Source organism: Pelomicrobium sp., assembly GCF_036803785.1.
Lineage (GTDB): Bacteria > Pseudomonadota > Gammaproteobacteria > Burkholderiales > UBA6910 > Pelomicrobium.
This window is the reverse complement of record NZ_DAIRTR010000005.1, coordinates 1-45,930: the sequence shown is the minus strand read 5'-3', so window position 1 is coordinate 45,930 and position 45,930 is coordinate 1. Positions and strand designations below refer to the sequence as shown.

At 64.5% G+C, this 45,930-nt stretch carries 37 protein-coding genes; 22 read left to right on the top strand and 15 right to left on the bottom strand.

The annotated features are described in order from the left end of the window. Window positions 1-20 precede the first annotated feature (20 nt). The 7 genes from tkt to def all read right to left on the bottom strand — a co-directional run bounded on the left by tkt (window position 21) and on the right by def (window position 9,040). Window positions 21-2,045: a transketolase gene (gene tkt / locus V7Q81_RS01375; RefSeq protein WP_333839626.1), complete on the bottom strand. Its 2,025-nt coding sequence runs from the start codon at window positions 2,043-2,045 to the stop codon at window positions 21-23. Window positions 2,046-2,259: 214 nt separating this feature from the next. Further along, window positions 2,260-3,519 (bottom strand): sigma-54-dependent transcriptional regulator, encoded by a 1,260-nt coding sequence (locus V7Q81_RS01370; RefSeq protein WP_333839624.1) that lies wholly within the window; start codon window positions 3,517-3,519, stop codon window positions 2,260-2,262. Between the two features lie 8 nt (window positions 3,520-3,527). Next, on the bottom strand, window positions 3,528-5,684 hold the full coding sequence (locus V7Q81_RS01365; RefSeq protein WP_333839622.1) for a sensor histidine kinase: 2,157 nt from the start codon (window positions 5,682-5,684) through the stop codon (window positions 3,528-3,530). 28 nt (window positions 5,685-5,712) lie between these two features. Continuing rightward, window positions 5,713-6,240 (bottom strand): DUF4390 domain-containing protein, encoded by a 528-nt coding sequence (locus V7Q81_RS01360; protein ID WP_333839620.1) that lies wholly within the window; start codon window positions 6,238-6,240, stop codon window positions 5,713-5,715. A gap of 19 nt (window positions 6,241-6,259) precedes the next feature. Continuing rightward, a complete protein-coding gene (gene rsmB / locus V7Q81_RS01355) occupies window positions 6,260-7,555 on the bottom strand; it encodes a 16S rRNA (cytosine(967)-C(5))-methyltransferase RsmB (RefSeq protein WP_333839618.1) in 1,296 nt (431 codons plus the stop codon). Between the two features lie 18 nt (window positions 7,556-7,573). Further along, complete coding sequence (gene fmt, locus V7Q81_RS01350) at window positions 7,574-8,503, bottom strand: methionyl-tRNA formyltransferase (protein WP_333839616.1); 930 nt, start codon at window positions 8,501-8,503, stop codon at window positions 7,574-7,576. Window positions 8,504-8,536: 33 nt separating this feature from the next. Next, window positions 8,537-9,040, bottom strand: a complete 504-nt coding sequence (gene def, locus V7Q81_RS01345) for a peptide deformylase (protein WP_333839614.1) — start codon at window positions 9,038-9,040, stop codon at window positions 8,537-8,539. A 129-nt stretch (window positions 9,041-9,169) separates the two neighbouring features. On the opposite strand from def, the gene V7Q81_RS01340 reads away from it, so the two are divergent. The 3 genes from V7Q81_RS01340 to V7Q81_RS01330 all read left to right on the top strand — a co-directional run bounded on the left by V7Q81_RS01340 (window position 9,170) and on the right by V7Q81_RS01330 (window position 14,019). Beyond that, window positions 9,170-10,204, top strand: coding sequence for a LysM peptidoglycan-binding domain-containing protein (locus V7Q81_RS01340; protein ID WP_333839612.1), 1,035 nt, complete (start codon window positions 9,170-9,172; stop codon window positions 10,202-10,204). Between the two features lie 33 nt (window positions 10,205-10,237). Next, a complete protein-coding gene (gene dprA, locus V7Q81_RS01335; RefSeq protein ID WP_333839610.1) occupies window positions 10,238-11,338 on the top strand; it encodes a DNA-processing protein DprA in 1,101 nt (366 codons plus the stop codon). 140 nt (window positions 11,339-11,478) lie between these two features. Continuing rightward, complete coding sequence (locus V7Q81_RS01330) at window positions 11,479-14,019, top strand: DNA topoisomerase III (protein WP_333839608.1); 2,541 nt, start codon at window positions 11,479-11,481, stop codon at window positions 14,017-14,019. A gap of 7 nt (window positions 14,020-14,026) precedes the next feature. Here the strand turns inward: V7Q81_RS01330 and gyrB are convergent, their stop codons facing one another. The 3 genes from gyrB to dnaA form a co-directional block, all read right to left on the bottom strand. Next, entirely contained in the window at window positions 14,027-16,456 is a 2,430-nt protein-coding gene (gene gyrB, locus V7Q81_RS01325) for a DNA topoisomerase (ATP-hydrolyzing) subunit B (RefSeq protein ID WP_442954727.1), read from the bottom strand. 5 nt (window positions 16,457-16,461) lie between these two features. Next, complete coding sequence (gene dnaN, locus V7Q81_RS01320; protein ID WP_333839604.1) at window positions 16,462-17,571, bottom strand: DNA polymerase III subunit beta; 1,110 nt, start codon at window positions 17,569-17,571, stop codon at window positions 16,462-16,464. 189 nt (window positions 17,572-17,760) lie between these two features. Further along, the gene (gene dnaA / locus V7Q81_RS01315; RefSeq protein WP_333839602.1) at window positions 17,761-19,074 is read right to left on the bottom strand and encodes a chromosomal replication initiator protein DnaA; all 1,314 of its coding nucleotides are present in this window, start codon (window positions 19,072-19,074) and stop codon (window positions 17,761-17,763) included. A gap of 200 nt (window positions 19,075-19,274) precedes the next feature. On the opposite strand from dnaA, the gene rpmH reads away from it, so the two are divergent. The 11 genes from rpmH to V7Q81_RS01260 all read left to right on the top strand — a co-directional run bounded on the left by rpmH (window position 19,275) and on the right by V7Q81_RS01260 (window position 29,466). Further along, entirely contained in the window at window positions 19,275-19,409 is a 135-nt protein-coding gene (gene rpmH, locus V7Q81_RS01310) for a 50S ribosomal protein L34 (RefSeq protein ID WP_333839600.1), read from the top strand. Next, window positions 19,406-19,774 (top strand): ribonuclease P protein component, encoded by a 369-nt coding sequence (gene rnpA, locus V7Q81_RS01305; RefSeq protein WP_333839633.1) that lies wholly within the window; start codon window positions 19,406-19,408, stop codon window positions 19,772-19,774. The genes rpmH and rnpA overlap by 4 nt, the downstream gene beginning before the upstream one ends. Then, a complete protein-coding gene (gene yidD / locus V7Q81_RS01300; RefSeq protein ID WP_333839598.1) occupies window positions 19,759-19,992 on the top strand; it encodes a membrane protein insertion efficiency factor YidD in 234 nt (77 codons plus the stop codon). Before rnpA ends, yidD begins: the two co-directional genes overlap by 16 nt. Next, window positions 19,974-21,620 carry a membrane protein insertase YidC gene (yidC, locus tag V7Q81_RS01295; protein ID WP_333839596.1) on the top strand — a complete coding sequence of 549 codons (1,647 nt, stop codon included), beginning with the start codon at window positions 19,974-19,976 and terminating at the stop codon, window positions 21,618-21,620. Before yidD ends, yidC begins: the two co-directional genes overlap by 19 nt. Continuing rightward, a complete protein-coding gene (mnmE, locus tag V7Q81_RS01290) occupies window positions 21,607-22,950 on the top strand; it encodes a tRNA uridine-5-carboxymethylaminomethyl(34) synthesis GTPase MnmE (protein ID WP_333839594.1) in 1,344 nt (447 codons plus the stop codon). The genes yidC and mnmE overlap by 14 nt, the downstream gene beginning before the upstream one ends. A 244-nt stretch (window positions 22,951-23,194) precedes the next feature. After that, on the top strand, window positions 23,195-24,517 hold the full coding sequence (locus V7Q81_RS01285; RefSeq protein WP_333839592.1) for a tyrosine-type recombinase/integrase: 1,323 nt from the start codon (window positions 23,195-23,197) through the stop codon (window positions 24,515-24,517). Window positions 24,518-24,571: 54 nt separating this feature from the next. Next, on the top strand, window positions 24,572-24,934 hold the full coding sequence (locus tag V7Q81_RS01280; RefSeq protein WP_333839590.1) for a hypothetical protein: 363 nt from the start codon (window positions 24,572-24,574) through the stop codon (window positions 24,932-24,934). Then, window positions 24,931-25,824 carry a hypothetical protein gene (locus V7Q81_RS01275; RefSeq protein WP_333839589.1) on the top strand — a complete coding sequence of 298 codons (894 nt, stop codon included), beginning with the start codon at window positions 24,931-24,933 and terminating at the stop codon, window positions 25,822-25,824. Before V7Q81_RS01280 ends, V7Q81_RS01275 begins: the two co-directional genes overlap by 4 nt. Next, a complete protein-coding gene (locus tag V7Q81_RS01270) occupies window positions 25,821-26,792 on the top strand; it encodes a hypothetical protein (protein WP_333839587.1) in 972 nt (323 codons plus the stop codon). Before V7Q81_RS01275 ends, V7Q81_RS01270 begins: the two co-directional genes overlap by 4 nt. Window positions 26,793-26,875: 83 nt before the next feature. Beyond that, entirely contained in the window at window positions 26,876-28,921 is a 2,046-nt protein-coding gene (locus V7Q81_RS01265) for an HIRAN domain-containing protein (RefSeq protein ID WP_333839585.1), read from the top strand. Next, window positions 28,921-29,466 carry a CPCC family cysteine-rich protein gene (locus V7Q81_RS01260; protein ID WP_333839584.1) on the top strand — a complete coding sequence of 182 codons (546 nt, stop codon included), beginning with the start codon at window positions 28,921-28,923 and terminating at the stop codon, window positions 29,464-29,466. The genes V7Q81_RS01265 and V7Q81_RS01260 overlap by 1 nt, the downstream gene beginning before the upstream one ends. Before the next feature lie 90 nt (window positions 29,467-29,556). Here V7Q81_RS01260 and V7Q81_RS01255 read toward each other — a convergent pair whose 3' ends face one another. Both V7Q81_RS01255 and V7Q81_RS01250 read right to left on the bottom strand, forming a co-directional pair. Then, on the bottom strand, window positions 29,557-29,766 hold the full coding sequence (locus V7Q81_RS01255; protein WP_333839582.1) for a hypothetical protein: 210 nt from the start codon (window positions 29,764-29,766) through the stop codon (window positions 29,557-29,559). A gap of 70 nt (window positions 29,767-29,836) precedes the next feature. Next, on the bottom strand, window positions 29,837-30,817 hold the full coding sequence (locus V7Q81_RS01250) for a helix-turn-helix transcriptional regulator (RefSeq protein ID WP_333839579.1): 981 nt from the start codon (window positions 30,815-30,817) through the stop codon (window positions 29,837-29,839). Window positions 30,818-30,961: 144 nt separating this feature from the next. Between V7Q81_RS01250 and V7Q81_RS01245 the strand changes: the two genes are divergently transcribed. From V7Q81_RS01245 to V7Q81_RS01225, 5 genes are all read left to right on the top strand, one after another. After that, on the top strand, window positions 30,962-33,328 hold the full coding sequence (locus V7Q81_RS01245) for a type I restriction-modification system subunit M (protein ID WP_333839576.1): 2,367 nt from the start codon (window positions 30,962-30,964) through the stop codon (window positions 33,326-33,328). A 77-nt stretch (window positions 33,329-33,405) separates the two neighbouring features. Beyond that, window positions 33,406-34,725, top strand: a complete 1,320-nt coding sequence (locus V7Q81_RS01240; RefSeq protein WP_442954728.1) for a restriction endonuclease subunit S — start codon at window positions 33,406-33,408, stop codon at window positions 34,723-34,725. A 107-nt stretch (window positions 34,726-34,832) separates the two neighbouring features. After that, entirely contained in the window at window positions 34,833-35,162 is a 330-nt protein-coding gene (locus tag V7Q81_RS01235) for a type II toxin-antitoxin system RelE/ParE family toxin (protein WP_333839571.1), read from the top strand. Then, on the top strand, window positions 35,155-36,315 hold the full coding sequence (locus tag V7Q81_RS01230; protein ID WP_333839568.1) for a HigA family addiction module antitoxin: 1,161 nt from the start codon (window positions 35,155-35,157) through the stop codon (window positions 36,313-36,315). The genes V7Q81_RS01235 and V7Q81_RS01230 overlap by 8 nt, the downstream gene beginning before the upstream one ends. Next, on the top strand, window positions 36,302-39,310 hold the full coding sequence (locus tag V7Q81_RS01225; protein WP_333839564.1) for a type I restriction endonuclease subunit R: 3,009 nt from the start codon (window positions 36,302-36,304) through the stop codon (window positions 39,308-39,310). The genes V7Q81_RS01230 and V7Q81_RS01225 overlap by 14 nt, the downstream gene beginning before the upstream one ends. Before the next feature lie 166 nt (window positions 39,311-39,476). Here the strand turns inward: V7Q81_RS01225 and V7Q81_RS01220 are convergent, their stop codons facing one another. Together V7Q81_RS01220 and V7Q81_RS01215 are read right to left on the bottom strand one after the other, a co-directional pair. Next, on the bottom strand, window positions 39,477-39,836 hold the full coding sequence (locus tag V7Q81_RS01220) for a hypothetical protein (protein ID WP_333839563.1): 360 nt from the start codon (window positions 39,834-39,836) through the stop codon (window positions 39,477-39,479). A gap of 8 nt (window positions 39,837-39,844) precedes the next feature. Continuing rightward, window positions 39,845-40,846 carry an integrase domain-containing protein gene (locus V7Q81_RS01215; RefSeq protein WP_333839561.1) on the bottom strand — a complete coding sequence of 334 codons (1,002 nt, stop codon included), beginning with the start codon at window positions 40,844-40,846 and terminating at the stop codon, window positions 39,845-39,847. Between the two features lie 1,076 nt (window positions 40,847-41,922). On the opposite strand from V7Q81_RS01215, the gene V7Q81_RS01210 reads away from it, so the two are divergent. After that, window positions 41,923-43,638 (top strand): GmrSD restriction endonuclease domain-containing protein, encoded by a 1,716-nt coding sequence (locus V7Q81_RS01210; RefSeq protein WP_333839559.1) that lies wholly within the window; start codon window positions 41,923-41,925, stop codon window positions 43,636-43,638. A gap of 42 nt (window positions 43,639-43,680) precedes the next feature. Here the strand turns inward: V7Q81_RS01210 and V7Q81_RS01205 are convergent, their stop codons facing one another. Beyond that, window positions 43,681-44,055 (bottom strand): hypothetical protein, encoded by a 375-nt coding sequence (locus tag V7Q81_RS01205; protein WP_333839556.1) that lies wholly within the window; start codon window positions 44,053-44,055, stop codon window positions 43,681-43,683. 162 nt (window positions 44,056-44,217) lie between these two features. Here V7Q81_RS01205 and V7Q81_RS01200 point away from each other — a divergent pair, with 162 nt between their 5' ends. Then, the gene (locus V7Q81_RS01200) at window positions 44,218-44,415 is read left to right on the top strand and encodes a helix-turn-helix transcriptional regulator (RefSeq protein ID WP_333839554.1); all 198 of its coding nucleotides are present in this window, start codon (window positions 44,218-44,220) and stop codon (window positions 44,413-44,415) included. A gap of 4 nt (window positions 44,416-44,419) precedes the next feature. Further along, complete coding sequence (locus V7Q81_RS01195) at window positions 44,420-45,859, top strand: DUF3987 domain-containing protein (RefSeq protein ID WP_333839551.1); 1,440 nt, start codon at window positions 44,420-44,422, stop codon at window positions 45,857-45,859. The last annotated feature ends 71 nt before the right edge of the window (window positions 45,860-45,930 follow it).

Sequence of the window (45,930 nt, the reverse complement as noted above, 5' to 3'; positions counted from 1 at the left end):
GCAGCCAATACCGCCCTCGCTCACAGCACCGACTTCACAACTTTCACCACGTTTTCCACGGTGAAGCCGAAGTGCTTGAAGAGGTCGGCAGCGGGAGCTGATTCGCCGAAAGTGTCGATGCCCACCACTGCGCCTTCGATCCCCACGTACTTGCGCCAGTAGTCGGTGACCCCGGCTTCCACCGCCACGCGCGGTACGCCCCGAGGCAGCACCGCTTCCTGGTACCGGGAATCCTGGCGGTCGAACAGGGAGGTGCAAGGCATGGAGACTACCCGCACCGGGATGCCCTCGCCGGCAAGCGCCTTCTGGGCACCTATGGCGAGGGCCACTTCCGAGCCCGTGGCGATGAGCACGCAGCGGGGCGCTCCCCCAGGCGCCTCTGCCAACACGTAGCCCCCGCGCCGCACGCCTTCCAGGGCAGCCGCATCCCGGGTCTGGAACGGGACATTCTGGCGAGATAGCAGCAGCGCCACCGGTCCGTCCCGGCGCTCCACAGCCCGCACCCAGGCCGCCGCCGTCTCCACCGTGTCGCACGGCCGCCATACTTCCATGTTGGGAATGAGCCGCAAGCTCGCCGCGTGCTCGATGGGCTGGTGAGTGGGTCCGTCTTCACCAAGACCAATGGAGTCGTGGGTCAACACAAATACGGAATGCGCCTTCATGAGGGCGGCCATGCGCAGGGCGTTGCGGGCGTAGTCAGAGAACACAAGGAAAGTGCCACCGTACGGGATAAACCCGCCGTGCAGGGCCAGCCCGTTCATGATGGCGGCCATGCCGAACTCACGCACGCCGTAATGAATGTAGTTGCCGCCGTCCTTGCGGGTGATCGGCTTCGAACCGGACCAGTTGGTAAGATTTGATCCGGTGAGATCCGCGGAGCCGCCGATCAGCTCCGGCAGCAGGGGCGCCAGCCCCTCGAGGGCGTTTTGGGACGCCTTGCGGGTCGCGATGGTCTCGGCCTTCTCGTGCACCCGTTGCAGCAGCGCCTCCACATGGGCGCTCCAGCCTTCCGGCAGCTCGCCTCGAATGCGCCGCTCGAACTCGGCCGCTTCCCGAGGATAGGCTTTGCGGTATTCGGCAAACTTGGCATTCCATTCCGCCTCCAGCTTGGCCCCTTTCTTCCGCGCGTCCCAGGCCTCGTAGACCTCTTTGGGAATCTCGAAGGGCCCGTAGTGCCAGCCGATATGGGGTCGGGTGGCGGCCACTTCGGCCTCTCCCAGGGCTGCCCCGTGCACGTCGTGGCTTCCGGCCTTGTTGGGCGCGCCCATGCCGATCACTGTCTTGCAGCAGATGAGGCTGGGCTTGTCGGTGACGCCCTTGGCCGCCTCGATAGCCCCCTGGATGGCCACCGGATCGTGGCCGTTTACGTTCGGCACCACGTGCCAGCCGTAGGCTTCGAAACGTTTGGGAGTGTCATCGGCGAACCAGCCTTCCACGTGCCCGTCGATGGAGATGCCATTGTCGTCATAGAAACAGATGAGCTTGCCCAAGCCCAGCACCCCGGCGAGAGAGCAGGCTTCGTGGGAAATGCCCTCCATCAGGCAGCCGTCGCCCAGGAACACATAAGTGTGATGGTTGACGATATCGAAGCCTGGGCGGTTGAATTCTGCCGCCAGCACCTTTTCTGCGAGGGCCATGCCCACCGCGTTGGCCAGTCCCTGACCCAGCGGTCCGGTGGTGGTCTCCACCCCAGGCGTGACCCCGTATTCCGGGTGGCCCGGCGTCTTCGAGTGCAACTGGCGGAAGCGCTTGATCTCCTCCATGGGCAGGTCGTAGCCCGTAAGGTGCAGCAGGGCGTAGAGCAGCATGGAGCCGTGGCCATTGGACAGAACAAAGCGGTCCCGATCGGGCCACTTGGGATTGGCGGGATTGTGGCGCAGATGATGGATCCACAGCACCTCCGCGATCTCGGCCATGCCCATGGGCATGCCCGGATGGCCGGACTTGGCCTTCTCTACCGCGTCCATGGCAAGCGCCCGAATGGCGCTGGTCAGGTTCTTGAAAACCGGTGCCTCGAAGTCCTTAAAGCGCGCCTTGGCACTCATGCCTAGCTCCTTGGCGTTACGATGAAGGATCCTAAAGGAAGGCTCGCGCCCGGGTCTGCGTCCGGTCCGAAGGGTGCTGATTATCGCCGACCCCCCTCCTGGGCACAACGATACCCTCCTCCTCGACCTCCACGGGCGAAGATTATGGGCGGCATAGACGAAGGAGAGAATTGAATGTTTTTATGATGGGTATAACGGCCGAGTGGCGATGCGTTCAATCCTCGCTGCGGCCGGGAATGCGGATGCCCAGCTGCTTTAGCTTGCGATAGAGGTGGGTGCGCTCGAGCCCCACCTTGTCCGCCACCCGGGAAATGTTGCCCTCTTCCCGGGCGATGTGGTGCTCGAAGTAGATCTGCTCGAAGCGCTCCCGGGCCTCACGCAGAGGCAGATCCAACGGAATCGGAAAGGGCTGTGCCGCGCCGTCCGGACGCGGCAACAAGCGCTCGATCTCTTCCGCGGTGATTTCCGGGCCGAGGGCGGCGTGGGCGGCAGAACGGATCACCCCATTCAGTTGCGCCAGATCACCGGGCCAGCGGGCGTTGCGCAGCAGGTTGAGCGCGCCGGTGGACAGGGTGCGCACGGGCACCTCCCCCGCCTCCACGCACTGGGAGAGCAGCATGCGGGCGATCTCGGGGATGTCCTCGCGGTGATCCTCGAGGGCCGGCACGGGAACGGTGAGCGCGGACAACAACTCGTAGAGCTTGGCGTCGAACTGCCCCTGCTGCACTAGGGCAGCCAGATTGCGGGCGCTGGCGCAGACTAGCCGGACGTTGTAGCGCTCCAGCTTGGCCGCATGGATGAGCAGGCCCTTTTGCTCTAGGCGGCTTAAGTCCGCCACTTCCCGCAGGAACAACACCCCATCGCGAGCCTCGGCCAGCAGGTCGACGGCCGGATCGATGAGGCGAGCGCCGTTCTCTAGCGCCACCCAGGGTGTGTTGGGGCGGTGCAGGAAGCGAGCGCACAGCTCCGTCGGCGATCCTGGAGGGCCGAGGAGCAGGACCGGTGCTCGCAGGTTCGCCACTTGTTCCAGGCGGCGGCGCAGCTCGGCCACCAGGGGCGAGCGGCCCAAAGCGAGCAGGGAAAGGGGCGGTGCGGGCTCGCTCTTGCCCCGCTGCAGTGCGCGCCCGACGGTGGCGAGCAGCTTCTGCATGGCGATCGGCTTTTCCAAGAAGTCGAAAGCGCCGATGCGAGTCGCCTCCACCGCCGTGTCGATGGTGGCGTGCCCCGACATCATCACCACCGGCATCGTGAGCAGCCCACGGCTGGCCCACTCCTTGAGCAGCGTCACTCCGTCAGTGTCGGGCATCCAGATGTCCAGCAGCACCAGGTCTGGGCGCAGGCGGTTGCGAATGTCTCGGGCTTGGCTCGCGTTCTCTGCCAAGCGCACCTGGTAGCCCTCGTCTTCCAGGATCTCGGACAGAAGCTCCCGGATGCCCACTTCGTCATCCACGATCAGGATCTGGCTCGGTCCCATGGCTGGCCTCAGGAAGCCACCCGCCCCACGGCCACGCCGGCCTCGCTGGCGGCAAGGGCCGGCAATTCGATGGTGATGCGCGCCCCCCGGGGGGCGAGGTTTTCGATACGCACTTTGCCGTCGTGGGCTTCGACAATTCTTTTCACGATGGCGAGTCCCAGTCCCGTGCCCTTGGGCTTGGTGGTGACGTAGGGTTCGAAGGCGCGACGCACCACCTCCTCCGAGAATCCCTGGCCGTTGTCCATGACCGACAGGCTCACTGTGCCCTCGTGCGCCCGGGTTGCCAGGGTGATCTGGGGTCGCGTCGCCTCCGCCGTGGCGTCCTGGGCGTTGCGCAACAGGTTATGGATCACTTGCCCCAGCTGCTCTGCGTCGCCCATCACCAGGGGAAGCTGCGGCGCCAGGTCCACCCGAATGGCGGGTGCCGCCGCCTCGTAGAGGGGCAAAATGTCGTTGACCAGTCGATTGATGTCAAGGGGTGCGCGCTTGATTTCCGGAAGCCGGGCGTAGCGACTGAAGGCGTCCACCATGGTCTTCATGGCGGCAACCTGGGCGACGATGGTGCGGGTTGCGCGGGTGAGCACCTCCGCATCCCGTCCGACCAGCTTGTCCGCCAGCTTGTGCTGCAGCCGCTCGGCGGCGAGCTGGATGGGGGTGAGGGGATTCTTGATTTCGTGGGCCAGCCGGCGCGCTACCTCGCCCCAGGCCGCTTCTCGTTGGGCTTGGATCAGGTCGGTCACATCGTCGAAAACCACCACGTAGCCGCTCGCCGCCACCTCCGGCAGCCGCGTGCCCCGTGCGAGCAGCACCTGGGTGCCAGAGGCGAGCGGCCGTTCCACCTGGCGCTGCCAGCGCTCCTCCTGGGATTGGGAAAACTCCCGCGCCACCGTCTCGACGAGGGGGGCGAGCTGGGGGAAGCGTGCAGTGAGCTCGGCGTGGGTCAGGCCAAGGAGGGCCTCCACGTCCACCCCCAGGATGCGCGCCGCGCTGCGGTTGGCGGAGCGTAGCCGGCCCTCCTTGTCGAAGGCGACGACACCCGACGATAGATTGGCGAGCAGGCTTTCCAGGTACGCTTTGGCCCCTTCCACCTCGGCCTGTTTGCGCAGGGCCTCGGCTCGGGCTTCGGCGAGCTGCTGGGTCATGGCGTTGAACGAGGCCATGAGGATGCCCATCTCGTCCCGGCTCCGTACCGGATGGCGGCGGCTGAAGTCTCCCTGGGCCACCGCCCGGGTGCTTTCCGCCAGCAATCCGAGCGGTGCCGCCAGCCGCTCGCTCAGAATGAAAGCGAGCGCCAGCGCCGACAGCAGCGAGAGCAGCAGCGACAGGGTGAGGGTCACGCGGTACAGGCGCTTCAACCCGGTGCGCGCGAGCAGCAGTTCCTGGTAATCCTGGTAGACCGCCTGCACCGCCTCCGCATCCTGCTTGAGCTGGGTCGGCACGGGGTGGATGAGCTGCAGCACCCGCACGTCTTCTCCCGGCAGAAGCACATTGACCGGTACCAGCACCCGCAGCACCATGCCCCGGTCAGGCAGCCGCTCCACCGCGGAGTACGCCTTCTGCAATCGCACCTGCCGCAGCACGGCGGCATCTGGGAAATGGGGCAGCAGCGCCGCGCTGGCGCCGGTGGAGAAGGCGAGGAGTTTGCCCCGCTGGTCGAACAGGGACACTTCGAACAGCCCTGTCTGCTCGCGCAACTGGTTGAGCAGCTCCAGGGGCTCGCGGCCGGGCTGTTCGGCGAGCATCAGGGAGAGATTCACCGCCGCCGCATTCATGTCCTTGAGCATGTTGTCCAGGGCTGTGCGGCCTAGGTTGAGACCACCTTCCAGCGCCCGCTCGACCCGCACGTCGAACCACGACTCGATGCTCTTGGTGAGAAACTGGACCGAGACCACGTATACCAGCGCTCCCGGCACAAGCGCCATGAGAGTAAAGAGCGCGAGCAACTTGAAGGCCAGCCGCGAGCCGAACACGCCACGGCGCAGTTTCTTCACGAGCCGCGCGAGCTGTGTGCCCACCACCACCAGCAACAGGACAACGAGCGCCCCGTTCAGCGCGAGCAGCAGCGGATACTGCTCGGCGAAAAGCGCGCTGTTGCGGCTCGCGGTGGCGAGCAAATAGAGCAGCACGGCGCCCAGCCCGATGACGATGACCACCAGGTACTTCACGCGCGCCTCCTGCAAGCGGCGGCCCCGCTCACGGCATGAACCTCCACTGATACCAGTCGGACTCGATCGCCCAGTCCCGAGTGGTGAGGGAACTCACCTGAAACGGCGGCGGCAGCCGCGCGGGATCCAAGCGCATGCGCACCGCTGCCCGGTATACGACGCCGCGCTCGAGGGCATGGCCGTCGAGCACCCGCCAGCCCCGCACCTGCCCCGCCCAGCGCAACGCCGCCTCCAGACTGTCGGCCACGTGGGTGCCTTGATCGTCGGACACCTCGTACTGGCGGGTGAGGGGCACGTAGGAGAGCCGCACCGAATGCTCGCCGCTCGCGATGCGCTTGCTGAACCAGTATTTGCGCGGACGGGACACCTCCACGTCCACCACGAAATGGACCGGTACGCCCTTGCTCAAGGCGGTCATGACGACGGTATTGAGGGTAATGGCAAAGTCCGCGTTCAGGACATAGCCGTTGCCCGCCTGCACAAGCTCGGCCGAATTCACCTCGATTGCCTCGGCCCGGGCCATGGCGGCGGCGAGCAGCAGCCAAGCGGCAAGCACCCTGCGCCACGGACGACGCTCAGCCCGCGGCCGGTTCAGCGCTTCCCTTACCGAGCAGGGCATAGAAGAACCCGTCCTGGGAGGCGTCGGGGAAAAGCTGCCGCATGCCGGATTCGGCACCCGGCAGCGGCAGGAGCCGGGCGTCGCCGTGCCGCTCGAGGAACGCGCCGATCACGCCCTCATTTTCCTCGGCGAACACGGAGCAAGTGACGTAGAGCAATTTACCACCACTGTCCAGGACCTGCCATACGCCGTCCAGGATACGTCCTTGCTCGGCGGCGAACTGGGGAAGGTCGGCGGCGCGCCTCAACCACTTGACGTCGGGATGGCGCCGCACCACCCCCGAGGCGCTGCAAGGCACATCCGCCAGTACTCGCTGGAAAGGTCGACCGTCCCACCAGTGCTGGGGCTGCGCGCAATCGGCACACTGAAGGGTTGCCGAAAGCCCCAGGCGGGTAAGGTTGGCCTCCACCCGTCTCAGCCGCTCCGCATCCCGGTCCAGGGCCACCAGCGCCACGTCCGCCTGCTCGAGCACGTGGGCTGCCTTGCCCCCCGGCGCGCTGCAGGCGTCCAGCACCCGCATCCCGGGTCGCAGATCCAGGAACACAGGCGCATGCTGGGCGCCCAGATCCTGTACCGACACCCAGCCTTCGGCAAAGCACGGAAGCTGCTCGACCGGCACCGGCCGCTCTAATAGAAGGCCCGCCGGAGGCACCGGGCGGGCAGCGAGCCCCGCCTCCCCGAGCAGGGCGAGGTACCCTTCCAGGGTCGTACGCCGCAAGTTCACCCGCAGGCCCATGGGCGGATGGGTGTTGCCGGCCTCGAGCAGCGCCCGGTAGCGTTCCGGATACTGGGCTTTGAGCGCCTCGATCCACCAGCGGGGATGGGAGTAGCGGGCGGTCTCGTCATCGGCCGCGACGCTCGCCACCAGCGGCGTGCCGCCGCGCTGGAAGGCGCGCAACACCGCATTGGCGAACCCGCGTGCCCCCTGTCCTGCCAGCTCACCCGCGAGCGCCACCGCCTCATTCACCACGGCGTGGGCAGCCGCTCGGGTAGCGTAGAGCTGGTACAGGGCCACCAGGAGCAGGGCCCGAAGCCGCGCCGGGCGCGGCGGCCTGGGCGCGAGCCGTTCGAGGAGTGCGGCCAGCAGCCCGTAGTGGCGCAAGGTGCCATAGGCGAGATCCTGAGCCCGAGCGCGCTCGGCCTTCGCGAGACCCTTTTGCCGCTCCAAGGCAAGGGGCAGGGCCGTGGCGAGACTCTCCCCCGCGAGGACGCGAGCCACCGCCTCTGCGGCCACCCGTTGGGCTTCGCGCATCGTCCCGGGACTCCCGCTTCAGCCGCCCAGCCGCTCCCCGGGCCTCAGCGGGAAACCGCGCAGGAACTCCGCCGCCGGCAGGCGCCGCCCGCCCGAACGCTGTAGCTCCAGGATCCGGAGCGCCCCGGAACCGCAGCCCACCACCAGCCCCTCCGGGTTCGCCTGGAGCACCCGACCGGGCGCACCCTCCTCGGCCGCCGCCGGCTGAGCCCGCCACAGTTTGAGGACCGTGCCTCTCGCAAAGGTGCTGGCGCCGGGGTGAGGGTTGAGCGCTCGCACCTGGCGCTCGATGAACCCGGCGTCCCGGCGCCAGTCGATGGCCGCTTCCTCCCGGGCGATCTTGGGGGCGTAGCAGGCCCCCGCCTCGGCTTGGGGCATGGGGTGCAGCGTCCCCGCTTCCAGGGCATCGAGGGCTTCCACGATGCATTGGGCCCCGAGGGCGGCCAGCTTCTCGGTAAGGCTGCCGGCGGTATCGTCCGGAGCGATGGGTAGGGTCCGCTGGAGCAGCACCGGACCGGTATCCAGGCCCTCGTCCATCTGCATGATGCTGATGCCCGTTTGAGGGTCCCCGGCGAGGATGGCCCGGGGGATGGGCGCGGCCCCCCGCCAGCGGGGCAGGAGGGAGGCATGGATATTGAGGCAGCCATGGCGCGGAATGTCCAAGACCGCGCGAGGCAAGAGTAAGCCATAGGCCGCGACGACCATCCCGTCCGGGGCCGCCTCCACCAGCGCCCGCTGGACCGCGCTATCGCGCAGGCTCTGGGGCTGAAGTAGGGCGATCCCCGCCTCGAGTGCCAGCCGCTTCACCGGGCTCGCGGCGGGCTTGAGGCCCCGGCCGGCCGGCCGGTCCGGCTGGGTCAACACCAAGCTCACCCGGTGGCCGGAACGCAGCAACGCCGCCAACGCGGTCGCCGCGAATTCGGGCGTGCCGGCGAAAACGAGCTTCACGGAAAACTCCCGGTCCCGCCGCCGGGGCCGGGCTCACATGACCTTGCGCTGCTGCTTGCGCAGCTTGGCCAGGATGCGGCTCTGCTTGAGGCGCGAGAGATATTCGACAAAAACTTTGCCCTGCAGGTGGTCCATTTCGTGCTGGATGCACACGGCGAGCAGGCCGTCCGCGTCCAGGGTAAAGGACCTGCCTTGGGTGTCCAGCGCCCGCACCGTCACCCGTTCGGCGCGCTGCACCCGCTCGAAGATGCCGGGCACCGACAGGCAGCCCTCTTCGATCTCCGAGACGCCACTCTTCGCCAGAATCTCTGGGTTGATGAGCACCAGCAGCTGATCCCGTGTCTCGGACACATCGATGGTGATCACCTGCAGATGTACATCAATCTGGGTGGCGGCGAGCCCGATGCCTGGCGCGGCGTACATAGTCTCGGCCATGTCCTGGACCAGGGCCCGGATGGAATCGTCCACCAAGGCGACCGGGGCCGCTTTCTTATGCAGCCGGGGATCGGGGTACTGCAGGATTTGCCGGATCGCCATAAAATCTCGCTGATTGAATGGACTATATGGAGAATTTAATCTAAAGTGTCAACTGAAAGCTGGGTGCCTACCCCCGCTTTCCCTCGACGGCGAGGGAGGCGCCGAACTATCGAAAAAGGCGAAGCCGCTATGCGTAAGAGCATTATATCCCTGTTTTTGTTTCCTTGTTTCCTCCTTTGGCCGCCCGTCGGCGGCCTCCAGGCCCAGCCGCTGCAACTCGCCCCCGACGCCCCGGATCGCTACGTGGTTCAGAAAGGCGACACCCTTTGGGCCATCTCCGGCCGTTATTTGCAGAGCCCTTGGCGCTGGCCCGAGCTATGGGGCATGAACAAGGAACAGATCAAAAATCCCCACTTGATCTATCCGGGCGACGTGCTGGTGCTGGACCGCCGCGGCTCGGCACCCCGACTCTCTAAGGAAATGGAGACGGTGAAGCTCTCGCCCCAGGTCCGGGTGGAGTCCAGCACCCGGGAGGCCATCCCCACCATCCCGGCGAGCGCCATCCGACCATTTCTGGCCAAACCCCTGGTGGTGGATCTCCAGGCACTGCACGGAGCCCCCCGCATCGTGGCCATGCAGGAGGGGCGGGTCATCGCCTCCGCAGGCGATCTGCTGAGCGTTGCCGGCTTGCCGCAAGACCAGGGTCTGCTCTGGGACATCTACGAGCTGGGAGATGCCCTCAAAGACCCGGGTACCGGGGAAACCCTGGGCCACGAGGCGGTGCATCTCGGCACGGGACGCATCGTGCGCCATGAGCCCCTCGCCACGGTCGTGGAGGTGGTGGATTCCAATCAGGAGATCCTTCTGGGGGCTCGGCTAGTGAAGGCCGTTGAAATGCCCTACGTGAACTTCGTCCCCAAGGCACCCCAGCGCCGGATCACCGGTTTTGTGATTTCTACCTACGGTGGCAGCACCGAGGCAGGCCCCACCGCGGTGGTCGCCATCAACAAGGGCAAGCGGGATGGACTGGAGCCCGGCGATGTCCTGCGAGTGCGGGCGGGCCAAGGCCGGGCGACGGTGGAGCGGGGACGCTCGGCGGAGGCCGCGCCCGACCAGAACATCGGGCTGATCATGGTGTTCCGCACCTTCGATCGGGTCTCCTACGCCATGGTGATGCAGGCGAACCGCCAAGTGGCGCCCTTGGACACGATCGAAAACCCCTGAGCCCGCAGAGGCTGCGGCCAGGCGGTTTCGCCCATGGTGCCAGAGCCGCGCACCGAAGCCTGGGTTCGGCTAAGCCTCGTGCCCGGCGTGGGCGGTAAAGCCCTGCGCCGCCTGCTCGCCGCCTGCGGCGGACCGCAGGAGGTGCTGGCCGCTCCGCGGGGCCTGCTCGCCCGAATCGCCGGGGAAGCAGCCGCCGCCTGCCTCCAAGCGGGCCCAGACCCAGCCCAGTTGGAGGCGACCCTGGCCTGGGCCCAAGCCCCCGACCATCACCTACTGGCCCTGGACGACACCCGCTACCCGAGCCAGCTGCTCCATCTCCCGGACGCCCCTTTGCTTCTGTATGTCAAGGGCAGCGCCGAGCTGCTGGCGCGGCCGACGCTGGCCATCGTGGGCAGCCGCAATCCCACGCCCCAAGGTCTGGTCAACGCGGAGGCCTTCGCCAAGGCCCTGAGCGATGCCGGGCTGACCATCGTGAGCGGCCTCGCCTTGGGAATCGACGCTGCAGCCCATCGGGGCGGCCTCGCCGGGGCCTCCCGCAGCGTGGCGGTCACCGGGACCGGGCTCGACCGGGTCTACCCGGCCCGCCACCGGGACCTGGCCCTGGCCTTGGCGGAGCAGGGGGCCCTCGTGTCCGAGTTTCCCCTGGGAACGCCCCCCCGGGCGGAGAACTTTCCCCGCCGCAACCGGCTCCTGAGCGGCCTGACGCGGGGTTGCCTGGTGGTGGAGGCGGCCCTCCACAGCGGTTCCCTCATCACCGCCCGTCTGGCTGCAGAACAAGGCCGGGAGGTCTTTGCCATCCCCGGCTCCATCCACTCCCCCTTGTCGAAGGGCTGCCACGCCCTCATCAAAGAGGGGGCGAAGCTGGTGGAGACCGCCCAGGACATCCTGGAAGAGCTGGGGCTCGCAGTGGCGACCCTCGGGTCGTCCCCCGACCTGCCCTCCGAGGCGCAGGCATTCGACCAGGCAGAGGCCTCTTCCTTGCTTGCCCACCTGGGCTTCGATCCGGTGGATTTGGACACCTTGGCCCAGCGCAGCGGCCGGCTACCCCAGGAACTCCTGGCGGAATTGGTGACCTTGGAGCTGGAAGGTCGGGTCACCAGCCTCCCCGGCGGCCGCTACCAGAGAAATAAGTAAAATCAGTATATTGTGAGTGAGTAAGCGCTCGCAACGGGCGCGTGGGGGCCCCCAGCCTCCCTTGTACCGCCCAGGAATAGCTCCTATCATCAACCGCTTTCGTTTGGCGGCGTGAACGCGTCAATGCAGTCCATCCATTCATGGGGAAGAAACTGATCATCGCCGAAAAGCCCTCCGTCGCCGCGGACATCGCCCGGGCGCTGGGGGGCTTCACCAAGCACGGCGATTACTACGAGAGCGATCAGTACGTGCTCTCCTCGGCCGTGGGCCATCTGCTGGAGCTGGCCGTTCCCGAGGAGCATGAGGTCAAACGGGGCAAGTGGTCTTTCGCCCACCTGCCCGTGATCCCGCCCCATTTCGAGCTCAAACCCATCGAGAAATCCGAGGAAAGGCTCAAGCTGCTCCTGCGCCTGATCAAGCGCAAGGACGTGACGGGCCTTATCAACGCCTGTGATGCCGGGCGCGAGGGAGAGCTCATCTTCCGCTACATCGTGCGCTACGCCAAGACCCGCAAGCCCATCGAACGGCTGTGGCTACAATCCATGACCCCCGAGGCCATCCGGGAAGGCTTCGCCCAGCTCAAAAAGGATGAGGAGTTGCGGCCTCTGGCCGACGCCGCCGTGTGCCGATCGGAAGCGGACTGGCTGGTGGGCATCAACGGCACCCGGGCCATGACCGCGTTCAACTCCAAAGACGGCGGCTTCTACAAGACCACCGTCGGGCGGGTCCAGACGCCCACCCTGCGCATCCTGGTGGAGCGAGAGGAGCAGATTCGCAACTTCGTGCCCCGGGACTACTGGGAGGTGCACGCCACCTTCGCCTGCGCGGGCGGCGAATACCCCGGCCGCTGGTTCGACGACAAAGCAGCCAAGGCAGGCACCGAAGGCGACCCTGAGGCGAAGCCCGAGCGGCTGTGGGACCAGGCGCGGGCAGAGGCAATCCGCGCCAAGTGCCAGGGCAAACCGGGCACGGTCCGCGAGGAGGCGAAACCGTCCACCCAAGTAGCACCCTTGCTGTTCGATCTCACCAGCCTGCAGCGGGAGGCCAACAGCCGGTTCGGTTTCTCCGCCCGCATGACCCTGTCGCTCGCCCAAGCCTTATACGAAAAACACAAGGTGCTCACCTACCCGCGCACCGACTCCCGGGCATTGCCCGAGGATTATCTCGCTACAGTCAAGAAAACCCTGGAGACCCTGCGCGGCGGCAAGAAAGGGCAAGTCTCCCCCTATAGCTCCTTTGCCGACCAGATCCTCAAGCAGGGCTGGGTGCGGCCGAACAAGCGGGTCTTCAACGACGAGAAGGTTTCGGACCACTTCGCCATTATCCCCACCCTGCAGCTGCCCAAGCACCTGAACGAGGCAGAAACGAAGCTCTACGATCTGGTGGTGCGCCGCTTCTTGGCGGTGTTCTACCCGGCGGCCGAGTACCTGGTGACCACTCGCATCACCCGGGTGGCAGGAGAAGCGTTCAAGACCGAAGGACGTGTGCTGGTGCACCCGGGCTGGCTTGCGGTCTACGGCAAAGCGGCCGAGGAGGACGCCCAGCGCCTGCCCCCCGTCCAGGCGGGGGAGAAGGTGCGCACCCTGGCAGTGGAAGTACGGCACCACCAGACCAAGCCCCCTCCCCGCTACACGGAGGCCACGCTTCTTTCCGCCATGGAGGGGGCGGGCAAGCTCATCGAGGACGAGGAGCTGCGGGCGGCCATGGCGGCCCGCGGTCTGGGGACCCCGGCCACCCGCTCCCAGATCATCGAGGGCCTGATCCAGGAAGAGTATGTACATCGCAATGGCCGGGAGCTTGCGCCCACCGCCAAGGCCTTCTCCCTGCTCTTCGCCCTGGACCACTTCGGGGTCAACGAGCTCACCTCCCCGGAGCTCACGGGCCAGTGGGAGTACAAGCTCAAGCAAATGGAGCAAGGGAAGCTGCCCCGCAGCGTGTTCATGGATCATATCGTGGAGCTCACCCGCGACATGGTGAAGCGCATCAAAGAAGGGGAGATCCCGGACGAGGCTTTCCGCACCCTCAAGACGCCCTGTCCCAAGTGCGGCGGCGTGGTGCAAGAGAACTACCGCAAGTTCCAGTGCCAGGGCTGCGACTTTGCCATCTGGAAAGTGATCTCCGGCCGGGAGCTGGAACCGGAAGAAGTGGAGCAGCTCATCACCCAGCGTAGCGTAGGGCCCCTCACGGGCTTTCGCAGCCGCATGGGTCGGCCGTTTTCGGCGGTCCTGCGGCTCACTGACGACCTGCGCACCGAGTTCGACTTCGGACAGGCGGGCGGGGAAGGCGAGGAAGAAGAAGCAGACTTCTCCGGCCAGGAGCCGGTGGGCCCCTGCCCCAAGTGCGGTGCCAATGTCTACGAGGCGGCCGCCGCGTACCTGTGTGAGCGCTCGCTGGGCGCCAACCGAAGCTGTGACTTCCGCACCGGCAAGGTGATCCTGCAGCGTCCCATCGAGCGGGAACAGATGCAGAAGCTGCTCGCCCGGCGCAAAACCGACCTGCTGCACCGCTTCATCTCGCGCAAGAACGGCCGGCCGTTTTCTGCCTTCCTCACCCTGTCGAGCGATGGTAGCGTAGGGTTCGAATTTGCCCCCCGGGAACCGAAGAGCGCAAAGCAGAAAGACGCAGGGGAAGCCAAAACGGCGCCCAAGCCCGAAACCCGCCGTCGGGCAGCGGCCAAATAACCGCTCGCTAGACGTCTAGGTTGCGCACGCCGAGGGCGTTTTCCTCGATGAAAGCCCGCCGCGGCTCCACCTGATCCCCCATCAAGGTGGTGAAGATCTCGTCCGCGGTGATGCTGTCCTCGATCTGGGCCTTGAGCAGCCGGCGCTTGGCCGGATCCATGGTGGTCTCCCACAGCTGCTCCGGGTTCATCTCCCCCAAGCCCTTGTAGCGCTGGATGGAGGCGTGGGTCCGCACTTGGGCGAGGAGCCAGTCGATCGCCTCGCGGAAATCGGCGACCGCCCGCTTCTGTTCGCCCCGGGCCACATAGGCTCCTTTGTGCAGCAGACCCGAGAGGGCCTGGGCCGTCGCCCGGATCTGGGCGCAATCGGAGCTTTGCAGGAACTCCTGGTCGACGGAGCTCACGCGCACGGTGCCATGCTCCCGGCGCACGATCACCAGGCGCAAGGCTTCGGTGGCCTCGTTCACCCCCACTTCGACAGCAAGCGCCGGGTCGTCCACTGCCGCCGCCAGGACCCGGGCGCTTTCTTCCGCCGCCGCTCGATCGGAGAGGTCCAGCGTCACGCCCTTGAGCAGGGCGTGCAGGACATCCCGGTCCACTCCTCGGCTCAAGCGGTCGATCACCGCCTCGGCGAGGAGATACTGTTCCGCAAGCGCCTGGAAAGCAGCCGACGGCAGGGCCTCTGCCTCTGCCGAGGGATATAAGGCCGCATCGGCCAGGGCCTGCTTGAGCAGGAACTGCTTGAGCTCCTGGTCGTCGCGCAGGTAGGTCTCCTGGCGCCCGAGCTTGATCTTGTAGAGGGGCGGCTGAGCGATGTAGATGTGGCCGCGCTCGATCAACTCCGGCATCTGGCGATAGAAGAAGGTGAGCAGCAGCGTGCGGATGTGGGAGCCATCCACGTCGGCGTCCGTCATGATGATGATCCGGTGGTAGCGGAGCCTATCCGGGTTGTACTCGTCCTTGCCGATGCCGGTGCCCAGGGCCGTGATCAGGGTGGCGATCTCCTGGGAGGAGATGAGCTTGTCGAAGCGCGCCTTCTCCACGTTGAGGATCTTGCCCTTCAAGGGCAGCACCGCCTGGAAGCGCCGGTCCCGCGCCTGCTTGGCCGAGCCGCCAGCGGAGTCTCCTTCCACGAGGTACAGCTCCGAGCGGGACGGGTCCCGTTCTTGGCAATCGGCGAGCTTCCCCGGCAGGCCGAATCCATCTAGCACCCCCTTGCGGCGGGTGAGCTCCCGCGCTTTGCGCGCCGCCTCGCGGGCTCGCGCCGCTTCGATAATCTTGTTGCAGATGATCCTGGCATCCTGAGGATGTTCCAACAAGAAGTCATGGAGCTTGACCGAGACGATCTCCTGTACCACCGGCTGGACCTCGGAGGAGACCAGTTTGTCCTTGGTCTGGGAGGAAAACTTGGGCTCGGGGACCTTGACCGAGAGCACGCAAGTCAGCCCTTCGCGCATGTCGTCGCCAGTGGTCTCCACTCTGGCCTTCTTCGCGAGCTCCTCCTTCTCGATGTAGCTGTTCAAGGTGCGCGTGAGCGCGGCCCGCAGCCCGGTCAAATGGGTGCCTCCGTCGCGCTGGGGGATGTTGTTGGTGAAGCACTGGACCGACTCCTGATAGGAGTCGTTCCACTGCATCGCCACCTCCACCGTGATTCCATCCTTTTCCCCTACGGCATGGAAGATGTGGGGATGGAGCACGGTTTTGGTCCGGTTCATGTACTCGACGAAGCCCTTGACCCCACCGCTGTGGGCGAAATCCTCGCTCTTGCCAGTGCGCTGATCGATGAGCTGGATCTTGACCCCATTGTTGAGGAAGGACAGTTCCCGTAGTCGCTTGGCCAAGATCTCGTAATGGAACTCCACCTTGCCGAAGATCGCCTCGTCGGCAAGGAAATGCACCTCTGTGCCGGTCTTCTCGGTCTTGCCGATCACCTTGAGTGGCGCCACCGGTACACCGTGGTCGAACTCCATGGCATGCACCAGACCGTCGCGCCGAATGGTGAGCCGCAGCCACTTGGAGAGGGCGTTGACGCAGGACACTCCCACTCCGTGCAACCCACCCGATACCTTGTAAGAATTGCTGTCGAACTTGCCCCCCGCGTGGAGCTCGGTCATCACGATCTCCGCCGCCGATCGCTTGAGCTCGTCGTCCTCCTTGATCCCGGTAGGGATTCCGCGGCCGTTGTCGATCACAGACACGGAATTGTCCGGATGGATCACGACCTTGATGTCGTCGCAGTAGCCGGCGAGCGCCTCGTCGATGGAGTTGTCCACCACCTCGAACACCATGTGGTGCAGTCCGGTGCCATCGGAGGTGTCGCCGATGTACATGCCGGGGCGCTTGCGCACCGCCTCGAGACCCTTCAGCACCTTGATGCTACTCGAGTCGTAACTGGAGCTCGGGCGTTCTTTGGCCGCTATCTCAGTCACCGGATTCACCCTCGTTAGATGCGCATTGGCATGACAACGTACTTGAACTGATCGTCTCCCGGCACCGTCACCAGGCAACTGGAATTGGGATCGTTGAAGGCACAGCGCACGGTGTCGCTGGAAAGATTGGAGAGAACGTCCATGAGGTAGGCGACGTTGAAGCCGATGTCGAGCGGTTCGCCGCTATAGGACACCGCGAGCTCTTCCTGCGCTTCCTCCTGCTCGTTGTTGGTGCAAATCACCCGCAGGCTGTCCGCTGTCAGCACCAGGCGCACGCCGCGAATCTTGTCGCTCGAGAGGATGGAGGCGCGGGAGAGCGCCTGTAGAAAGGAAAGGCGCGGCAACTCCACCACCTTGGGATGGGCCTGGGGAATCACCCGCTGGTAGTCGGGGAACTTGCCGTCCACCACCTTGGAGACCAGCACCACCGGCCCAAAGGCGAAGCGCACCTGGTTCGGCCGCACGGTGATCGCAACTTCGTCCTCCGAGTCCGACAGGAGCTTCAGCACCTCCAACACTGCCTTACGCGGAACGATTACCTCCCGCGCCTCAACGGCTGCAGCAAGCCCCGTCGCAGCAAAAGCCAGGCGGTGGCCGTCGGTGGCCACGAGCTTCAAGGCTTGACCGCCCAGCACGAGCAGCAGCCCGTTCAGGTAGTAACGGATATCCTGCTGGGCCATGGCGTAGTGGACCAGGGAGAGCCCCCGCCGCAAGTCCTTTTGCGACAGTCGCACGCTCAGTTCTTCTCCCGCGCTCTCGGCAATCCGGGGAAAATCCTCGGCAGGCAAAGTCTGCAGGCTGAAGCGACTGCGACCGCTTCTCACCTGCAGGCGCCCGTCCTCCTGGGCAAGCACCACCTGGGCACTCTCCGGAAGCGCCCGCAGGATGTCATGGAGCTTGCGCGCTGCCACGGTAAGCGAGAAAGGTTTGGCGCTCTCCTTAAGCCCGTGGGCCAAAGTCGAGACCTGGATCTCCAGGTCGGTCGCCATGAAGCGAGTGCCGTCCTGGGCGCGCTCGATCAACACGTTGGACAGAATCTGGAGGGTATGCCGCCGCTCGACGATCCCGGTGACCGCCTGAAGGGGCCTCAAAAGCGCGTCCCGGTCGGCTTCGATCAATAACATGATTGTCCTTCTGGTAAGAATGAATAAGCCCGTCGGAAAGCCCTGGAAACTAAAAATTTTCTAATTATAACAATCTCTTGTACCTATGGAAAGGCTGGGTACAAGCTTTCGTCTGCCTGTGGACAGCCTGTGTACGAAAACTTGTCCTGGAGGCACTGCGGGACTTATCCACAGGTTGTCCCAGCCCGATCAACCGCGCAGGATCTGGATCAGAGTCTTGAAATCCCGGGAAATCTCTGGGTTGGTGGCCTGTAGCTCGCCGATCTTGCGGCAGGCGTGGAGCACGGTGGTGTGGTCGCGTCCGCCGAAGGCATCCCCGATGTCTGGCAGGCTTAAGGAAGTGAGCTCCTTGGCGAGGGCCATGGCGAGCTGGCGCGGGCGGGCCACGTTACGGGAGCGCTTTTTCGAGTACAGATCCGATACCTTGATCTTGTAGTAGTCGGCGACCGTCTTCTGGATATTCTCAATCGAGATCTGCCGGCTCTGCACCGCCAGCAGGTCTTTGAGCGCCTCCCGGGTGAGATCCAGGGTGATGGGCATCCCAGTGAAGCGGGAAAAGGCGACCACCCGCTTTAGCGCGCCTTCCAACTCCCGGACGTTGGAGCGGATGTGCTTGGCGACGAAGAAAGCGACGCCTTCGTCCAGTTGGATTTGCTCGGAGGCTGCCTTCTTGATCAGGATTGCCACCCGCATTTCCAACTCCGGCGGCTCCACCGCCACCGTGAGTCCCCAGCCAAAACGGGAAATCAGCCGGTCTTCGATCCCGTTGATCTCTTTCGGGTAGCTGTCGCAGGTGATCACCACCTGCTTGTGGGCCTCGATGAGGGCGTTGAAGGCATAGAAAAACTCCTCCTGGGTTCGGCTCTTGCCGCCGAAGAACTGGATGTCGTCGATCAGCAGCAGATCCAAGGAGTGGTAATACTGCTTGAAATCGTCGAAGGACTTGTGCTGGTAAGCCTTCACTACGTCGGAGACATACTGTTCGGCGTGGGTATAGCGGATTTTCGCTTCGGGATGGAGCTCGTGCACCAGGTTGCCGATCGCCTGGATCAAATGGGTCTTCCCCAGCCCCACGCCGCCATAGATGAACAAGGGGTTGTAGGCAGTGCCGGGATTTTCCGCCACCTGGATGGCAGCGGCCCGCGCAAGCTGGTTCGCCTTGCCGGTGACGAAGGTATCGAAAGTAAAGATGGGATTAAGCCGGCTTGGGTCCCGAACCCGGGTTCTCGCTCGGGGCAGGCCCTGGGTGCTGGCCCCGTCGGCCTCCTGACCCGAAAGCTCTAAGCTCACGGGCACGGCCGCAGCGAAATGGGCCTTGGCCATGGCTTCGATCGTCTGCAGGAAGCGGTCCCGCACCCAATCCAGGACGAAGCGATTAGGCGCATGAAGGACGATGCCCCGGGACTGCCGCTCGTATCTTAACGGCTTGATCCAGGTCTTGAACTGCTGCGGTGTGAGCTCGCGCTCGAAATGCTTGAGACAGCCTGCCCAGAACTCGTCCATGGAGGTGGGGATCTTTTTTCGGGAGAAGGACTTCGCGCGAGCGGCGCGAAATCGACGAGGCGTTATTCTAGTCCCTTCGCCGCGCCTTATCCACAGCGGGCAAGCGGCACCCGCGCTCCCCTGCGTGCGTGCCGCGGTTGACAGGGTACGGCTCTCGGTTTGTAATACCGGGCTTTTCCGCCCAACGATGAGGTTTGACCATGAAGCGCACCTACCAGCCGTCGGTCGTTCGGCGAAAGCGCACCCATGGCTTTCGGGTTCGCATGCGCACTCGCTCGGGGGCGGCGGTGATCCGCGCGCGCCGGGCGAAAGGCCGTGCCCGGCTCAGCGTCTGATCCTGGCGATACGGCGGCACGGATTTCCCCCATCGGCGCGACTGCGCCAGCCCGGCGAGTATCGCGCCGTTTTCGAGCAGCGCTCGAGCCTCGCTGGCCGGTTTTTCCAAGTGTTCGCCCGGCGCAACGGCCTAGGGCGGCCCCGGCTTGGCTTGGCGGTGTCGCGCAAGGCGGCGCCTCGCGCCGTGGACCGCAACTACGCTAAGCGCATCGCCCGGGAAGTCTTCCGCCAGCGGCAGGCGGCGTTGGGGGGGGCGGACATCGTCGTGCGCTTAAGGCGCCCGATCTCCCGGAGGGAAGGGGCAGCGGCGCGGGAAGAGCTGGCAGCCCTGATGCAGAGAATGGCCCCATGTCACGGCTCTTGATCGTTCTCCTTCGAGCCTATCAGATCGGGGTGAGCCCCCTGCTCGGGCCGCGTTGCCGGTTCACTCCGAGCTGCTCGGAATACGCCCGGGAGGCGATCCAACGCCATGGCGCTGGACGGGGAACGTGGCTCGCCCTCAAGCGTCTGGCGCGCTGCCACCCGTTCCACGCCGGAGGCTATGACCCGGTGCCCGAGGACCCATGGAAATTCAACGGCTGATCCTGTTCCTAATCTTTTCCATGTCCCTATTGTTCCTGTGGGACGCTTGGCAACAGCACCAGCGCGCCCCCGTGGCGTCCCCTCCCCAGGCCCAGCCTGCGCCCGAGGCACCGGCGCCCACGGTAGGACGGGAGCTGCTGGAGAAGCAGGGGGAGCTCGCCCAGGCCGACCGCCCGGGTGAGCCGCAGAGCGGGCGCATCCTCACCGTGACCACGGACGTGGTGCGGGCAGAGATCCAGACCCTCGGGGGCGACCTGGTCCGGCTGGAGCTGCTCAAGCACCCCGGAGCGGTGGACAAGAACAAACCCTTCGTTTTGTTCCAGCGGGAGGCCGAGCGGGTGTACGTGGCCCAGTCGGGCTTGATCGGCGACAGCCTACCGAATCACAAAACCCTTTTCAGCGCCGAGCCCGGGCCTTATGAGCTGAAGCCTGGGGAGGATGCGGTGCAGGTGCGGCTTGCCGCGCCGCCTGTCAACGGCCTTGTGGTGGAGAAGATCTACACCTTCCGCCGCGGCAGCTATCTGATAGACGTGGCTTTCTCCATCCGCAACGGGGGTGCCGCCCCCCTGTCGCCCTTCGCCTACTACCAGTTCCAGCGGGATGGCAAGGCCCCCGAGGGCGAGCAGCGCTTCCTCTATACCTACACCGGCCCCGCCGTGTACACCGAGGAGACCAAGTTTCACAAGCTCCCCTTCTCCGACATCGAAAAGGGCAAGGCAGGGCTGCCGAAGGCGGTCACCGACGGCTGGATTGCCATGGTCCAGCACTATTTCTTCGCAGCCTGGCTTCCCGAGGGCAATGTCTCCCGGGAATTCTTCGCCCGGCAGCTCGCCCCCGACCTGTACGCCGCAGGGGTCATTGTGCCGGTGGGTACCATCGAGCCGGGAGCCAGCCGCACGGCGAGCATGCGGCTTTACGCCGGGCCCCAGGAACAGCGCACGCTGGCCCAGCTCGCCCCGGGCCTCGACCTAGTGGTGGACTACGGCTGGCTTACCGTGATCGCGGCCCCCTTGTTCTGGGTGCTGGCGCTGTTCCACCGGTGGGTGGGCAACTGGGGCGTAGCCATCATCCTGCTCACTGTGCTGGTTAAGGCGGTGTTCTATCCTCTGTCGGCGGCGAGCTACCGCTCCATGGCGCGCATGAAGGCTATCACCCCCCGGCTGCAGCGGATCAAGGAGCTGTACGGCCATGACCGACAGAAGTTGCACCAGGCGATGATGGAGCTCTACAAGGAGGAGAAGATCAACCCCTTGGGCGGATGCTTGCCGATCCTGATTCAGATTCCGGTGTTCATCGCCTTGTACTGGGTGCTGGTTGCGGCGGTGGAGCTGCGCAACGCCCCCTTCGTCGGCTGGATCCGAGATCTCTCGGCGCCGGATCCCTATTTCGTCCTGCCGGTAGTGATGGGCGCCACCATGTGGATTCAGACCAAGCTCAATCCCACGCCCCCGGACCCGATCCAGGCCCGGGTGATGCAGATCATGCCCATCGCCTTCTCCATTTTCTTTTTCTTCTTCCCTGCCGGGCTGGTGCTTTACTGGCTGGTGAATAACGTCCTGTCCATCGCGCAGCAGTGGTACATCACCCGCCAGCTGGAGCGGGCGGCCGCTGCTCATGGAAAACGGTGAGCCGATCGCAGCCATTGCCACGCCGCCCGGGCGTGGCGGCATCGGCATCGTGCGGCTCTCCGGCCGTAACCTCAAGCCCTTCCTGATCGCGCTCCTCGGGCGCGTGCCCGCGCCCCGCTTCGCCACGCTAGCCCCCCTCAAGGACGCCGAGGGACAGGTGATCGACGAAGGCATCGTGCTCTATTTCCCCGCGCCCCGCTCCTACACGGGGGAGGACGTGGTGGAGCTGCAGGGCCATGGCGGCATGACGGTGCTCCGCCTCCTGCTCCAGCGCTGCCTCGAGTTGGGGGCTCGGCTCGCCGAACCTGGAGAGTTCAGCAAGCGGGCTTTCTTGAACGGCAAGCTGGATCTGGCCCAGGCAGAAAGCGTCGCCGACCTGATCGACGCCTCCACTGCCCAGGCCGCGCGCAGCGCCATGCGTTCCCTGCAGGGGGAGTTTTCCCGGGAAGTGAACGCGCTCAAAGAAGAGCTGATCGAGCTGCGGGCCCTCACCGAGGCGACCCTGGATTTTCCCGACGAAGAGATCGATTTCCTGCAGGAGGCCGACGCCTTCGGGCGGCTCGAGCGGTTGCGCGGCAAGCTGCGGGCTCTGGTCGCCAACGCCCGGCAGGGAGCGCTGCTGCGGGAAGGAGCGCAGGTAGCCTTGGTGGGGCGCCCGAACGTGGGCAAATCGAGCCTGCTCAACCGTCTGGCGCGGGAGGAGGTAGCCATCGTCACCGAGGTCCCCGGCACCACCCGGGATACCCTGCGCAGCCAGGTGGAAATCCAGGGCGTGCCTTTCCACATCATCGACACCGCAGGCCTGCGGGAGACCCAAGACGCCGTGGAGCGCATCGGCATCGAGCGAGCGCGAGCGGCGGCGGCCCAGGCGGATCTGGTCCTGGTGGTCACCGAGTACGCCCGGGGGGTGATGCCAGAAGACGAGGCTATCCTGGGGCAGCTTCCCCCCGGACTGCCCCGGGTGATTGTGCGCAACAAGATCGATCTTGCTGGCGTGGCGCCTCGCCTCGCCCAGGAGGGGAGCGTGGCCGAGGTATGGCTCTCCGCCAAGACGGGAGAGGGGGTGGACTTGCTCCAACAGGCGCTGCTCCGGCAGGTGGGATGGACAGGGGGCGGCGAAGGGATATTCATGGCCCGAGCGCGGCATCTGGAAGCCCTCGCCCGGGCCGAGGAGCGGCTCGCCGCCGCGGCCGAGGCGGCAGGCCGAGGCCTAGAGCTCTTCGCCGAGGAGCTGCGCCTGGCCCACGTGGCCCTGGGCCAAATCACGGGAGAGTTCACCGCCGACGATCTGTTGGGCCAGATCTTTTCCCGCTTCTGCATCGGAAAGTAGCAAATATTCCAGTGACGTCCATGTTATTCCAGTAAATCGTTGATATAACAGCATATCTGTAGTTACTTGTTCCATGGAGGTCTTGCGTTTTCCACGAAAATCCGGTCGAATTTGTTCCCACTTTTGTTCCCAGTATTGACCGATGTGTTCCCACGTTTGGGGTCGAATGTTCCCACGATCGTGTCCGGATCATGACGATGAAATGCCAAGCGTGGGAACACACGGAAGAAAGGGGTGTGGAATCATGGCCTTGTCGGATACCAGACTACGTAACCTGAAGCCGGGCGAGAAGCCCTACAGCGAATCGGACGGGGGCGGGCTGTATATCGAAGTCCTGCCGACCGGCAAGAAGCGATGGGGCCTCAAGTATCGTGCCCGGAATCGAAAGCAGGAGAACGTCCGGCTCGGCGACTACCCGGCTTATTCACTGGCTGAGGCCCGAAGCTGGCGGGAGGATTGCAAGGCGCTGGTGGAGCGAGGTCTGTCCCCCATGGCCATCAAGCGCGGCGATCCGATTCCGGAGGATGCGTCGCCCTTCGTCAAGGAAATGGCGGAGACCTTCATCGGCAACTGGTGCCCGAAGACTCGGGAAATCGTCAAAGCCCGTGAGGAAGCGGCGCGGGCAGCCGATACCGTCGAGGCTTTCGCTTGGCGGTGGTATGCCGAGATCGTGGAACCCACGAACCGCAACCCCCGCAACATCCGGCGCATCCTGGAAAAGGATGTGATCCCGGCCATCGGTGCGAAACTGCTTGCCGAGGTGACCCCAGACGATATCCTTGCCATTACCGACCGGATCAAACGTCGCGGTGCCGACCAGATGGCGCTGCAAACCCGCAATGTGCTCAAACGCCTGTTCGCCTACGCCATTGCGCGGCAAAAGACCCAGTTCAACCCGGCCGCCGCCATCGAGGCGAAATATATCGCCCAGGCGAAGAGCCGGGATGTGGCCTTGAGCGCGGAGGAAATCGGCAAGCTGATGCGGGCCATCTACCAGTCGAGCATGAAACGCTCGCACAAACTCGCCTTGCATCTCTTGATTCTCTGCATGGTGCGGAAATCCGAACTGATCGAAGCCCGTTGGGAGGAGATTGACTTCGAGCGCGCCGAGTGGTCCATCCCCGCCGAGCGCATGAAGAAAGACAAGCCGCATCTGGTGCCACTCTCGCGCCAGGCGCTGGCGATGTTCGACGAATTGCGGGATCTGGCGAGCGGTTCGGAATGGGTCTTCCCCAGCCGCAACTCCTTGAAGCGGCCGATTGCCAAGAGCACGCTGAACGTCGCAGTGCGGGCGCTGGAAATCGACGTCCGCGACTTCGTCATCCATGATTTCCGGCGCACGGCATCCACGCACCTCCACGAACAGGGCTTCAATTCGGACTGGATCGAGAAGGCGCTTGCTCACGAGCAAAAAGGGGTGCGCGGCGTCTATAACCGCGCGGAGTATCTTCCCCAGCGGCGTCAGATGCTGCAATGGTGGGCCGACTTCGTAGATGCCCAGATTCAGGACGGGCGCGGGAAGGTGATCATCGGGCCTTTCGGAAAGGCGTACCAGTCGATGACCTGATGGCTTGGCCTACAGGCTCAGTTTCTGAGCCTTCCGCAGGCGCACAATGCCCTTATGCTCAAATGGGTCGGATTCTTCCCGGTATCGATCGGGCTGGCGCGCCATCCCTGGCTGCTTGGGGTGGGCCTCTTGATCGGTATCCTGCTGTGGCTGCAGGAGCGCTCGCGCCCGGCGCCTGCCGTCGCACCCATGGCGGCGCCACCGCCGAGGACCGCCGATGGACGTTTTCCGATTCTGAACGAGGATTGGGCGGGCGAGGTGGTGCTGTCCATCGATGATGCCGAGATTCCCGAGCTCATCCGTCGCCACGGCGCGCGCTTTCGCAATCCGGCGCGTTATGTGATCGACCTGGGCGAGGGCGAGTATTTGCTTTACGGCGGCGATGGCGAGCTGCTCGATTTGTGTCATCTCAAATGAGGCAATCTCAACCCTATTGGCGCGACTTCCTGCGCCACCGCTACCGTGCCCATGTGCAGGGCTGGCTCGTGCTCGCCATCGGCATCGTCACGCTCGCCTACCTCGACACCATGCCTCAAGAACCGCTGTGGCTGGCGCTTCTGGCCTCGTTGCTGGCGGCGGTGTTCGTCGTCAGCGTGGGCGTGGCGGCAGCGGCGTTGTTGCGCTTTCCCTGGTGGTTTTTGGCCCCATTGGCTACCGTTTCAATGGCCATCGAATGGGGTTTGCGCAGGCTTTTGAACCGCCCGTGGCGCCGGCGGCCGCAAGCGCGCTCGTGGGCGCTGAGCAACCCGTTCGCTTGGTGGCAGGGCCGCAGCCTGCGCAAGCAACGGGAAAAACGTCGTTCCCCAACAAGGCTTGCGCCCGTCATTCCCCTGCCCACCCGTCCCGCGGCGCGTCCCCTTGCCTCTGCGCCAGCAACGCCCAAGAAGCCCGAATGGTCGGCGGAAGGACTGGGGACCTACATCGCCGAAGTTTTCGTGGACCACTGGCTGCTCTGGATTTTCAGCGCGCCGCTGTGGATCATGCTCTGGCAGTGGCTGATCGAGGGTCAGATGTTCATCGTCGCGCTGATCCTGGCCGTGCTTTTGTGGCTGCTCGGCTCCTTCGTCTTGATCATCCCGCTTGCGGCGGCCTTGCTCGCCTTGGTCTCTGCATTCATTGTGGGCGCGGGCTTGACGCCTTTAGAGCGGCAGTTCGCAGTAAATCACCTCGCCGAAATACGCGCTGCGGAAGCGCAAATCAAAACTGAATGCACGCAGACGGCTGCCGTCACAAAACAACCCACGCACTGGGTTTGGCCGTTGCTGCTGGGGTTGTGGATCGGTCATGCTTGGGGGAGTGACGAGTGAGCACGTGGCCTGATGTCATTGGCTGCGCTTCGACGGGACTGACCGGACCCTATGCGTTCCCGCCGAATTGGACGTTCCAGCGCCGAGGAGCGTTGCAGAAATCCACACGCCGCCGCGCGCGTCAGTTGCGCATGCAAGCCGGGCAATGCCTGCGCGGCCAGCCGCTCTATATCGAAGCCGTCACGCCGCCGCTGAAAGCCATCCGCCACCTGCTCAGTGAACTCGCGCAGGTGGTGCAGATTCATCAAACCTTCGACATCGGGTTCGAGCAGCTCTATGCGTTCTTCCCCGGGCCGGGGGGCGAGGCCTGGATCGATTTTGCCGACCCTGCCGCCATTCTGGGTTGCCCGTGCGAAGGCACAACCCTTTTCTTCATGCGCAAGCGCCGCTGGTTTGCCGGGTGGTATGCCGATCTGCAAGCGCGCGCGCTGGCCAATGGCCGCTACTTTCCGCCGCCGGCGATCCTGCGCGTGCGTACGCGGGCACACGGCCCGTTACGCGTGGAAATGGGCTTTGCCCCAGGTTTTCTTCCGGGCGACCGACTCTACGTGCTAGCTTTCGATCTCGACAGCCAACGCGGCGTACCCTATCTGCTCACGCCCGACGAGCCGCTGCCTGACCATCCCGGTGTACGTGCTTCGCTGCGTGCGGCGGCAGAACGCTGGCGCAGGCCCGGCGAGACGGTGTGCGTCATCGGCACGGTATTTACCCAGAATCCGGAGGCGTTGCGCACACTGCGCGAAGGAGAGCCGCTGGAGGTCTATCAAGACCCCGCTGATCTGCCCTGGAAATTGGCCGCCGCATGGCAGGGCCAGCGCATCGGCCATGTATGGGATGGTGCGTACGACCTGCACACAAAATTGGAGATCGGCGAGCGGCTACGGCTGCGCGTCATTCGCATGAATTTTTTGCGCCACGATCATCTCGGACGGATTGCATTTGCGGCCTATGGGGTGCAAATGGGCTAAGCAACTCTGCCCGCTGTCACCTTCGTGCTGACACGCAAGTCAGGCTCACACCATGAGCCACCGTCCGCCGCATCATCGCGGGCATGGAAGATTTCGTCTCCTATGCCCCTGCCGTCCCGCCAGCGCCGACGTTCGCCGCGCCGCTGCCTGCCGTGCGCGCGCGGCTGTGGTTGCCCGGGCGGACCTTCGCGCCGGAGGATGAATACCCGCGCCTGTGGCTGTCGCTCTCCGATGGCCGGGTGCTCGCCCTGCGGCTAGGCCAAGCGCGGCTGGGTGAGGATGCGGTGATCGCGCCCATTGTCGCGGCGCTTGCCGACGACGCCGGCGGCCACCGTTACCAGCTGGAACTTCCCGACGTGGGCTTTGTGCAGGTGCTCTATGCCGCGCCGGCGCTGCCCAATCCTTCGCGCTGGCATGCGGGGTTCTGGTTCGATGCCGACTTCCAGCGCTTTGCCGCCACGCTGGATGCCGAAGCGATGCGGCTGCTGCTGTGGCTCGAGCGCGAGCCCACGCCGCCGGCCGTCACCCGGCACGATGGCCGGGCGCCGCAGCCCGCGCCGAAGGTTTTCTTTGCCTCGGTGCGCAACTACAACCGGCTCGCCACCCTGCCGCCGCTCTTGCGCGAGCGGCGCATGCAGGCGCTGATGCGCTTTCCGGCGCTGGTGGCGCCGGTGCTCTTGACGCTGCATCACTCGCCCAATGTCTTCGATGGCAAGCGCCACGCCTGGCGTGACAAGGACGTGGCCGTGGAAGCAGCCATCGATGCGGGGCGGGATCTCGCCGGGGCGCTCGCCGCGCACTGGGGCATCTCGCGCGGACTCGTGCGCGCGCCGGTCAATGCCGCCTTCTGGGGAGGGCGCGAAGCGGCCCGTCGGCGGGCCTGCCTTGCCGTGCTCGACGCCTTGCCCGACAACCAGCGCCCGGATGTGGCGGCGTTCGAGCGCTGGTTGCCGTACCTGACGGGCTATTTGCAGCTCATCGGCGCGGTGGCGGATGAGGATGACGACGCGCAGCGCGCCAGCACCCCGCCTGTGCCCGAAGTGCACCGCGGCGCCTTTCGGCTGGGCTGGAACCTCACCTGGGAGGCAGCGGCCAAGCGCCACGGCAACCTCCACACGGCGCTGGCCGATTGCGACGACTTCCTGGCCGCCGCGCGCGGGCGGGCGGCCACCCTCCTCGCTCGGCGCTATGGGCCCAAGATCCATCGCCTCGCCGCCGCCTGGGTGGCCTGCCATGGGCTGTTGGGCCTGCTCGATGCCTCGGTCCGCTGGCATCGGCAGCGCCCCTGGCCGGAGAAGGAGGACTACCTGCCCGATCTTCACCTGCCAGAAGTGCTGGGCCGGCTGGAAGAAGACGGCTGGGAAGCCGTCGAGCTCGTCACGCCGACGATGCTGCTCTACGAAGGGCAGCGCATGCACCACTGCGCGGGCAGCCCGCGTTACTGGGAGGACTCGGTCGCCGGCACACGGCTCTTTCACCTTGCGCGCCGGGGCGAGCAGGCCACCGCCGAATACCGTCCGCGCCTGAGCGAGGACGTCGAGTACGACACGGCCTACCACCTCGTGCAGCTGCGTGGGCCGACGAACCGCGAGGTCAGCCCCGAGATGGAAGCCTGGGCGCGGCGGGTGGAGTCGGCTCTGAACGCTCCTGAGCGGCGGGATGCGCGCTGGGCGGCGCTGGAAGCGCGCGGACGCATCGAGGTGCAGCTTTGGCAGGCCAAGGCCCACGCGCGGCAGCGGCTGGCTTGGCTGGATGCCAAATCCGAGCGGCAGCTCATCCAGGCGCTCGACTGGCTGGGTGAGCAGCGGGCCGAGCCCGAGACGCTCCTGATCGCCCATGTGGCGGGTTACCAATACCACCAAGGGCCGCAGGTCGAGGACGCATTCACGGCGGGCGATGCGCTCGACCTGGTTCTCGAGCGCGACAACCCGCACGATCCGCTCGCCGTGCGCATCGACTGGCAAGGCGTCAAGCTCGGCTACGTGCCGCGCCCCGAGAACGCCGACATCGCCGCGCGGCTGATGGTCGGCGAGAAACTGGCTGCGCGCATTCTCGAAGTCGATTTCGAGACCGAACCCTGGCGGCGGGTGGAATTCGTGATCGAAGCGTGCTTACAGGAGAAGGCGTGATGCCGGTGCTGGAAAAATTCTCCGGCTACTGGGAGCCCTCGCCGCGCTGGCAGGGCACGGCTTACGCTCGCCGGCGCGGGTTTTTCGAGGCGCATCCTGATCACTGCCACGGCCACGTGCCCTGCCCCGCCTGCGGCTATCCGACGCTGCGCGAGCGCAACGGCTACGACTATTGCAGCCTGTGCTGTTGGGAAGACGATGGTCAGGACGACCCGTACGCGCATGAAGTCTGGGGCGGGCCCAATGGCGTTCTGAGCCTGGACCGGGCGCGGGAGAACTTCGAGACGACGCGCTGCATCTGGTCGTTCGCCGAGCGGGGAGAGCTTCTCGCGCGGTACGCGGCCATCCTGTTCGATCCACGCGCCATCCGGGCACGCACCCGCATCTGCCGGGCTTACGACGCGCTGATGACGCTCGTATCACCTACTGACATCCGAGCACAATGGGAAGAGATCGAATATCTGTGGGATCGTTGGCTCGATCTGCGCGCAGCCATTGAGGCGGAGGTCGATCGGGTCATGAAACCATCCGGCAAGAGGCGCTGAATCATGCCCATCGGACTACGGCCAGACACCCGTCGGTAGCGCAGTCTCCTTCCGGGCAAAGGCCGGTAAAGAACCTCCCCGTTCGCAGGGCTACAGATCGCAGTCGCAATCATCCCCACCGCCGAAGAGCGAGAACAGGGCGGAGATGCCCAGGGCGATGAGGGCGAGCCTGAGGACACCACTGGAAAAAGGCCGGTCGTGGCGCCAGAAGAAAACGCCCAGCAGCAGCACGAGCACGAAGACGCCAAAGCTTTGCGTGGCCCAGCCGGCCCAGAGAGCGAGGATAAAGTCGGTGATCATGGTGGCCTTTCGTGCGAATGAACCGCGCCATGATGCCGGAGGGTATGGCTCACATCGTGAGCCTAGCGGCTCAGACCTTGGTCGCGTAACGACTGGCGATCGCTGCCGCCTCCTCGGCCACGCGCCGGCGCAAGGATCCCGGCGCTTCCACGATCACATGCCGGCCATGGCGCAGGATGTCCATGACCAGCTCCCGCTCGTCGGCATAGGGCACGGTCAGCCGCCAGCTGCCATCGGGCAGCATCTCGCCCGCTTGATCCCTGTGCCAACGCTCGTCGCGCACCCAGCGGGCGCGTTCGGGCGAAAAGCGCAGCACCGCACGCCCCTTGGGCCGGCCGGCGAAGATGCCATAGGCCGAGGCGAGATGGCGGTCGAGCGTCGCATCGGCCACTTCGCGGGCTTGCTGGTCGAGCGGCCTGACGCGCCGCAGGGTGTCCAGCGCGAAAGTGCGCAAGGCCCGCCGCCAGTGGCAGTAGGCGTCGAGATACCAGTTGTCGCGGTAATGCACCAGTCGCTGCGGCGAGACGATGCGGGTGTTGACCTCGTCGCGCGCGCGGCTGTAGGCGTCGATTTCCAGCCGGCGGCGTTCCATCAGCGACTTGGCGACTGCGGCAAAGCAGCCCGGCTCGACCGCGCGTTTGGCCATCGAGAGCAGGCGCACGCGACGCTGAATCTCTTCGGCCGGATGGCCGCCGGTTTCCAGCAGCGCCGCCAGCCGCGCCTGCAAGGGCGCGATGTGGGCGGCCAGGATCCCCGGCTCCAGCTCGGCAAGCAGCTTCTGCGCCGCCAAGAGCGCATAGAGTTCGCTTGCCGAGAACCACAGCCCCGGCAGTTCATAAGCCGGGCCGCTGGGCGCATCGGCGGCGAAGCGGTAGCCGCCCGCTTCCCGGTCCCAGACGATGGGGGCATGGAGCCGGTCGCGCAGGTATTCGAGGTCGCGCTTGAAGGTGGCGCGCGAAACCGACAGCGCTTCGAGGAATACCTCCAGCGGCACCACGCGCCGCTCGTGGAGAAGCTGGTCGATCTTGTAGAAGCGCTCGGTGCGGTTCATGGCTTCCTCCCGGATGACTGGCTCGTCAAATGAGCCACGAAGATGGTAGCATCGATGAAGCCCATGCGGTGAGGGATCGACGCCCATTTGCCCGGATAAAGCCGCCGCGACGACTACACCGCCGGCATGAACCAGGATCGACCCATGCAGAAGAAGCCACAAGACCAAAGCCAACTCAAGTGGATCGCCGACTTCATTTGGAACATCGCCGACAACCGCCTGCGCGATGTCTATGTGCGCGGCAAGTACCGCGACGTCATCCTGCCCTTTACCGTGCTTCGGCGTCTTGACGCCGTGCTCGAGGAGACCAAGCAGAAGGTGCTGGAGCGCAAGCGCTTCCTCGACAAGAACAACGTCGCCGAGCAGGACGGGGCTTTGCGGATGGCCGCGGGGCAGGCGTTCTACAACGTCTCTGAATTCACACTCGCCAAGCTCAAGGCTAGCAGCCAGGGCCAGCGTTTGCGGGAGGACTTCATCGCCTACCTCGATGGCTTCTCACCGAACGTCCAGGAGATCCTCACCAAATTCAAGTTCCGCGACCAGATCCAGACGTTGGTTGATGCGCACGTCCTGGGGTACTTGATCGAGGACTTTCTCGACCCCGAGATCAACCTGTCGCCACTGCCGGTCAAGGACGCGGACGGCCGCATCAAGCTGCCCGCGCTGGACAACCACGGCATGGGCACCGTGTTTGAAGAACTGATCCGCCGCTTCAACGAGGAAAACAACGAGGAGGCCGGTGAGCACTTCACGCCGCGGGATGTCGTCAGGCTCATGGCCAAGCTGATGTTCATGCCGGTGGCCAACCAGATCCAGTCTGGCACCTACCTGCTCTACGACGGCGCCTGCGGCACGGGGGGCATGTTGACCGTCGCCGAGGAGACCTTGCGGGAGCTGGCCGAGGAACTCGGCAAGGAGGTTTCCATCCACCTGTTCGGGCAGGAGATCAACCCCGAGACCTACGCCATCTGCAAGGCCGACCTGCTGCTCAAGGGCGAAGGCGACGAGGCCGAGCACATCGTCGGCGGTGCGGACAAATCCACCCTGTCCAACGACCAGTTCCGCTCCCGCGAGTTCGACTTCATGATCTCCAACCCGCCCTACGGCAAGAGCTGGAAGACCGATTTCGAGCGCATGGGCGGCAAGCAGGGGTTCAACGACCCGCGCTTCATCGTCAGCCACGGCGGCGACCCGGAGTTCAAGCTCATCACCCGCTCCAGCGACGGGCAGCTCATGTTCCTGGTGAACAAGCTGCAGAAGATGAAGCAGCACTCGCCCCTGGGCAGCCGCATCGCCATCGTTCACAACGGCTCGGCCCTGTTCACGGGCGATGCCGGCCAGGGCGAGAGCAACATCCGGCGCTGGGTGCTGGAGAACGACTGGCTGGAAGCCATCATCGCGCTGCCGCTCAACATCTTCTACAACACCGGCATCGCCACCTACGTCTGGGTGCTCGCCAACCGCAAGCCCGAGCACCGCAAGGGCCGCGTGCAGCTCATCGACGCCACCCGTTGGTTTCAGCCGCTGCGCCGCAACCTCGGCAAGAAGAACTGCGAGCTGTCCGAGGCTGACATCCAACGCATCCTCGACCTCTACCTCGGGCAACCGCAGAACACCCCCGAGTGCAAGTGGCTCGACAACGCCGACTTCGGCTACTGGAAGATCACCGTCGAACGCCCGCTGCGGCTCAAAAGCCAGCTCACCCGCCGCGCCATCGAATCCTTGCGCTTTGCCAGCGGCGACGAAGCCTTGCGTGCAGAAATCTGGGCCCGGTATGGCGAGCGGCTCTACACCGAATTCGCCAGACTCAAGCCCGAGATCGAAGCGTGGTTGAAGGGCGATGCCGGGGACGACGAAGACACGCCGGAGGGCGAGGACGAAGGCGCGCCCGCCCGCAAGGCCGTGCCCGAAAAGCGGCGCAAAAAGCTGCTCGATGCCGCCACCTGGCAACGCGACAAGACCCTCATCGATCTGGCACTGATCGCGCAGCAGGAACTCGGCGACGGCGTGTTCGACGACCACAACGAGTTCCGCGCCCGCTTCGAGGCGGCCATGGCCAAGCACGGCAAGAAGCTCGCCGCCGCCGAAAAGAAGGCCATCTTCAAGGCCGTGAGCTGGCGTGACGAAACGGCGCCACCGGTGATTGCCAAGCGCACCAAGCTGAAAAAGGACGAGCCCTTCGAGCCGGGGCTCGACGGCGTGTACCTCGAGGTGGTGGGCAAAGACCGGTTCCTGGTCGAGTACGAGCCCGACACCGACTTGCGCGATACCGAGCAGGTGCCGCTGAAAGAGCCCGGCGGCATCGATGCCTTCTTCCGGCGTGAGGTGCTGCCCCACGCGCCGGACGCCTGGATCGCGCGTGAGGCCACCAAAATCGGCTACGAGATCTCCTTTGCCCGCTACTTCTACAAGCCCGCGCCGCTGCGCTCGCTGGAGGAGATTCGCGCCGACATCCTCGCGCTGGAGCGGCAGACCGAAGGTTTGCTAAGCAAGATCGTGGGAGGGGCGTGATGGTGGGGGGAGGCGCTTATCCGAGCTACCGAGACTCAGGCCTTCCTTGGGTTCCAAAGATCCCCGAAGGCTGGCAAGTGCTCCGCAATGGCCGGCTCTTTAGCCACCGCGTGGAGACTGGCTTTCCCGACTTACCTATCCTGGAGGTATCGCTGCGCACCGGCGTTCGGGTCAGGGACATGGAGAACCTGAAACGCAAGCAGGTCATGAGCCAGAAGGAGAAATACAAGCGCGCAGCCGAGGGAGACATTGCCTACAACATGATGCGCATGTGGCAAGGCGCCGTCGGCCCGGTTCCGGTCGATGGACTGGTCAGTCCGGCCTACGTGGTGGTCAAGCCGTACCCGGAAGCCAACTCTGCATACTTCAGCTATTTGTTTCGGACCAGCGCCTACATGCGCGAGGTCAACAAGTATTCGCGTGGCATCGTGGCGGACCGCAATCGGCTCTATTGGGAGTCGTTCAAGCAAATGCCGTCCCTGGTGCCGCCGCGCGCCGAGCAAGACCAGATCGTCGCCTACCTGCGCGCGCAGGACGCGCACATCGCCCGGTACATCTTGGCCAAGCGCGAGCTCATCAAGCTGCTGACCGAACAGAAGCTCACCATCATCGACCACGCCGTCACGCGCGGGCTTGACCCCAACGTCCGCCTCAAGCCCTCCGGCATCGAATGGCTGGGCGAGGTGCCGGAGCATTGGGAAGTAAAGCCACTGAAGCGCTGGGTGCGGATCAATGCCCGCACGCTGAGCGAAAAGACCGATCCGGATTTTGAGTTTCGCTACGTGGACATCGGCTCGGTAAAGACCGGCCGTCTGGTGAAGGAACTTGAGCACATCCGTTTCGAGGCCGCACCGTCGCGAGCGCGTCGAGTTCTACGCCGGGGGGACACCATCATCTCGACGGTACGGACATACCTGAGGGCCATCTGGTATGTCGATGAAGACGCAGATGACCTGATCGCTTCCACCGGCTTCGCAGTGCTCACGCCCGGTAAAGGCGTGGAGCCGGAGTACCTCGGTTATGTCATCCAGAGCAGCAGCTTTGTGAACCGGGTGACGGCGAACTCCATCGGCATCGCGTATCCAGCCATCGCAGAAACGGTGCTGGGACGCTTCCTTGTGGCGTTGCCATCGACCGTGGATGAGCAGCAATCCATCGTTGCGCACATCAAGAGTGAGAGTACACCGCTGGACGACGCCATCACCCGCTCCGAAGAGGAAATCAAGCTGATCCGCGAGTACCGCGACCGCCTGATTGCCGATGTGGTTACCGGTCAGATCGACGTGCGCGGCTGGCGGCCCGGCCCGGACGATGTGGCGAGCGATGAGGAACTGGCCGTGCTCGGCGACGACGAGACCGAGCTGCGTGAGGATGAGCTTGGCGATGGAGGTGAGTGAGCGGGGTTCAGCGGCGCGCTGGCCTTGGCTGAGCGGCCGGCCAGAGGCTGGTCGGGAGAGAGAGCTTTACCAATTTGGTAAAGACTGTGCTAAGATGGAGAACCGCGTTGGAGATCCGCTTCCGGGACAAGAAGGTGCGCTTGCTGTGCGAAAGCCGGGATGCCGCTGTGAAAAAGCTGGGCGATGCCTGCGCCCGCAAGTTGCGGGCCCGTTTGGATGACCTGGAGCACGCCGCAAATGTGTACGAGCTGCCGGCGGGCAACCCCCATCCCCTGACGGGCGACCGGGCCGGAGAGTACGCGGTCAATCTGGCGGGTGGCCGGCGGTTGACGTTTTCGCCCGCCAATGACCCGGTGCCACGCCATGCCGACGGCGGCATCAACTGGCGGGCCGTGACCATTGTCTGTATCGAATTCATCGGGGACTACCATGACTGATCTGGATGCACCGTTCGCGCCGGACTGGGTTTCCCCGCCCGGCGACACCATCGCCGATGTGCTGGAGGAGCGCGGCTGGACCCAAGCCGAGTTTGCCCGGCGGCTTGGGTACACCGAAAAGCATGTGAGCCAGCTCATCAACGGCAAGGCGGCCATCACCGAAGACACGGCCTCGCGGCTGGAGCGCGTCTTGGGCAGCACGGCGGGCTTCTGGTTGCGCAAGGAAGCGACTTATCGCGAGCGACTGGAACGCCAGCAGTTCGCCCAGCGCTGCGCGGGGTGGGTGGACTGGCTGGATAGGCTGCCCATCAAGGAGCTGATGGCGCAAGGTGTTGTCTCCAAAGCGCGGCTGGTGGAGAAGAACAAGCCGGCGCTGGTCGAGGCGTGCTTGCGGTTCTTTGGTGTTGCCTCACCCGAAGAGTGGCAGGCCATTTACGTAAAGGAGTTAAAAGCGCAATACCGCCGCAGTCGCACCGAGCAAAGCGATCTGGCGGCCATTGCAGCCTGGCTGCGTCTAGGCGAAAAGCAGGCTGAGGGCTGGGAGGCCCCCAAGTTCGACCTCGCGCGTTTCGAAAAGGCCCTAGGGGAAATTCGCCACCTGACGACGCAGCCACCTGAGGTGTTCGAACCGCAAATGAAGCGGTTGCTGCGCGATGCGGGGGTGACGCTAGCCTTGGTGCCGGCCATCCCCCGGACGCACGTCTCGGGGGTGGCGCGGTGGCTAACGCCTTCGCGGCCGTTGATCCAGCTTTCCCTCTACGGCAAAACCAACGATCGTTTCTGGTTCACGTTCTTTCACGAGGCGGCGCACATTCTCTTGCACGGAACGTCGGCGCAAGGCCGTAAAGCCGTGTTCCTTGACGATCCTGACGGCGGCACAAGCACGGATGCCTGCGAGCATGAGGCTAATCAGTGGGCGGCGGATTTCCTGATCCCTCCGCAGTATCGGCAGCGCTTGGCCAAGCTGGGTAGCCATGTCGCAGCGATTCGCGCCTTCGCCAGTGAACTCTCGATTCACCCGGGGATCGTGGTAGGACGCTTGCAGCATGAGGGGATCGTTCCGTACGCGTCGCCCCTCAATGCATTGAAAGTGAGCTTCCGCTGGGCAGCCCCCAAGCCGGACGCGAAGGGGCAACCCCATGAGCGTGACTGACACCAGCGAGAAAGGTCTCGAAGCGCTGATCGTGCGCGAACTGGTCGCCAGCGGCTACGTTCAGGGTCATGCCGCGGACTACAACCGCGATCTGGCGCTGGACGTGACCCAGTTGCTCACGTTCCTCAGGGCGACACAGCCGAAGGTGGTCGAAACCTTGAACCTGGATGCCGAAGGCATCCAGCGCACCCAGTTCCTGCACCGGCTGCAAGGTGAAATCAGCAAGCGCGGGGTGGTGGACGTGTTGCGCAAAGGGGTGAGCCACGGCCCGGTGCATGTCGATCTCTACAAGATGCTGCCCACGCCGGGCAACGCGGCCGCCGCCGAGGCCTTTGGCAAGAACATCTTCAGCGTCACGCGGCAGCTGCGCTATAGCAACGACGAAGCCCAGCGCGCGCTGGACATGGTGATCTTCATCAACGGCCTGCCGGTGCTCACCTTCGAGCTGAAGAACTCGCTGACCAAACAGACCGTGGCGGATGCCGTGGTGCAGTACCAAACCGACCGCAACCCGGGCGAGCTGCTGTTTCAACTCGGCCGCTGCATCGCCCATCTGGCGGTGGACGATGCCGAGGTGCGTTTCTGCACCCACTTGACCGGCAAGACGTCGTGGTTTCTGCCCTTCAACCAGGGCTACAACGGCGGTGCGGGCAACCCGCCCAACCCCAAGGGCCTGAAAACCGACTATCTGTGGAAAGAGGTGCTGGCCAGGGAATCGCTGGCCGACATCATCGAAAACTATGCGCAGCTGATTGAGGAAGAAACGGAAGACGCCAATGGCCGCAAGCGCAAGACGCGCAAGCAGATCTTTCCCCGGTACCACCAACTTCGCACGGTGCGCGCCCTGTTGCGGCGCAGCCAAGCGGACGGTGTCGGCAAGCGCTACCTGATCCAGCATTCGGCCGGCAGCGGCAAGAGCAACACCATTGCCTGGCTGGCCCACCAGCTGGTGGAGCTGAAGACGGCGACGGACGACACACAGGCGCAGTTCGACTCGGTCATCGTCATCACCGACCGCCGTGCGCTGGATGCGCAGATCGCCCGCACCATCCGCGCCTACGACCATGTGACCTCGATCTACGGCCATTCGGAAAGCGCCGAGGAGCTGCGCGCCTTCTTGCGTCGGGGCAAGAAGATCATCGTCACCACGGTGCAGAAGTTCCCGTTCATCCTGGACGAACTGGGGGACCTCGGCGACAGGAAGTTCGCGCTCTTGATCGACGAGGCGCACTCCAGCCAGGGCGGCAAGACCACGGCCAAGATGCATCTGGCCTTGTCCGGACAGGCGGCGGCAGGCGCCGAGGAGGAAGAGGAGGAATCGGTCGAGGACAAGGTCAATGCCTTGATCGAATCCCGCCGGATGCTGGCCAACGCCAGCTATTACGCCTTCACGGCCACGCCCAAGGCCAAGACGCTGGAGTTGTTCGGCGAGCGCCAGGTCGTCGGCGACACGGTGCAGTTCCGTTCGCCCGAGGAACTGACCTACACCACCAAGCAGGCGATCCAGGAGGGCTTCATCCTCGACGTGATTGCCCACTACACGCCGGTGGCGAGCTTCTACCACGTGGCCAAGACCGTCGAGCACGACCCGTTTGTGGACAAGGCCAAGGCGCTCAAAAAAATCCGGCGCTATGTGGAATCCCACGACAAGGCCATTCGCCGCAAGGCGGAGATCATGGTCGATCACTTCATCGAGCAGGTGATCGGCGCCAAGAAGATTGGCGGCAAGGCACGCGCGATGATCGTCTGCAACGGCATCGCCCGGGCCATCGACTACTTCCGCGAGGTGTCCGACTACCTTTGCGAGATCAAGAGCCCCTACAAGGCCATCGTGGCCTACTCCGGCGAGTTCGAGGTGGGCGGCGAGAAAAAGACCGAGGCCGATCTGAACGGCTTTCCGAGCAAGGACATTCCCGCCAGGTTCAAACAAGACCCGTATCGCTTCCTGATCGTCGCCAACAAGTTCGTCACCGGTTTCGACGAGCCGCTGCTGCACACCATGTACGTGGACAAGCCGCTCGCTGGCGTGCTGGCAGTGCAGACGCTCTCGCGCCTGAATCGTGCGCATCCGCAAAAGTACGACACCTTCGTGCTCGACTTCGCTGACAACGCGGAGGCGGTGAAAGCAGCCTTCCAGGAGTACTACCGCGCCACCATCCAGGTGGGCGAGACCGACCCGAACAAGCTGCACGACCTGAAGGGCGATCTGGACGCCCAGCAGGTCTATAGCTGGCAGCAGGTGGAAGACCTCGTCGCGCAATACCTGGGCGGCGCCGAGCGCGACCGGCTCGACCCGATCCTCGACGCCTGCGTCGCAGAGTACGTCGAAAAGCTCGCCGAGGATGATCAGGTGAAGTTCAAGGGCAAGGCGAAGGCCTTCGTGCGTAGCTATTCGTTCCTTTCGGCCATCCTGCCCTACGGGCACCCGGCCTGGGAGAAGCTGTCGATCTTCCTCAACTTCCTGATCCCGAAGCTGCCCGCGCCCAAGGAGGAGGACCTGTCCAAGGGTGTGCTGGAGTGCATCGACATGGACAGCTATCGCGTGCAAGCGCAGGCCACGATGCGCATGGCCATGGACGACGCGGATGCCTTCGTCGAACCCCCACCGCCAGGAGGTGGTGAAGGCAGCGGCGAGCCGGAACTGGACCGCCTGTCGAACATCATTCGGGAGTTCAACGACTTGTTCGGCAACATCGAGTGGCATGATGCCGACAAGATCCGCAAGGTCGTCACCGAAGAGATCCCGGCGCGCGTCGCCCAGGACCGCGCTTACCAGAACGCGCAGGCCCACTCGGGCCGGCAGAACGCCAGGCTGGAGCATGACAGGGCGCTTCACCGCGTGGTGCTGGAGCTGCTCGACGACCACACGGAGCTGTTCAAGCAGTTTTCCGATAACCCGGACTTCAAGCGCTGGCTGGCGGACATGGTGTTCGACGTGACCTACCATCCGGGCGGCAGGCCGCCCGCGCCGCCTCAGGCGGGCGCTGCGGCGTAAGTAAGCGCTTGGACGACCTGACCAAGAACGCAACGGCAGTCGCGTAACGGTGCGCTGACAGTGCTGACGGGTGCCGCATCCGGACCCATGGCGGCATTCCGTGCGCAGGCGGTACGCTGAAAGGGCACAACCCCTCGGGCTGCGCCCTTTCCGTCAGGACGAGACGCTATCTCGGCTCGGCCTCACGCCGGGAGCGCATTCCTGCTCTCGCCAGCTTGGCCGGCCGCCCCCCCTTCCCCCGCCGCTGCCAAGGTCCCCGCAGATGCGGCTCCCAGTCCGGCCAGCGGCCCAGGGCGGAAGCCAAGGCCCGCGCCGTGCGCCAGTAGTCGTAGCGGCTGCTTTCCGAAAGCCCGCTCGCCCAGCGCTCCAGCGCCCAGCGCAGGTGCTTGGCCCGCCACTGCCGGGGTTCCCGCACGCCGAAGCGTTCCTGGATCGCTCGGGCGAGGCGCTCGCCACGCTCGATGTGGCCGCGGATCGAGGCCTTCGCGCCGGGCAGGGCGCGCTCCAGCAATATCGCGACGCCCATGCCCTGCCTCAGCGGCGATGGCTGCCAATGTAGGCGGCCAGCACATCCAGCCGGTTGTGGCCGAGCTCCTGGGCAAGCTCCAGCCCCAGCTCCTTGGCCAGGGTTTCTGTTGCTTCGGCTTCGTCCTCGGGCATTTCATCCGATGGCGCGTTTTGCAGCACCACGGGCGGGTGGCGGAAGGCAAGCTCGTAGTAACGGTCGCAAGCCCACGCGGCACGCAGGTCGTGATAGCCCTTGATGCCATGGCGATGCAGGATGGCCCGGGCCTTGTGAATCTCGCCGTCGTTCACGAGACTGTCGTAGGACTCGTGGGGCTTTAGCAGATTCGTGCCGCAATCCAAGTCGAGCCGGATAAGGTCGGCGTAGTCGAGCGCGTAGTCGCCTGCTCCATCGACCGGCACCCAGCGTGCCACCTCCTTGCCTCGCCCGCCTTTGGTGCCTTCACGGACATCGATTTCGCCGCGCTCGTCCCGCTCGCGCAGCCAGCGAGGAATGTCGCCGAGCACGGCCTCGCGCAGGCGCAGACCCAGCGTGCGGCACAGCCGCGCCACGGCGCATGCGCGTAGCAGGTTTGCCTTTTCCAGGGCGTCGACGGCGGACTCGAATTGCTCCCAGTCGTACCCGCTCGGCAGCTCGCGCCGGATGTGGCTGCGCCGGCCGACTTGCTTCGATGGCGAGTCGATGCGCAAGCGACCGTCGCCGCGCAAGGCTTTGAGGGTCGTGTTGATACTGGAGAGCAGGTTCTGGGCATAGGCCACGGCCATGACTTCTTCCTCGACCTGCTGGGCGAGGTGCTGGGCGTATTCGTTCAGGTGATGTTGCCTGATCTCGACCGCATCATGAATGCCGTAATACGCCCGCAGCCAGTCGCAGAACTGACGCCAGCGCGAAAAGTGGGCCTGCACCGTGGCGTAGTGGCCTTGTCCATAGTAGGCGCGTAGCGCCTGATGGCCAGCCCAGGCGATTTGCTTGCCGTAGCCGAAGTTGCGGGTAGATGGAAATTTGTACATAAGCGTCTCCTGAAAAAAGAACATGGGTGTGATGCCGATGCCTGGACGCCGGCCACCCAGGCGGGAATCGAAACCGTCCGCATGGCGGCGCGACGTCGCTCGTCCAGGGTCCAGGCACGCTCCGATTCCCGCCAGCGGGTGGTGAGTGTTGACCCAGTGACGCCTGGGCAGCGTGGAGCGCGGGTCGTCGGCGACGACCTTGGGAGGCGAGGGTGACGGGCGGCCTCAGGCCCGCTTGCTGGCGCACGCCATCGAGAGAGGCGTCAGCCCGGCGGGAGATGGCTGCCGGCGTGGCGGCCGGCGGTGCGCTGCGTCGAATTGCTATTCCTTTTCCGACCCAGCGCGTGGACGGCAGGCTGCCAGCCTGCTGGCCGCACGGATGCGGCCCCCGTTGCCGGATGTCGGAAGAGTATTGGTGGGGGTTTTAGTGCGCTGTCAGGAAATGACAGCTCGGCGGAAACCAGGATCGGGCCTGGGTTTCGCGATTATCGAACGCCGTCTGTCTCTTTGAGAAAGGCAGGACGTTTTTCGGTGCGAGCCCGCCAGCGGGATGGCGCAAGCTCGCTTTTCTGGCGCCGCGGAAAGCCCGCGCCGACCGTTTGAGTGAGGGCCAAACAAATAGTGCTTGGCCTTTTCTTTTGCCGCCGCAGCATGGCTACGGTCGGCATCTTCATGCTGTTTGTTTGGGGTGGCCAGCTACCACACATGTCGTCGCGTGTCGCGACTCGAAGCCGCTGCGCATCGTAGCACGCGCGATGGCCGGATCAAGGGCGTATACAGTGCGTTTTGGTGCGCATTTCGACCATGGTTGGTCTATTCCGGCGGACGGCGATACCGTTTCCTGGGCCGCGCTTCATGCTTCTTGGCATAGATTCCCATCGCCGCGAAGACGATGGTGAAGACTATAAGCCCGATCAACGATTCGATGGCCATCGCTCCTCCATGTCGTTCTATGAAACGGGCTTCAGTATAGCAGCGCGACATCGCCCCGACTGCACGCCACTGGCATGAGGCGATAGAATTTCCGGCGCGCCGTGGGAAGGCGCGGTCAGTTTGGAAAGCCAAGGGAGACCAAAATGGCGAAAGCGGAAGCCACTGTCGAGGAGCTGGTGTCCATGATCGAACGCGGGGAGCTGCGCTTGCCGGAAATGCAGCGTCAGTATGTCTGGCGGGCGACGCGGGTGCGGGATCTGCTGGATTCGCTCTATCGCGGCTACCCATCGGGCGCCATCCTGTTGTGGGAAACCGACGAGGCCGTGCCGCTGCAGAACTTTGCCGTCAGCCAAAGCGCCAATCCGTACCAGAGCACGAGCCTGCTGCTGGACGGGCAGCAGCGTTTGACCTCGCTTTCGGCCGTCATTCGCGGCGAACCGGTCAATGTCCGCGGTCGCCGCCTCCCGATCGATCTGCTGTTCAATCTGGAACATCCCGATCAGCTGGCGGTCGTCACCGAAGTGGAAGACAACAGCGATGCGGAAGAACCCGATGACGAAGAGACGCCGGCAGAAAACGAGGCCGATGCGAGCGAAGACGAATTGGTCAAGCGGTTCAACCAGATGGCTTTCGTCGTCGCCAACAAGAAGCTTGAACAATTGCCACAATGGGTGAAGGTCACGGAGGTGTTCAAGACCGACAGCGACGCGCCTTTCCTCAAGCGTGCCGGCGTCACGAGTTTCGACGATCCGCGCTACGAGAAGTACAGCCAGCGGCTGGCCCGGCTGCGCGGCATCCGCAAATACGTCTATCGTATGGACGTGCTGGAGCGAACACTTTCCTACGACGAAGTGACCGAAATCTTCGTCCGGGTCAATTCTCTGGGGGCAAAGCTCCGCAGCTCGGATCTCGCTCTGGCGCAAATCACCGCCAAGTGGCGGCACTCCTTGCAGACCTTTCTCGATTTCCAGAGCGCTTGTGCCAAGACCGGTTTCGAGCTCGATCTCGGCTTGCATCTGAAAAATCTCATGGCTTTTGCCACAGGGCAGTCGCGCTTCCAGGCGGTGGGCGGCCTGTCTGCGGATGTTCTGCAAAACGCCTGGGAAGAAGCCTGCGAGGGCATGAACTTCGCCATCAACTTCGCGCGCAGCAACCTGGGCATCGATAGCCCAGCCCTGCTGTCATCGCCCTTCCTGCTGGTGGTGCTGGCCTACTTCGGACATATCCGCAACTATAGGCTCGGTGCCGATGAGGCGCGTCAATTGCGATACTGGGCCTTGATCGCCAACGCCAAGGGACGGTTTTCCCGTGGTTCCAGCGAAACTTTGCTGGATCAGGATCTGGCGACCATCCGCCAAGGCAGCGGGGTCGATGCGTTGGTCGATCGGCTGCGCCAGCAGGTCGGCCGCCTCGAGATCACGGCCGAGGAGCTGGAAGGCCGCAACCAGCGCAGCGCCCTGTTCAAGACCATGTTCCTGGCCTTCCGCGCTGCTGGCGCCCGTGACTGGCACAGTCAGCTGGCGATCGCCCTGGATCATTCGGGCAACCAGCATCGCCTGCAGTTCCACCACATCTTTCCCAAGGCAGTACTGAAAAAAAGCCACTACCCCGCACGCGAGGCCGACGACATCGCCAACCTGGCCTTCATCGGCGGCAAGACCAACCGCGCGATCAGCGACAAGGCACCGAAGGACTACCTCCCGCCCTTGCTGAAGCAAGTGGGGGAAGCACCCTTTTCGGCGCAAGCCATCCCGCTCGAACCCGATTTGCTCGAGGTCGCCCACTACAAGGCGTTTTTGCAGGAAAGGCGCAAGCGCATTGCCGAGAAACTGAATGCCTTCCTCGGCGCTGTGCCCTGAAAAGCGGAAGTGGCCTAAAACGGGGCGGCTCCTGCCCGATGGCTATGCGCGAGCGTCCCTGTCGTCGTCATGAGAGGCGCTTGCACCTCGCGGTTCGGCCCCTTTCTCGATGAGCCGTAGCCCCAGGGCATTGCGCCGTTCCAGCTGCTTGCCCAGGCGCTCGGCTTCCTCCTTTCTACCTTCGAGCACGGCGAGGAGGTAGCGGGCCTCGATGTCGTGGCGCGCCCGGTGGCGCACACGCTCGAGCATCAAATCGAATTCCTCGGCCCGTCTCAGTCCGCAAAGCTTCGCCACCTGATCGAATTCCTCCAGCGAAAGCGCCCATGGCTGGTTGAAGAGCAGCCACTTCTTGCGATCGAGCCCGGTCTTGCCGCCGTCGATGACGGTGAATGTCGGGACGCTCTCCTTGGTCGGCATCGGTCTTTCCTGGCGAGCAGTCGTGTCTCTGACGCGGAATTATCCGGAATCCGGCGGCCTTTGTCGAAACAGTGCAGATTTGTGCGCTTTTGACCCGCGTTTTTGGGGGGCGTGTGGTATTGAATACCAGGTCATGTAATTTCGCACCGATGAGGGGAAAACATGACCAAAGAGTATTCACCATTTACCGTTCTACGGCGTCGTCAAGTAGAGGAGCTCACGGGACTGGCTCGGTCTACCATCTATGAGCTCGTCAAGCGAGGTCTTTTTCCGCCACCGATCAGGCTCGGCAGGCGGGCGGTTGGCTGGCTGTATCACGAGGTCGAGGCCTGGATCGAGAGCCGGGTGCCGGCGAGGTGATACCATGCCAAAGAACAAGATCACCCAGTCCATTGAGCGTGCGCGTGAGTTACTGGCGCCAAAAAAGGCGGCTGACGGCCACTATCCCATCGATGCGCTCGGGCCTCTGGCCGCTGCGGCGCGCGAAATTGCCGATGGCATACAGTGCAGTCCGGCGCTGGCTGGCCAGTCAGTGCTCGCCGCAGCGGCGTTGCTGGCACAGGGCGTGGCGAACGTTAGGGGTGCGGATGGCAGAGCCAAGCCGCTCAGCTTATATGCGCTGAGCATTGCGAAATCCGGGGATGGCAAGGATTCCGCCGATAGTATTGCCTTTCACGCGATCCGCGAATGGCAGCGGAGTGCGACGAAGACCTATCGACAAGCGCTGGCACGGCTCGGCAAAGACGATACGCCGCCGCCAGAGCCCTATCGCGTGACCAAGGACATTACGGCAGAAGGGCTGAGGCTGGCTTTCGAGAAAGGGGTGTCATCGCAAGGTATTTTTTCCACTGAGGCGGCGACGATGCTGGTCGGGCATGCCATGACTTTGGAAAACCGCGGCAAGACTGCGGCGGCGCTATGCAGCCTCTGGGACGGCGCCGGACTTTCTGTGGCGAGGGCTGGGTCCGGCCGGTTCGAGAAGTTTGGCCCTAGGTTGTCGATCCATCTCATGGTGCAGCCGGCTGCGGTTTCGGAGGTCATGGCCGACACTGCGCTTCATGGCATCGGTTTCTGGGCGCGTTTCCTGTTGGCTTGGCCGGATCCACTTCAACCACGAAAATATCGGCCATTCCACGCAGAATCGTCGCGGGCTATCGTCGCCTATTGGCGTCGCTGCGAGGAACTCTTGCACATGCCGCTTCAGGATGACAATGACAAACTTTCGGTACTTGAGTGCTCTCATGATGCCGCTAAAGTGCTCGGGGAATTTTTCGAGGAGTGCGAGCAGCGTGCCCGACTCGGGAACTGGCAACCCATCGAGGCGTTCGGTCTGCGCGGTGCCGAGCTTGCGGCGCGCATTGCCGGTGTGCAGACGGTATTTTCCGGTTCGGATGTCGTCGATGCCGAAACCGTCGCGCGCGCCATCCGGCTGGTGCGCCATTCGATGCGCAGCTGGCAGGCTGCATTAGAGAGTGGGCATGTCGATACTGTGATCACGGATGCCGTGACCCTGTATCAGTGGCTACTAACTCACGGAAGGCCGATCAAGCCGGGCGACATCCTGCGTGTGGGACCTGGCGCCTTGCGGAGCAAGAGCCGACGCGATGCCGCGCTCGATCGCTTGGCAGAAGTCAAGCTGGTGGCGGTTCAAAATGGTATGGTCATCGTCAGGTCGCCGAGTGATGGGGCTGCGAATCCTGCGAATGACGCGAAATGCCGCGCCGCTACTGGCGGTTCGAGCGATGCGAATGGGTGCGAGCGCTGCGAAACAGAGGGGGATGTTCGCACGCGTCGCATTCCATAGCATTCCATGGATGCCCGACAAGTGTTGGGGATTCGCGGGATTCGCAGGTTTCGCGCTCTTGCGATTGGAAC

What these genes read in the sequence shown, in the direction of transcription:
- V7Q81_RS01205 (WP_333839556.1), bottom strand. Translation starts at nt 44,055, where the DNA reads ATGCCGACCAAGGAGAGCGTCCCGACATTCACCGTCATCGACGGCGGC.
- V7Q81_RS01250 (WP_333839579.1), bottom strand. Translation starts at nt 30,817, where the DNA reads ATGAACCGCACCGAGCGCTTCTACAAGATCGACCAGCTTCTCCACGAG.
- dprA (WP_333839610.1), top strand. Translation starts at nt 10,238, where the DNA reads ATGGTGCCAGAGCCGCGCACCGAAGCCTGGGTTCGGCTAAGCCTCGTG.
- yidC (WP_333839596.1), top strand. Translation starts at nt 19,974, where the DNA reads ATGGAAATTCAACGGCTGATCCTGTTCCTAATCTTTTCCATGTCCCTA.
- V7Q81_RS01220 (WP_333839563.1), bottom strand. Translation starts at nt 39,836, where the DNA reads ATGGGCGTCGCGATATTGCTGGAGCGCGCCCTGCCCGGCGCGAAGGCC.
- V7Q81_RS01255 (WP_333839582.1), bottom strand. Translation starts at nt 29,766, where the DNA reads ATGATCACCGACTTTATCCTCGCTCTCTGGGCCGGCTGGGCCACGCAA.
- V7Q81_RS01225 (WP_333839564.1), top strand. Translation starts at nt 36,302, where the DNA reads ATGAGCGTGACTGACACCAGCGAGAAAGGTCTCGAAGCGCTGATCGTG.
- dnaN (WP_333839604.1), bottom strand. Translation starts at nt 17,571, where the DNA reads ATGTTATTGATCGAAGCCGACCGGGACGCGCTTTTGAGGCCCCTTCAG.
- V7Q81_RS01275 (WP_333839589.1), top strand. Translation starts at nt 24,931, where the DNA reads ATGAGGCAATCTCAACCCTATTGGCGCGACTTCCTGCGCCACCGCTAC.
- tkt (WP_333839626.1), bottom strand. Translation starts at nt 2,045, where the DNA reads ATGAGTGCCAAGGCGCGCTTTAAGGACTTCGAGGCACCGGTTTTCAAG.
- V7Q81_RS01285 (WP_333839592.1), top strand. Translation starts at nt 23,195, where the DNA reads ATGGCCTTGTCGGATACCAGACTACGTAACCTGAAGCCGGGCGAGAAG.
- mnmE (WP_333839594.1), top strand. Translation starts at nt 21,607, where the DNA reads ATGGAAAACGGTGAGCCGATCGCAGCCATTGCCACGCCGCCCGGGCGT.
- def (WP_333839614.1), bottom strand. Translation starts at nt 9,040, where the DNA reads ATGGCGATCCGGCAAATCCTGCAGTACCCCGATCCCCGGCTGCATAAG.
- V7Q81_RS01260 (WP_333839584.1), top strand. Translation starts at nt 28,921, where the DNA reads ATGCCGGTGCTGGAAAAATTCTCCGGCTACTGGGAGCCCTCGCCGCGC.
- yidD (WP_333839598.1), top strand. Translation starts at nt 19,759, where the DNA reads ATGTCACGGCTCTTGATCGTTCTCCTTCGAGCCTATCAGATCGGGGTG.
- V7Q81_RS01340 (WP_333839612.1), top strand. Translation starts at nt 9,170, where the DNA reads ATGCGTAAGAGCATTATATCCCTGTTTTTGTTTCCTTGTTTCCTCCTT.
- V7Q81_RS01195 (WP_333839551.1), top strand. Translation starts at nt 44,420, where the DNA reads ATGCCAAAGAACAAGATCACCCAGTCCATTGAGCGTGCGCGTGAGTTA.
- V7Q81_RS01265 (WP_333839585.1), top strand. Translation starts at nt 26,876, where the DNA reads ATGGAAGATTTCGTCTCCTATGCCCCTGCCGTCCCGCCAGCGCCGACG.
- rpmH (WP_333839600.1), top strand. Translation starts at nt 19,275, where the DNA reads ATGAAGCGCACCTACCAGCCGTCGGTCGTTCGGCGAAAGCGCACCCAT.
- V7Q81_RS01215 (WP_333839561.1), bottom strand. Translation starts at nt 40,846, where the DNA reads ATGTACAAATTTCCATCTACCCGCAACTTCGGCTACGGCAAGCAAATC.
- V7Q81_RS01280 (WP_333839590.1), top strand. Translation starts at nt 24,572, where the DNA reads ATGCTCAAATGGGTCGGATTCTTCCCGGTATCGATCGGGCTGGCGCGC.
- V7Q81_RS01210 (WP_333839559.1), top strand. Translation starts at nt 41,923, where the DNA reads ATGGCGAAAGCGGAAGCCACTGTCGAGGAGCTGGTGTCCATGATCGAA.
- V7Q81_RS01200 (WP_333839554.1), top strand. Translation starts at nt 44,218, where the DNA reads ATGACCAAAGAGTATTCACCATTTACCGTTCTACGGCGTCGTCAAGTA.
- V7Q81_RS01370 (WP_333839624.1), bottom strand. Translation starts at nt 3,519, where the DNA reads ATGGGACCGAGCCAGATCCTGATCGTGGATGACGAAGTGGGCATCCGG.
- dnaA (WP_333839602.1), bottom strand. Translation starts at nt 19,074, where the DNA reads ATGGACGAGTTCTGGGCAGGCTGTCTCAAGCATTTCGAGCGCGAGCTC.
- V7Q81_RS01330 (WP_333839608.1), top strand. Translation starts at nt 11,479, where the DNA reads ATGGGGAAGAAACTGATCATCGCCGAAAAGCCCTCCGTCGCCGCGGAC.
- V7Q81_RS01230 (WP_333839568.1), top strand. Translation starts at nt 35,155, where the DNA reads ATGACTGATCTGGATGCACCGTTCGCGCCGGACTGGGTTTCCCCGCCC.
- rsmB (WP_333839618.1), bottom strand. Translation starts at nt 7,555, where the DNA reads ATGCGCGAAGCCCAACGGGTGGCCGCAGAGGCGGTGGCTCGCGTCCTC.
- V7Q81_RS01245 (WP_333839576.1), top strand. Translation starts at nt 30,962, where the DNA reads ATGCAGAAGAAGCCACAAGACCAAAGCCAACTCAAGTGGATCGCCGAC.